The organism is Rubrimonas cliftonensis (genome assembly GCF_900107585.1).
Lineage (GTDB): Bacteria > Pseudomonadota > Alphaproteobacteria > Rhodobacterales > Rhodobacteraceae > Rubrimonas > Rubrimonas cliftonensis.
The window spans coordinates 54,869-108,128 of sequence record NZ_FNQM01000012.1 but is presented as its reverse complement, the minus strand read 5'-3'; the positions used below and the strand labels follow the sequence as shown (position 1 = coordinate 108,128).

Sequence of the window (53,260 nt, the reverse complement as noted above, 5' to 3'; positions counted from 1 at the left end):
CACGGCGCGGAAACGTTACGTTGAATGAAAAGGACGCCGCCCGCGGCGCGCGACGTCGACATCCGTGATCCGCGCGGTCCGCTGCTGTCCCGCTGAAGGGCGGCCGCTTCAGAGACTCCTGTCCGGAAACGATGACGTGGAAGCCCCCAGACGGCGTTGATGCGCCAAGGTTGCGGGTGTTGAACGACTGCTATGAGGAAGGCGTCCGTGGTCGCGTATCGGCGGCGTAGCGGGGGCGCGCCGCGGCGGCGCGACCCCTGGGCTCGGGTCGGCGATCTTGGTCGCCTGGCGTCACTATCGCCGCTGCGGCCGCCGCGCCGCAGTAACCACGGCGAGCCCCCCCCCGTGAGACGCCCGCTTCGCGTGTCACGCGCCGGCTGGGGGACCGCCTCGGCGCCGCTCCGAACGGTAGAGCCGGGCGAGCCGGCGGTGCGAGACCCCCGCCAGATGGAGCGCGTGGATCGCAACCCAGCCCGCCACGATGCGCCAGGGCCGGCGGCCCTCGAACCGGCGCGAGGAGGTGACGGCGGACGGCTCGGACACAAAGGCGAGCCGCCCGCGGCGGGCGAGGCGGCGGACCAGCTCGAAATCCTCCATCAGCGCGATCTCGGGCACGCCGCCGATGGCCTCGAGCGCCGCGCGGCGCACGAAGATCGCACTGTCGCCGTAGAACAGGCCCCGCCGGCGCAGCCAGGCGTAGAAGCCCGTCAGCCAGCGCGAGAAGCGGTCCTCGCCGTCGAAGATCAGCCGGAAGTTGCCGCCGACGACGGCGGGGTCGGCGAGCGCGCCGCGCAGCGCGTCGAGCGCGCCTGCGCCGAGGCGGGTGTCGGCGTGCAGGAACAGGATCGCCTCGCCCGTCGCCGCGCGCGCCCCGGCCGCCAGCTGCGGTCCCCGGCCGCGCGGCGCCGAGATCACGCGGGCGCCGAGCGCGCGCGCCGCCTCGGCCGTGCCGTCCCCGCTTCCCCCGTCCGCCACGATCACTTCGGCCCCGTCGAGACCGGCCAGCGCCGCGGATAGCGCGGCCGCCTCGTTCAGCGTCGGGACGACGACGCTGATCCTCATGCCGCGCCGAACAGCGCGCGTTCCTCGGGCGCGAACAGGCCGGCGCCCTCGAGGTCGGCGAGCCGGCCGCGCCACTTGGCCTCGAGCGTCCCCGGCCGCGTCAGCCGCGCCGCGAGCGGGCCGAGCGGCGAGACCGCCGCTGCCACCGCCACCGCCGCGTCTAGCCACATCGCCCTGAGCCATTCGAGCAGCGCCAGCCGCTCGGCGAGCGGCAGATCGGGCAGGCTGCGGCGCAGGTGAAGCTTGCCGAAGGCGACGTGGCGCGCCTCGTCGCGCGCGATGGCGGCGGAGACGGCGCGAAACAGCGGACAGGGCATCCAGTCCTCGGCGACCTTCTGGATGCGCAGGCTCTCACCTTCGAGGATGACGTGAAAAGCCAGCATGGTCGCATGCACGTCGCCCGCCCCGAGCGCGCGGGCGTAGGCGCGGCTCAGCGCGCCGGCCGGGTCGGCGCGGGCCCCGAGCAGGGCGAGATAGCGCTCGTAGAGGACGAGATGGCGCTCCTCGTCGAGCCGCTGCGTCTCGAGGCAGGCGCGCGCGGCGTCCCCGGCGATGCGGCCCGCGATCCGCGCGCACATGTCGGCGGTGGCGCGCTCGCCGTGGCAGAACTGGCTGATCGCCCAGACCGCGACCCGACGCGGCGTCCAGAACGGCAGCCGCGCGCCGCCCGCCCAGTCGAAGGCGGCCGCGTCCTGCGCCTGCGCGCGCCAGCCCTTCGCGGCGAGATCGTCCAGCATGTCCGTCAATGCGCGATCTCCAGGCCCGCGATGCGCGCGCGGGCGAGGCCGCCGGCGTCGTCGGTGTCGGCGGAGATGGCGAGCGCGGCGACGGACGCCGCGCCGACGCCGAGCGCGGCGCGCAGGTCGGCCTCGACGTCGCGCGCCTCCTCGCGCCAGACCCCGAGCGGCTCGCCGGCCCCGCGCAGCACGAGGATCGCGCTCGGCGCATGGTAGGGATTGGCCAGCCGCGTCCCCGCGGGGCGCGTCCCGCCCCATTGCCAGGTCAGCGCATGGGTGACGCGCGGCTGGCCGAGCGCCTCGGCGAGGCGGCCGAAGAGCGTCGGACCGCGGCCCGCGTCCAGCCACAGATGCACCGCCGCGGGACGGTCGTCGGCGTCGCGCGCGGCGGGATCGGTCGGCGGCGGCGCGGCGTCCACCCGCCAGCGCCAGCGCAGCATGTCGCCCGGCCGGGCTGCGGCGGGCCGCCAGAGAAAGCCCACCGCGCCATCGGCCTCGAGCTCGATCTCGGCCCCCGCCGCGGCCAGCCGCGCGGCGCGCGCCCAGGGCGGGGCGAGAAAGCGCCACGCCCCCTCGGCGCGGAGGGCCGGCGCGGCGAGCGCGGCGGCCGCAAGCATGAGCGCGCGCCGCGTCATCGCGCGTCGTTCAACGCCCAGTCGTACTCGGCGTCGTCGATGCGCGTGCGGCCGCGCAGCGCTTCAGCCAGAGCCGGCTCGGCGTAGCGGATCAGATGGGCCAGCAGCGCGGCGTCGGTCCCGCCGAAGTCCTCGTGGAACCAGTCGTAGATCTTCGAGACGACCAGCCGCCCGGCCTCGGCCCGCACGCCGCGGGGGTCGTTGACGTAGGACCGCGCCGCCGCGTCCAGCGCGGCGTCCAGCCCCGCAGCCGTCCACGCCCGGGCGCGCAGGTCCGGACAGCCGACCGCGGCGCAGTTGACCGCGTAGTGGATGCGCGCATCGCGCCAGATCGGGCGCAGGATGCGGTGCTCGATGTCGTTGAGGCTGAGCCGCTCGCCCGCCACCTTCGCGAGCTTCGCCCCCCACGGCCCGTCGGCGACGAGTCCGGGCGAGATGTCGATGTCGCGGATCGACGCTACGGGGTGGTGCTCCAGCACCACGTCCACGGTCAGCGCGTTGTAGAGGTTGATCCAGAACGCCATCTGCTCGGGCCGCGCCAGCCGGTCCACCGGCGTCGCCTGCAGCGCGGCGAGATAGGCGTCGAGCGCAGCGCGGTCGGCCGCCGTGAAGGCGGCGTAGCGCACGCGGTTCACGCCCGGCGCATCGACCAGGTGTCGGCGCAGCAGCGCGTCCCAAGGCCCGTGGTCCACCGTCAACGGCGAGGCCGGATCATGCGCCGTCCACCGCTCCCAGAGCTTCGCGTCCGGGGCGAGTGCGCGCTCCACGCCGCCGACCGCCGCCGTCGCGAGCACGGCCGCGCCCAGCGCCGCCGCCTTCATGAACCGTCCCCATCCGAGCATCGTCGTCACCTCCCCGCCGGCCTTCGTGTGTGACATGGCGTCGCGACCTCCTTCGGGCGACACGCGCCCCGCTCGCGACCGGTCACGTCGTCGTGGCGGCGCCGCGCGCCACGGCGCATGGCCCTCGCTGCGCTCGACCCTGATCAGTCTTTCGCGCTCTCGGGCTCCACCAGATCCTCGTCGAGATGCGCCTGGGCGGCCGCCAGGGCGGCCTCCCTGATCGGCTTTGGAACGGGATGCGCCTCGCCGTCGATCCGGACCCGAACCTCGCGGCGGGCGAACTGCACGCCCTGCGCTTCGAAAGCGCGCTGCACGCGGGCGAAGATCTCCTTGCGCAGGCCCCATTGCCGGCCCGGACGCGCCATGAATTTGCCCCGCACCACCATGCCGACATCGTTGACCTCGAGCACGCCCTGGCTCTTGAAGGGCTGCAGGAAGTCGGATGCGAAATCCGGGTCGTCGGCCATGTCCTTGCCGATCTGCTTGAAGATGCTCTTGACGAGGTCGAGGTCGGTGTCGAAGGGCACTGTGAAGCGCAGCTTCATGATCACCCAGTCGCGGGAGTAGTTCGTCAGCCGCGCCACGTCGCCGAAGGGAATGGTGTGAACCGCCCCGAGATGATGGCGAAGCTGAAGCGAGCGGATGGAGATGCGCTCCACCGTGCCCACCGTATCCTCGATCTCGACGTATTCGCCGACGCGGAACGCGTCGTCGATGAGGAAGAACACGCCCGACACCACGTCCGCCACCAGCTTTTGCGCGCCGAAGCCGATGGCGAGGCCCAGCACGCCGAGGCCCGCGAGCAGCGGTCCGACGCCCACGCCGAGCGCGCGCAGCGCCTCCAGCGTCGTGGCGAGCAAGATGACGGCCTGCGCGACCCGCAGCAGCAGCGGCAGCACCGTATACAGACGGCTGCCGCCTGCGCCGCCGCCCTCGCCACCCTGCTCCTCGTCCTCGGTCGCGGGCGCGGGCGTCTCCGCGAGGATGCGGCGGGTGATCCAGAGCGTGACGCCCTCGAAAGCCAGCCAGCCGAAGGCCGCCACGCCGAGCGCATGCACCGCCGCCGCCGAGACGCGCGCGGGGGCCGCGCCCATGGCGGCTTCGGAGAAGTCGACGTTCCAGAGATCGACCAGCGCGAGCATCAGCGCGCCGCCGAGCGCCACCCGTCCCATCCGGCGCAGCCCCCGGCGCACCCGTTCCGCGGCGCGCGCGGCGAGGGCGTCCGGCGGCCCGCCGGGATCGGGCGACAGATGCGCCGCGAGGCCCCTGATCCCCTTGTCGGCGACCGGGGCGAAGATGAGCGCGGCGAGCGTCAGCGGCAGCCGCTCGTCGAGCAGAGGCCAAAACCCGAGGCCAGTGAAGATCTCCGTGATGGCCCAGAACAGCGCGATCAGCGCCATGGCCGCCCACGGATAGGCGCGCGCCACCTGCGCCTCGTCCCCTGCGGCGTGCGCGTCGGCGAGCATCCCGCTCAGCGCGTCACGCGCGCGCCATGCGGCGTAGAACAGCCAGCCATGGACGAGCAGCGTCAACCAGAATCCGAGGCGCATGCTCGCGAGGTCGACGCCATGGCCGCCGAGGAAGCTCAGCACATAGGCCCGGAAGCCGACCAGCCCGGCAAATATCACCACGGCGCGCTGGAGAAAGCGCGCATCGGCGTCGTCCACATCCAGCAGCCTGACGCCGGGCTCGTCGGGGGCCAGCAGGAACCGCCCCGCCGCGGCCGCCGCCCCGACATAGAGCACCGGCAGGAAGAGAAAGAAGGTCAGGATCAGGTCGCTGATCGGCTCGGGCGGATGCGCGACGGCGATGACGGCGCGCGCGGCGGCGAGCAGCGCCGCGAGGCCCGCCGCCTCCAGCGCGAGCCGCTCCAGCAGGAAGCCCAGCGTCGCCCCCAGCCTCGCCTCGGCCGGCGGCGTCTCTAAGCGCCGCCACCACCGCCGCACCGCGCGCTCAGCGATATGGCCGGCGCCGAGCGCCGCAAGGCCCACGGCGAGCAGATGCAGCGTCCCCCACCAGCCGCGCGGCGCCCAGAAGCGGGCGAAGCCCTCGGCAGCCCCGGCCGGGATGTTCGGAACCCGCGCGATCGCGCCGGCGACCGACGCCGCCAGCGCGTCGGCGGAGGTTGCGAGCGCGCGCCCCAGACCGCCTTCAGCGCGCGCCGGATCCTGCGCTCCGACGACCGCGTCGAGCCGCTCCAGGAGCAGCGCGCGCACTTCAGCGTCCGTCAGCCGCGCCACCATCGCGCGCACCGCCTCGGCGCTGGCCGGAGCGGACGCGGCCTCCGCGCTCCCTGGCCGCTCCAGCGCATCGATGACCATCCCCTGCGCGGCGCTGCGTTCAGCTCCGCTGACCGTGAAAAGAAGCAGCGCCGCCGCAAATGCGGCGCGGGTCCGTCGCCGCAGCCGCTCCGCCGCCTGAGACGGGGCGCGCGAGGAGACCGGAGCCTCGGCCAGGCGTCGCCCCTGCCCATGCGGCCTCAAGCCAGTTCGGCGTCGCACAGGATCTCCAGGAGCGCAGGGCCCATCGCCGCGAACGCCGCCGCCTGCGGGTCGCCGAGGGCGGCGCCGGTCGCCGTTGCGCCGACACCGCCGCAGAGGCGCGTGGCGGCGGCGAAGCACCGGAAAGAAGGATCGGCCGACCGGAAGCGAAAGCGCCCGGGCCGACGCTCCATGGCAATCTTACCGAACTGCGCATTGTTCGGCGGCCCATGTGCGACGTCGTTGTCGCGCGCGAAGGCGGCGGTGACTTCCATTGCGTACGGCGCGACGCCTCCGTCGCCGGAGATCGAGACGGTGCGCCGCCCCGCGGGGGCGGCAAGGCCCCGCGTCGCGACCCAGGGAACCGCGGCGGTGGGAAAGGCGGAGCCGTCATGGTCGTCGCCGGACGGCGACAGCGATGGTTCTTCGAAAGTCATTGCGCAGCCGCAGGCTGTTCCGGCGTCGCGCTTTCGGACGCGACCGTGGCGCGCAAACCGTGGCCCGCATGACAGGTCGCGGTCGCCTGCGCGCCAAGCATCTGGTCAAGGTCCACCGAGGAGGCGCGCCCCAGCGCGTCGAAGCTCGTCGCCAGCCACTTCGTCGCGGTCTCGCGGCCAATCGCGAAGAGCCTTTGCAGGAAAGCCCATTCCGCGTTGAGCTTCGAGGAGGCGTCGAGCGCGCGCATCCGCTTGCGCGCCTCGACGATATGGAAGCGCATCCGCCGCCGCGCGCCGTTCGTGATCTCGCCTCGGTCGATCATGCCGTTGATCAGGTGGATCGTCCGCAGCTCCTGCAGAAGCGCGCCATTGAAGCTGATCTCATTGATGCGGTTCTGGATCTCCTGCGCCCTGACCGGCGTTCCAGGCCGCCGGACCGGGTTGATCTGGACGATCATGATGTCGTCGGACGGGCAATGATCGAGAAAGGGCAGCAGCGGCGGGTTGCCGGAGTAACCGCCGTCCCAATAGGGCGCTCCGTCGATCTCGACGGCGTGAAACATGTAGGGCAGGCAGGCTGACGCCATGACGGCGTCGAGCGTGATCTCCTCCCGCTGGAACACCCGGCCGAGGCCGGTCTCCGCGTTGGTGGCGCCGACATAGATCGCCATGTCCTCGCAGGCGCGCACCTTGGCGAAGTCGACATGGCTTTTGACGAGGTCGCGCAGCGGGTTCACCCGCATCGGGTTGACGTCATAGGGCGACGCCAGCCGGCTCATCATGTCCAAGGCGACATAGGCCGGAGAACTCGCGAGCGACCAGTCGCCCGTCATCGCCGCCAGCGGCGAGCGGCGCAGCGGGCTGCCGCGCGCCGCGTCCGACACGGCCTTCCAGAAATGTGCGAGGCGCACGCGCGCGCCCTCGGCGCCGCCTTCGTACATGCCCTGCGCCGCGACGACCGCGTTCATCGCGCCGGCGGACGTGCCGGATATCGCCTCGATCCAGATCCGGTCGTCCTCGAACAACCGGTCCAGCACGCCCCAGGTGAAGGCGCCGTGCGCGCCGCCCCCTTGCAGCGCGAGGTTGACGCCCTTGTGGTTTGTGGTGCGGCGAGACATCGGCTTTTCCCTTTTAGCTACGGGGTCGCTGTCGCTTCAGCCGGTCGGGCGGCGCTCACTGCGCCGTCCAGCCGCCGTCGACCGGCAGCGCCGCGCCGGTGATCTGCTTCGCCGCGTCTGTGCACAGGAACGCGGCCAGCGCGCCGATCTCCTCGACGGTGGCGAACTCGCGCGTCGGCTGGGCGGCGAGCAGCACGTCGCGCTTGACCTGCGCCTCTGTCAGCCCACGCGCCTTCGCGGTCTCGGGTATCTGCTTCTCCACCAGCGGGGTCAGCACATAGCCAGGGCAGATCGCGTTGCAGGTGACGCCGTGCTCTGCGCCCTCAAGCGCGACAGTCTTGGTCAGACCGATGACGGCGTGCTTGGCCATCACGTAGGCACTCTTGAAGGGCGAGGCGACGAGGCCGTGCGCAGAGGCCACGTTGATCACTCGACCCCACCCTTCAGCCTTCATCGCCGCGAAGGTCAGGCGGGTGAGATGCCAGGCGGCCGACATGTTGATCGCCATGATCAGGTCGTAGCGGTCGGGCGGGAAGTCCTCGATCGGCGCCACGGTCTGCACGCCGGCATTGTTGACCACCACGTCGATCGCGCCGAAGCGAGCGCGCGTCGTCTCCACGAACCGCGCGATCTCGTCCGGGCGCGACATGTCGGCGCCGTCATGGGCGATGTCGGCGCCGGTTTCTTCCGCCATGGCGGCGCGTTCGGCCTCGATCGCGTCCCGGTCGCCGAAGCCGTTCAGCATCACGTTCATGCCCGACGCGGCAAGCGCGCGGGCCACGCCCTGCCCTATGCCGCTGGTGGAGCCGGTGACGACGGCGGTTCGGCGATGGTCCATTGCTGCGGCTCCCTGGAGTCAAGCTGGCCGCCGCAGCATGTGGGTTTGGCGCGCCGGCGTCGCCGGGGCTTGCGCTATGCAGTTGATAGCGCCTGGGCATCCGCCGCCGCGCATGCACGCGCGCTATCGAAACGCGTCCTCCACGGCATTTCACACCGCCCCTTCCGCAGGCGAGGCCGTGCGGCATGGCCCGGACGGGTCAGATCGCCGCCAACGCGCAGGAGATCGCCATGCACAGTCGACGCGTCTTTGGCCGCATCGCCGCCGGGCTCGCCTTCGCCGCCGCCGCCCCGGCCGCGCTCACGGACGCGGGGGCCGACATCCGCGCGCTCTACCTGCGGTTTCTCACCGCGCAGAACGCGCGCGACCTTGCGGTGGTGCGCCGCACGCTCTGGGACAGCCCGGAATTCCTGTGGGTCAACGACGGACGGCCCTATTGGGGGCCCGATGCGCTCGTCGAGCGGATGGCGGGCTTTCAGAAAGCGGAGCTGTGGCGCGTCGAGCCCGACCTGGACGCGGCCCGGGTCGTCAACATCAACGAGGGCGCGGCCTACATCTCGCTGACCCTCACGCTGCTGATCGGCGCGGCCGCCGCTCCGGCGCGCCTGCGCTGGCTCGTGGGCGTGCTGTGCCGACAGGGCGCTGAAGGCTGGCGCATCGCCGCGCTCTTCACCACGCGAAGCGACGACGGCTGAAGCGTCGGCCGCGCTCAGCGCTCGCGCATCGCGCCGGCGGCCAGCGCCCCGGCCGCAAGGGCCAGCGCGACGCCCGCCACGCAGCCTGTCCAGCCGAAGCGCTCGAACGCCCAGCCGAGCGCCGCGGCGCCGGCAAGCCCGCCCGAGAAATAGGCCGCGAGGTAGAGGCCGGAAGCCGCGGCCCGGGCGTGGAGCGCCGCGCGGCTCACATAGCCCGTCGCCGCCGCCTGCGCGAAGAAGGTTCCCGCGCCGACTGCGACGAGCCCGGCCAGCGCCAGTTCGAGGCGCCCCGCCAACAGCGCCGCGAGCCCCGCGCCGGCGACCGCCAGCCCGCCCCAGATCGCCGCGCGCGCGCCATAGCGCGCGCTCGCCGGGCCGGCGAGCGGCGTGGTCAGCAGCGACGGCGCGAAGACGAGATAGACCGCGCCGAGGCTCATCGCCGGCAGGTCGTAGGGCGGCGCGATGAGCACGAAATTGACGTAGGTGAAGACGCCGATGAAGGCGAAGAGCACGCAGAACCCCAGCGCGAAGGCCCCGCGCAGCCCGGGATGCGCCAGATGCGCCGCCGCCGCGCGCAGCGGCGCCGCAAGCCCGCGATCGACCGCCATCCCGGGCGCTGCGTGGCGGCTGCGCCAGACCATCAGCGCGCCGGCGAGGTTCAGCGCCGCGAAGAGCAGGAAGGTCGCCTTCAGCCCCGCCGTCTCCGCCGCGCTCGCCGCCGCAAGCCGGCCCAGCAGGTTCGAGGCGACGTTGCCGGTGACATAGGCCGCGAAGGCCGCCGCCGCCGCGCGCCCGGTGAGCAGTTCGCCCAGCGCGGTCAGCGTCAGCGAGAACGCCGTCGCCATGCACACCCCTTGCGCCACCCGCAGCGCCGCGAACGTCGCCAGGTCGGGGGCGACCGCAAGCAACGCGGTGGGAACCGCCAGCAGCGCCAGCGCCAGCGCCACGCCGCGCCGGCGGTCAACCCCGCCGCCGAAAAGCGCCACGCCCAGGCTCGCCGCGGCCATCCCCAACGTGGAGGCGTTCACGGCGAGCCCCATCTCTGCGGGGGTAACGCCGTAGGCGACGGTCAGGGCCGGGATGATCGCCTGGGTGGCGAAGAGGTCCACCAGTGTGAGAAACGCGACGGCGGCGACGAAGGCCCGCCCCGGCCCCTGCGCCCGGCGCGGGCCTTCGGCAGCCGCAGTCTCTGCGCCCTGCGCCACAGGCCGGCGCCGCTCTCAGTAGTTCACCTGGTCGAGCGGCACGACGTCCGCGGAGACCAGCACCACCGCCTTGTCGGTCTGGTTAACCCACCAGTGGGCGTGGAAGTCGCCGAACCGGTTCGCGGCGTCGCCGGCATGGTGCGGCAGCTCCACCGAACAGAAGCTGTTGTGCTCGACCAGTACGCCCTCGATGATGTAGTCGACCGAGGGGCGGTCGTTGTGCCAGTGCAGCGGCACCCAGCCGCCCGGGGCCACCGTCAGCTTCCGGATGCGCAGGGCGAGGCCCTCCACGCCGCGCCAGCCGTCGAGCGACACCCATGTGAGAACTTCGCGGGTCGCGCCCTCGTCCGGCGGCGCGACGAGTTCCTGCGGTGCGGTCAGGCGGAACTCGGGCGGACATTCGGCGACTGGCTGCGCCTCGACTGCGCGCGCGGCCGGCGCGCCGGCGATGAGGGCTACGACAAGCGGCGACAGGCGGCGTTTTAGTTTCATGGCGACCTCCCCTGCGAAGCGCCGACGATGCTCCGCCGGCTGCCGCCAAGAAGCGCAGGGCGCGCGCTGGAAGGGAAATGCCGGGCCGCTGCTGTTTCCATGCCCCTTGGCTATGACGCGCCGCGCCCTGCGCCTCGGCTATCGACAGCAAAGCCGCTACGCATTGTCTCACGCCGCCGTGATGTGTCGTAATACCTGCCGCCGCCCGCAACGACAGGAAGCGTGAATGAGCGATCCGTGGGATGAAGCCCAAGTCCGCGCCCGCGCGATGAGCGGCTCGCTCGATCAGCGGCTGGAGGTGATCCGGGACGCCTGTCGCAGCCTCGCGCCCGCCTACGACGCGGCCGTCGACGCGCTGGTGGACCGGCTTCGCGCGGTGGACGCGGGGAGCGCGGCGCCGGATGTGGGCGACGCGTTCCCCGACTTCGCGCTGCCCGATCAGGCCGGCCGCCTCTGGAGGCTGCACGTGATGCGCGACGGCCGCCCCATCGTCGTGGCGCTGCATCGCGGCGGCTGGTGCGATTTCTGCCAGGTGAATCTCTGGGCGCTCGCAGAGGCGCATGAGCGGATCCTGCGGGCGGGCGGCGACATCGTCGCGGTCGCCCCGCAGCGGGCGGCATGGGGCGCGCGGCATCGCGCCGGCGCGGGCGCGCGTTTCCCCATGCTGAGCGACGTGGGCGGCGGCGTCGCCACGCTCCTTGGGCTTTCGGTGGTGATCGACGCCCGCCTGTGCGACGCCTTCGCCGCCTTCGATCTCAATCTCGCCGAGACGAACGGGGATCAAGGCCTCTTGCTGCCGATCCCCGCGACTTTCGTCATCGGCCGCGACGGGCGGGTCTGCGCCCGCCATATCGACGTCGACCCGCGCCGCCGCATGGATGTCGGGGCGATGGTTCAGGCGGTGTCCATCGCGGCATCGAGAGCGTAGCCCGACCAGTCCGCGGCGCGGAGCAGCGTCGCGAGCATCGCTTCCGCCGGTTCGCGCCTGCGGCCCTGAACGGCGAAGAGCCTCAATTCGCGGCTGAGCGGCGGGCCCTCCAGCCGAGCCGTGGCCACGCCTTCGCCGGCGATCGCGCTCAGCGGGGCCAGCGCGACCGCCGCCCCGGCCGCCACCAGCATGCGCGCATCGCTCTCCTCCGCGATATCGAGGGTGGCGACGACGTCGGCCGCGACGGCGCCCAGCGCTTCGTCGAGGCGACGCACGACGCCGCGGCGGCTCACGATGACCCGTTCACGGCGAAGCGCCGCCGGCGAGACGCTGGCTGCGGTGGCGAAAGGGTGTTCGGCGCAGAAGCAGACGACGATCGGTTCGCGAAACAGCGGCCAGGATTCGAAGCGCTCCCATGTCATGCCGTCGGGCTCGGCGATGGCGAGCGCCGCATGGCCGTTGCGCAGCGCCGTCGCCGTCTCCGCCGCGTCGCCGCGGGAGATCTCGAGCGTGAGGCCGTCGCAGGCGCGCAGCAGTTCGCACAGATGGCCGGCGAAGGGCCCGACGCTGACGCCGCTGTGCATCGCGAGCCGCAGCCCGGCGAGCTTTTGCGCCTTCACAGCCTCGGCCACGGCGCGCGCGTTCAGCGCGCTCTCGTGGCATTGCTCGAAAAGCGGCAGGAGGCGCCGGCCGAGCTCGGTGAGGTGGCTCAGCCCGCGTTCGCGCCGCACCAGCGCGCCGCCCATTTCCGCCTCCAGCAGCTTGATGGCCCGCGTGAGCGAGGGTTGCGTGACGTTGCACTCATCGGCTGCGCGCGTGAAGTTGAGGCTTCGTGAGAGCGCGATGAAATATCTGACCTGATGTAGCTCCAAAGCTCGCCCCCCGGCCCGTCGTTCCCACGATTGTCAGGCCCGCCTATCAGCGCGCCAGCGTCAAGCCGCCGCCGCGCTGATAGGCGGCGCGAGCGGCGCGCAGTCACGTCCCGTGAAGCCGTCGGTCGCGGATCGGTCGGCCCAGCTCGGCGATCAGCCGCTCACAGGAGCGGCGGACGCCAACTTGTTCTCGGCTGGTCGCAGGGCGCTGCTCATCGCGATCCGGGCCCGTTGACCGCCCGAGCGCTGTGATCGGGATCCGGGCTGCGCACCCGGTTATGCGGATCGCAGCGAAGGAGTGGACCGAGCCGTCATCGCCGCGCCGCCAGCTGCATCACGGCGACCAGCACGAGGGCGTAGAGCACATGGCCGATCAGCGCGACCCACGTGATCCCGGTGAAGTTCAGGAAGAAGGGCAGCCCGGCGACGGCGGTGATCCCGCCGATGGCGAAGACCCAGAGCCCGACGCCGTAGACCGCCGCGGGGAGAAGCCAGCCTTCCCCACCGCCCGCCACGCGGCGCCACAGCGGCCGGAAAACATAAAGCCACCCCACCGGATAGCCGATCAGACCGACAAGGTAGAAATGCACGAAGTACCCGGCGAAGTCGCCGTTCGGGAGGCCGAAGGCGCCGAGCAGGCTTCGGGCGAGACCGTGCGGCGACAGACCGGCCCAGCCGATCGCCGGGCTGACGAGTTGTCCCCAGAAGTCGAAGGCTATGGTCCCGGCGGCCCCGGCCACAAACATCATGCCGAGAGTCGCGATGGTCGGAGCCGGGATCGGATGCAGGGCGGAGGCGGGTTTATCGGAAGGCATGGCGGCGTGTTCTCCTGGTTGCGTCTGTCGCGCGGGGTGGAGGCGACAACCGCGGCGCAGCGGGATCGCGAAGGCGCGGAAGCGGCTGATATGGCGCGGGGATGCTGCGGCGTCCGCGAAAGCGGGTGTCTTCGCCGACGCCGCCAAAGCGCGAACGAAGTTGTCAGGCGGCCTTTTCCCAGGCGAAGGCCTGCATCGGCTGGTCCACCGGCGTCCGGGCGAGGTGATTGGTGTAGTTCGACATCACCTTCTGCGCGACGCCGAGAACGACCTCCAGCACCTGCCGCTTGGTGAAGCCGGCGTCGAGGAAGCTCTGCACCGCCTCGTCCGACACGAAGCCGCGCTGGCGGACCACCTGAAGCGTGAAGGTGCGGAGCGCCTCAAGGCGCGGGTTGGGCAGCGGGGTCTCGTCGCGCAGCGCGTTCGAGATCGCGTCGTCCACCTTCATCATCTTGGCGATGCCGGTGTGGGCGGGCACGCAGTAGTGGCACTCGTGCTCGACGTTGATGGTCTGCCAGACCACGGTCAGCTCGTCCTTGTCGAAGCTGGTCTCTTCGGCGAACAGGCGGTGGAGGTGCTTGTAGCCGTCAAGCAGCGCCGGGGCCTCGGCCATTGTGGCGTGAAGGCCGGGCACGCGCCCGAAGGCCCTCTTGGAGTCCTCGAGAAGCGGCCGGCTCGCCTCCGGAGCGGTTTCCGGCGTGTGCATCGTGAAATCAGCCATGTCGGCCTCCGATCGGGTTTTTGAGTGAGCGCTCAAGTTTGCTGAGGTTGGGATAGCTTTACTTGAACGATCGCTCAAGCATATAATTGAGCGATCACTCAAACTTGATAGCGAGACCCATCGGATGCCGAGGAAAGCCGCCTACGATCGACACGCCTCGCTGGAGCGGGCGATGATACTGTTCTGGACCCGTGGCTATGCGGGCACGTCCCTGAAGGACATCGAAGCGGCGCTGGACATGCGTCCCGGCTCGATCTACGCGGCGTTCGGCTCGAAGGAGAAGCTGTTCCGCAGCGCGCTGACCCTCTACGCGGAGAGATCGCGGACGGCCTTGTCCGAGACGCTGTCGGAGGCCGCGTCGCCGCTGGAGGGTCTCGCCGACCATGTGCGCAAGCTCGGACGGGCGTTGGCGGCGCCGACGCAGACGAAAGCCTGCATGCTCATGAAGACCATGCTCGAGTCCTCCGACAATGAGCGGGTGTTGCGCGACGCGGCGGAGGACATGATGCGTCAGACCGAGGCGGCGTTTCGCGACGCCTTCCAGGCGGCGCGCGACGCAGGTCAGATCCCGGCCGACAGGGACCCTGTGCGCCTTGCGTCCCGCCTCCAGTCCGAAGTCCTCGGGCTGCGCGCCTATGCCCAACGCAGCGATGCGCCCGGCCGCATCGAGGACCTTTCGGAGGACATCGCGCGCGATCTCGAGGCTCTGGCCACCTGCTTCCGTTGAATGCGGAGGGTCGCCGCAAGCTGTGTCAATGGCCAAGGGCCGCCGTTCGAAACGCGCGCGGATCGTTACGGTGAACCGCCCCGGCGTTACCGGGGAGCGAAGCTCCCGGTGTTCCATTGCGGATGCGGGCCTCCAATTTAGGCCCTCCCGTATCGCACGCCCACTCCCGAGCGGCCGACGCCGGCGACATGTCCGGCGCTCGCGCGAACGGCTGTTCACCACGCTCTATCGCATGCCTCGCGACTGGCCGGAACCCGTTAACCCGTGGCGTCCGCGTCGGCCGCGAGCTCGACCGCATCGTCGAGCTGCGCGGCAGGCCCTGCATGATCGTGTCCGACAACGGCACGGAGTTCACTTCGAACGCCATGCTGACATGGGCGGAGAAGAACGCCGTCGAATGGCGCCACATCGCGCCGGGCAAGCCCACCCAGAATGCGTTCATCGAAAGCTTCAACGGTCGTCTGCGCGACGAGTGCGTGAACGAGCACATCTTCGATGGTCTCGCCCATGCCCGCCGCGTCCTCGCCGCGTGGCGGCCCGACAATAACGCCGTCCGTCCGCACACGAGCCTGGGCGGACTGACCCCGATCGAGTACGCCAACCAGGCCAGAGAGGCCCAGAACAAGAACATCGCTAACCTATGAGCGAGGGCATATCGGGGGCAGGGTCACGCGCTGGCGCTGGATCCGGCCGGGGCCCGAACCGCTCTGCCGACAGGTCCGTGTCGTCTTCGCTGCGCGCAGGGGGGGGGGCGACGCCCGTGCGAAGCGCAGGCCAGCCCCCCCCCGACGGCGTCGATCATGGACCGGATGTTCGACGGGCAGTGTGGTCGACTTCGAAGCCCCCTAGAGGAACAGCGTCGCCGTAACTGGAAACAGCGCCACGATCACCAGCACCGCCAGCATGACGGCGATGAAGGGCAGCGTTGCGGCGAAGATCGCCTCGACCGAAACCTCGGGGTCGTTGAGGGTGTTGTGCACCGTGAACACCGAGATGCCGAAGGGCGGGGTGAGCAGGCCGATCTCCACCGCCAGCACGGTGACGATCCCGAAATGGCTGAGATCGATCCCGAGACTTGCCGCGATGGGCGCGGCTATGGGCGCCATGATCAGCAGGATCGAGGTGGAATCGAGGATCATGCCCATCAGCAGGATGATGGCGACGTAGAAGAACATGAAGCCCAGCGGCCCGAAGCCGGAGTCCGTCACCAGCCCGGCGATGGCGTTCGGCAGTCCCGCGATCGAGAGCATCCGCGAGTAGAAGCTCGCCGCGATCAGCAGCAGCAGGATCGACACCGAGATGACGCCGGTCTGCTTCATCACCTGCCAGAACTTGCTCCGGTCGAGCGAGCGCCGCGCCAGCGCCAGCACGAGCGCGCCGAAAGCGCCGACGGCCCCCGCCTCGGTCGGCGTGAAGAAGCCCGAATAGAGCCCGCCGAGCACGAGCAGCACCAGCAGGGCGATCGGCGTCAGTTTCGCGGCCATGCGTCCCGGCGGCATCGGCGGGGCTTCACGGTCGAGGCGGCGCAGGCGGCTCGCCTCTGGGTCGGTCAGCACGAACCGGGGAAAGAGCAGCGTCACGGCCACGAGCATGGCGACGAAGCCGCCCGCGAGCATCAGCCCCGGCACGATCCCGGCGATGAACATGCCGCCGATCGAGACTTCGGCGAGAATGCCGTAGACGATCAGCAGCAGGCTCGGCGGGATCAGCATGCCCAGCACCGACGAGCCGGCGACCGTGCCGGCGGCGAAGGCCGGGCGGTAGCCGTGCCGCGTCATCTCGGGCACGGCGACGCGGGTGAAGACGGCCGCCGAGGCGATCGAGACGCCTGTGACCGCGGCGAAGATCGTGTTGGCTGCGACGGTGGCGACGCCGAGGCCGCAGACGACGCGGCGCAGCAGCTCCTCGGCGACCTCGAAGGTGTCGCGGCCGACATTGGAGGCGCTGACCAGCAGGCCCATCAGCACGAAAAGCGGGATGGTGGCGAACAGGTAGTCGGCGATGCCGCTGTAGGCGGTCAGCTCCAGCATGCGGAAGGCGAGGCCGAGATTGTCGCGGATCAGCCAGATGCCGGCGAAGGCCACGGCGAACAGCGCATAGGCGATCTGGAGCCCGAGCAGGACGAGAAGCACCAGAACGCCGATGAGGGCGAGGCCCAGCCCGAGCGCCGTCATGCGGCGGCCCGCGCCTTGCGCAGCTCCTGCGCCGCCACATAGAGGGCTGCGCAGGCGGCGAGCGCAGCGCCGAGCACGGTGACGCCGCGAAACGGCCAGGTCGGGATGGTGAAGACGCCCTGCACGCCGAAGAACTCCGCGCCGGCCCAGGCGTCCGCCAGCTTTGGCCACGAGGCCCACAGCACCAGAGCGAAGACGACCGCGCCGGTCAGCGAGAACAGCGCCTCGACCAGCGCCTGCGTCCGCGGCGCCCGGCCCTCGAGGCGGCGCAGGATGAAGTCGGCCCGCGTCAGGCGGCGCTGCAGGATCGCGGCGGAGACCTGCAGGAACACGATGGCCACGACCGAGCGCGCGGCGATCTCCGAGACGCCGGTGATCGGGGCGTTCAGGAAGTTCCGTCCCACCACGTCAGCGACGACCAGCAGCATCAGGCCGCCGATCCACGCCGTGCCGATGGAGGAGAGCGCCGCCGCGACGCCGCCTAGGAGGGCGCCGACCGGCGCCTGCGCGAAGGGCGGGACGAGGGCGTCGGTCTTCGGTTCGCCGTTGTCACCGCTCATGCCGGCTCCGTGCTCCAGATTGCGCGGGGGTCAGCCGCCGCGCGCCCGGCGGGTGCTCGGGCGCGCGGGGTCGGACGTCAGAGCCCTTCGTCCCAGGCGCGCAGCGGCTCGGCGCCGCGCGCGCGCAGCGCCTCGAAATAGGCCTTGAGCACCACCGCGCCCTTCTCGCCGGTCTGCTCCAGCCAGGGCTCGATGATGTTGGGCAGCCCATTGACCCAGGCGGCCTTCTCGGCCGCGGGCAGTTCGTGGACAGTGAGCCCGGCTGCCTGCATCTCGCCCATGGCGCGTTCCGCGAGCGCGGCGACATAGTCGCCATGCGCGGCGGAGGTCGCCTTGGCGGCTTCGCGGAACGCCTGCCGCACCGGCTCGGGCAGGCCCTCGAAGAAGTCCATGTTGGCCGCGATGCCGCCGAAATACATCGAGCCGATGCCGACCCGCGTCAGTTCCGGCGCGACCTCGTAGACGCGCGTGGGCAGGATGCCGGAGGCGAAGGACAGCGTGCCTTCGGTCACGCCGGTCTGGATGTTGGTGTAGTAGGTGGTCAGCGCGCCGTCGACCGGCGTGGCGCCGGTGTCGCGCAGCCAGTTGGCCGAGGTGCCGGGCGCGTTCAGCTTGCGGTTCTGCAGATCGGCGAGCGTGTTCACCGGGAAGGTCGCGTAGATGTCGTAGCTGTCGGTGATCAGCGACGAGAGGTGGACCATGTTGTTCTCCGCCCAGCTGTCGCGCAGCTCGGGCAGCGTTTCCGACAGCTCGTCGAAGATCTCGATGATCATGCGGTGGTCTTCGGTGGCGAAGGGCGTGAAGTAGGTGACGTTCTGGAGCGGCATGGTCGCGCCTTCCCAGACAGTTCCGACCATGCCGACGTCGACGATGCCGTCCATCACCGCCTCGCGGGTGTCGGTGAACTTGTAGAGTGTGCCGGCGTAGTTCTCGCTCCATGACACCTGGTAGTCGCCGGCCTCGGCGAGGATGCGGTTCACTTCCGGCTGGAAGGTGTTCTTCATCGCATAGACCCAGATGTTGGCCTCCGGATGCGACGAGCCGATGTTGACGGTGATGGTCTGCTGCGCGGCGGCGGCGCCGGCGAAGACGAGGGCGATTGCGGTCGCGGCCGCAAGACGCTTCGGTTCCATGGGTGTCCTCCTCTGGCGGGCGCCTTCTTGCGGGCCCCGATTGGGTTCAGTCGTCGAGGGCGCCGAGCGCGCGCAGGATGCGCTCAGGCGTGAAGGGCATTTCCGTCACCTGTGCGCCGAGCGGGCGCAGGGCGTCGTTGATCGCGTTCATCACCGCCGCCGGCGCGCCCGCCGTGCCGGCTTCGCCGGCGCCCTTGGCGCCGAGCATGCTCTCCCGCGTCGGCGTCTCGACATGGCCGATCACCATGTCGGGCATCTCGGCGGCCATCGGCACGAGGTAGTCGGCCATCGAGCCGTTCAGCAGCTGCCCGTCGGCGTCGTAGTGGATTTCTTCGTAGAGCGCGCCGCCGAGGCCCTGCACGATGCCGCCGCGGATCTGCTCGTCGACGAGCTGGGGGTTGATGACGCGCCCGCAATCCTCCACGCACCAGTGCTTCAGGAGCGTCACGACGCCGGTCTCGACGTCGACTTCGAGCCAGGAGGCCTGCACGCCGTTGGTGAAGGCGAAGGGGTAGTCCGAGGTGATGAAGTGCCGCGTCTGCACCAGTTCGCGCGGCAGCCCCTTCGGCAGCGTGTCGCCGCGGAAATAGACGATGCGGCCGAGCTCCTCCAGCGGCAGGCGCGCCGCGCCGCCTTCAGCGTCGACCACCACGCCGTCGCGGATGTCGAGCGTCGCGGCGTCGGCCTGCAGCATCGCCGCCGCCACCTCGAGGATGGCGCCGCGCAGCGCGCGCGCCGACAGGAGCGCCGCCTCGCCGCCGATGCCGGCCCCGCGCGAGGCCCAGGTGCCGCCGCCGTAAGGCGTCACCTGCGTGTCGCCGGTGACGACGCGGACCGCCTCCGGGCGCACGCCGACGCCCTCGGCGACCACCTGCGACAGCATCGCCTCCGTGCCCTGCCCCTGTTCGGTCACGCCGGAGAGCGCGACGATCGAGCCGTCGGGGTCCATCCGCACGGTGCAGCCGTCCTGCGCCGAGATGCGGGCGCCGCCGATGCCGTACATGAAGGGCGAAGGGTTGGTCAGCTCGATGAAGCTGGCGAAGCCGAGACCGCGATGCACGCCCCGCGACCGCGCCTCCGCCTGGTCGGCGCGCAGGGCGTCGAGGTCCATCAGCGTCAGGAGCTTGTCCATCGAGGCGTGATGCGAAAGGCCCTCGAAGCGCATCTTCGCCGGCGAAGTCACGGGATAGGCGTCGTCGGCGTAGAAGTTGCGCCGGCGGATCTCCACCGGGTCCATCCCCAGTTCAGCCGCAGCCATGTCGACCAGCCCTTCGGTGATCGCCACGGCGATGGGGTGGCCGACGGCGCGGTACTGGCAGGTGGGCGTCTTGTTCTGGAAGACCACGGTGGTCTGCGCGCGGTAGTCGGCGAAGGCGTAGGGTCCGCCGCAGAGGTTCACCACCTGGTTGCCCTCGATGGCTGAGGTTCGCGGATAGACGGAATAGGGTCCGATCGCAGTCCAGTCGTCGACGTCCATCGCGAGGATGCGGCCGTCCGCATCCACCGCCAGCCGGGCGGAAATCTCGTGGTCGCGGGCGTGGATGTCGCTGCCGAAGCTCTCCAGCCGGTCCGCGACGAACTTCACCGGGCGGCCCATGATCTTCGCGATCGCCGCGGTGGCCATCTCGTCGGGATAGACATGCACTTTGACGCCATAGGAGCCGCCGACATCCTCGCAGATCACCCGCACGCGGGCTTCGGGCACGGCGAGATGCTGCGCGAAGACGGTCTGCATCATGTGCGGCGCCTGTGTCGCGTGCCAGGCGGTGAGCTGGCCCTCCGCGGGGTTCCAGTCCACCAGGATCGAGCGCGGTTCGGGCGTGACGCCGGTGTGGCGCGCGGTGCGGAACCGGGCGGCCACGACCTTGTGCGCGCCCGCGAAGGCCGCCTCGACGTCGCCTTCGTGGTGAAGCCGGCGGAAGGCGAGGTTGTCGCCCAGATCGGGGTGGATGACCGGGGTCTCGGGGTCGAGCGCGCTCATCATGTCGGTGACGGCCGGCAGCGGCTCGTACGCCACGTCCACAAGGGCCGCGCCCTCCTCGGCCGCGGCGCGGCTCGCAGCGACGACGGCGGCCACCGGCTCGCCGACCCAGCAGGCGCGGTCGACGGCGAGGGCGTGCTGCGGCGGCGACTTCAGCCCTTTCAGATGCGCCAGCACCGCGACCCACGGGCTGCACACGGCGGCGATCTCCGCCCCGGTGAAGACGCGCAGCACGCCCTTGACCGCCCGCGCCGCCGCCGTCTCGACGGCGCCGAGGCGGGCATGGGCGTGGGGCGAGCGCACGAAGGCGACATGGACCATGCGCGGCGGCGCCAGATCGTCGACATAGCGCCCGCGGCCCTGCGCTAGACGCGGCGCGTTGGGGCGCGGGACCGTCCTGCCGATGTAGGAGTTGGGGCGGTCTGGGTCGCCGAAACGGATGCTCATCGCGCCGCCCCTCCGGCGCGCGCCTGCGCGACGGCTTCGACCGCGTCGATGATCGCCTCGTAGCCGGTGCAGCGGCAGTAGTTGCCCGACAGGCGCTCGCGGATCTGCTCGCGCGTCGGCGCCGGGGCGCTGGCGACGAGCTCCTGCGCCGCGACCAGCATCCCGGGGGTGCAGAAGCCGCATTGCAGCGCGTTGCGCGCCACGAAGGCTTCCTGGAGATCGGCGATCTCGCCGGTCTCGGACAGGCCCTCGACGGTCCAGACCTCGGCGCCATGGGCCTGAGCCGCGAGCATGAGGCAGCCGCGCACGGACCGGCCGTCGACGCGCACCGTGCAGGCGCCGCAGACGCCGTGCTCGCAGCCGGCATGGGCGCCGGTCAGGCCGAGGTCTAGCCGCAGGAAGTCGATCAGGTGGCGGCCCGCCGGCACGCGCGCCTCGACCGCCTCGCCGTTGACGCTCAGCGCCACGTCGATCTGCTGCGGAAACATGTCCGTCACGCCGCGCCTCCTTCGATCCGGGCCGCCGCGCGGCGCAGGAGCACGCCTGCGAGATGGCGGCGATAGGCGGCGCTGGCCTGCGTGTCCGAAGGCGGGTCGATCTCCGCCTTCAGCGCAGCCGCCGCCCCCGCCATGTCGCCCGCGTCGAGCGCCGCCATGGCGCGCTCGGCGAGCATCGGCCGCGGTCCCAGCGAGAACAGCGCGAGCCTGTGCCGCCCGGCCCGGCGCGTCAGGCAGAGGCCAGCGAGCGCGTAGTCGCCGCAGCGACGCGCGACCTCCTCGATGACCTGCGCCTCGGCTTCGGCGGCTTTCGGGACGATGACCGCCGTCAGAATCTCGCCGGGCGCCAGCGCGGTCTCGAAGGTGTCGCGGAAGAACGCCGCCGCCGGGATGGTCCTGGGCCCCGAGAGGCTCTCGACCTCGAATTCCGCGCCGAGCGCCAGCGCGCAGGCCGGAAACTCCGCCGCCGGGTCGGCATGGGCGATGGCGCCGCCGATGGTGCCGCGATTGCGGATGGCGGCGTGGGCGATCAGCCCGACCGCCTCGGCCAGCATCGGCGCATGGGCGCGCACCAGAGGATCCTCGGCGATCTCGACATGGCGGGTGAGTGCGCCGATGCGCAGGCTGTCGCCCGCGTCGTCGACGCCGCGACAGGCGCCGAGCGCGGAGATGTCCACAAGGATGTCGCCTGCGGTGAGCCGCATGTTGAGCGCGGCGACGAGGCTCTGCCCGCCCGCGAGCACGCGTCCCGCTTCGCCTGCAACTGACAGCAGCTCGAGCGCGTGGCGCAGATCCCTCGCGCGCGCATACCCTCCGACCGAAGCCTTCATGGCTTCATCTCCGCTTCCCCCCTGCGCCCGTTTCAGGCTGTTATTGAGCGCGTGCTCATCGCTCTTGATCGAATGATCTATATTGCGCGCCGCTTTGCAAGCGGAACATGCTTCGGGGCGCAGTCGGGGGATGCGGATGGCCGAAACCAGCGGGGCGGAGCATAGCGAGACGGGGGAGCGGGCCGTTCGGCGCCGTCTCCCTCCCGACGAGCGGCGCCGCCAGATCGTCGATGGCGCGGTCGCGTTTTTCGCCGATGTCGGCATCGAGGGCGCGACGCGCGACCTGGCCCGCCGCCTCGGCATCACGCAGTCGCTTCTTTTCAACTACTTCGCGACGAAGGAGGAGCTGGTCGAGGCGGTGTATGCGCGCGTCTATCTGGACCGGCTTTCGCCCGACTGGCCGGAGCGGCTGCAGGACCGGTCGACGCCGCTGCGCGCGAGGCTGCTCGCGTTCTACACCGAGTACAGCGAGCTGATCTTCCAGTACGAGTGGATGCGCATCTTCATGTTCTCGGGGCTCGCCGGCGCGGCGCTGAACCGGCGCTATCTCGACCATCTCGGCAAGGTGATTCTGGGGCCGTTGCTCGCCGAGCTGGCGGAGTCCGCCCGTTCCGGCCCGCCGCCTACGATGGAGGACATCTGGAACCTCCATGGCGGGATTGTCTACATCGGCATCCGCCAGCACATCTACCGCATGCCATGCCCCGACGACCCTTCGGTTGCGATAACCCATGCGGTCGACCGGTTCCTGTACGCTTTCGGCCTCGAAGCGCCGTCCGGGGCCGCGGCGGGCGTCACGGCGAGCGCGGCGCGTCGTTGAAGCCGCGAAGGCGTCATGCGCCGCCGGAGCGCCACGCGGTCGACGCCACGCGCGACGCCGCCATGGCGCCGGCCTTCGCCCGGCGGTTTGAACCGCACCGGGAACATGGTCGATGCGCCGAACCGGGTCCGCCCCGAGGTCGGCGCTCACAACGCCGTCCGCGTCGACCCGTGAAGCGCGTCCGTCTCCCGCGATCTCGACCTGCGGGCCTGGCTGAACGGCGTGACGCTCGACGGCTCCCGGCCCGGAAAGCCCCCCGCGACCACGCTGCGCGCGCATCGCTCGGCGATGGCGTCGAGGCGTTCGGCGACAGGCTTCGGTTCATCCTGGTCGCGCCGGCGTGATCCGGCGATCCGGGAAAATGGAGGGCAGATCTCCATGATCCGCTCGGGATGCAGGCGTCCCGCGGTCCAGTCGCGAAGCGCCTTCCAGTTGCCCAGCGTGCGGCCGCGCCGATCCACCCGGGGCTCCGGCGTCAGAAGCTTGCCGTGGTTAGCGAGGAGGTTGCGCAGGCAGAGCCGGGCAGCCTCGCGGCGCGGCATCACGCCCTTGCGCACCAGATAGATCGGGTTGGCGATCTGGCTGTAGCCGAGGCGCTGCCCCCGCTTCTCTCGGCCGGCCTTGACCCCGCAGTGCACGCCGACGAAACCCGCGGCGACGACCATCCGGCCGCGCGCACGGGCGCGCATGCTGACGTCGACGTCCTCCTGCCATCCGTAGAGCGGCAGGCGCTCTTCGAAAACCATCCCTTCGACCATGCCTTGGCGAAAGGCCATGTTGCAGCCGTAGAGGCTCGGGCGCTCGCGCAGCACGCCGGCGTCCGGGCCGGCGCGCTCGGCGCCATACGCGGCGACGATGCGCTCAGCTTCTGCGCCGGAGATGCCGGGTCCGGTGATCCCGTCCGCCAGCACGACCCCGGTGATCCCGGCGACGTCGGGGTTGGCGTGGAAGCACCGCGTCACGCCCTCCAGCGCGAAGCGCGACGGCACGAAATCATCGTCGAAGAACACCTGAAAGCCGCAGTGCGCCGCCGCGCGCGCGATGCCGCGGTTGCGCTGCGCGCGCAGGCCCTTTGAGCCGGTCGCCACCTCGACGGCGACGCCGTCCGCGAGCGACGCCAGCGTTTCGTCCGACGGGCGTCGGCCCGATCGACGACCGACAGGACGAACTTGGCGGGTTGCAGTGTCTGCCGCATCAACTGCGCCGCCAACGTGGCGGGCGCTTCGGGTAGCTCCAGCGACGCGATGACGAGGCCAGCGCCTCCCGGTCCTGACGGCCCCATGATCGATCCTCCGTTTCATCGGCCGCGCGCGCCGAACGGCCCCGTGGAACGGGCGCGCCCAGCCTGCGCGCCGCCAGATCGCGCAGGCGCTGGACGATCAGCGCCTCGAACCCAGGCGGCCTGCCCGCAAGCTCCCAAAGTCCCGCAAGCGCCTCCCCGAAGACAACCAGCCCCGCCGCGCCGGCGAGGGCCGTCTCGACCAGAAGGCGAAGCGGCCCCGTCCCGTCGACTGCGGCGGGGCGCAGCGCCAGCATTGCGCCGGCCATCGCGGTCAACGACGCGACCGTGCGCGAGAGCCCGCACATCTGCCGCCATGGGCTCAGCCCGGTCATGCGCCGCACCGAGCCCATGGCGAAGATCACCATGCCGAGGACCGAAATCGCCCGCGCGGCCACGGTCCCCGTCGTTCCACAAGCCGCGACCCCGAACAGCAGCGCCGGCGCCTTCAGGGCGACCTCGGGCCAACGGCTCCATCTGAAGGCCAGATGGTGCGGCATCAACACGACGCCGCGCCGCGGCCGGTCCGCGGCGAGCGACAGCGTCATCGCGCCGTCGGCGCAGGCCTTGGACGGCTGCAGGCCTAGAAGGTCGGCGGACAGCGGGCCCCGCACCAAGCGCCGGATTCACCGGCACCGTTGCAGAACTCTGGCTGCGAAGGATTCACATCAAGAATCCATGCATTTAGACGGGTGGCATGACCAAGCCCAAGCCCAAGCCCAAGCCCAAGCCCGCCCGCTACCCCTCGACGAACTGGTCCGGCTACAACCCTGCGCTCTGCAAGCGCGGGTCGCTGCTGATCTGGCTGGACAAGGCGATGGCCTGGCACGCGCCGCATGAGGGCCGCCCGCCGGTGTTCTCGAATGAGGCGGTCCACTTCTGCCGGTCGATCAAGGGTGAGGGGCGCCCGGAAAACAGTCCGGTGGACTGTTATCAGCCCTGAGCGGGCGGAGCCCCGGGAAGGTTCAAGTCGCCACCGCGACAGACCGCCGGGAAGGTCGCCAGTCTCCTGCGCCTGCCGGGCCGGGCTGGCCCGTTCCCGACTACTCCAAATTGTGTCGCCGACAGAAGACGCTGAAAGTGCAGATCCCCTATCGCCGTGCCGTTGAACCTGCTGGTGGACAGCACCGACGCCAAGTTGTTCGGCGATGGCGAGTGGCAGGCCCGCAATCATGGCGTTCAGGGGCGGCGCCAATGGCGCAAGGTCCACCTGGCCATGGACACGGCGACCTCCGACATTCGCGCGGTCGAGTTCACCCCCAAGCCGGGCAGGCGACAGCCCCGTCCTGCCGGACCTGCTCGACCAGACCCCTGAATGCGAAGACGTCGGCGCCGTGACCGCGGACGGCGCCTGCGACACCCGCCGCTGCCACAGCGCCATCATCGCACGCGGCGCCACGGCGATCATTCCCATCCGCAAGAACGGCCGACCGTGGAAGGAGGACTGCCCAGCCGCCCGGGCGCGCAACGAAACCCTGCGCGCCACGCGTCACTACGACCGCGCATTCTGGAAGCGGTGGACAGGACACCACGCCCGCAGTCGCGCCGAAGCAAGGATGCGCTGCTTCAAGGCCTTCGGCGAGCGCATCGCTTCAAGAGACCCCGACCGTCAGACAGCCGAAATCCACATCCGCGTCGCCCCCATGAACCGCTTCAACGCTGTCGGCGCCGCCGAGATCGTCCGCGTGGCATGACGCAGATGGGAAAAACGGCCCTCACGCCCCACGCCGCCTTTGTGCGACAATGCCGCTGAACGGTACGCTCGGCGGGATCACGGCCCCTTTCGGCTATGCCATGCTCGCCTTCAGGGGGGCGGCGGCGGATGTCGCCATGGACCGCCTTCATCGCGCCGCGTGGCCGCCTGTCGGGCTGTTTCTCGTCGGGCTGGTTCTCGTCGGGATGATCGTCATCGGCGTCGCGCAGGCGCTTGCGGCGTGGCCGCCGTCATCGCTCCGGACTGCTGGCGGCGGAGGCCCGAGCCGTCTCGAGGGCGAGCGCGTCGCGGACCTGCGCCACGCCCGGCGACGGACGCCGACGCCGATCGGCGCCTGCGGCCTTGATTCCCGCAGGAATCAGGGGGCACTCTCCGGTCCCTGCCTGCGCCTCAGCGCCGGGCGGCGGACGTATCACAGGCTTCCAGAGGCCGGGCGCGGCCCGCCAAGGCGCATGACGAGGGGAGGTCGATGCGACAGCGCTGCTTCGATGGGGCGATCGCCGCGGCCGCGGCGGCAAGCCGGGGCGGGGACGGGCGACGGCGAGCGCCATGACCAGGGTAGGCCTCGACGCCGTCGACATCCGTATTCTCGGCGCCGTGCAGAAACATGGCCCGCTGAGCCGCGCGAAGCTCTCCGAACTCGTCAACCTGTCGCCGACGCCGTGCTGGGCGCGGCTGAAGCGGCTGGAGACGGCGGGGATCATCCGCGGCTACGGCGCCGACATCGCCATCGAGCGCATCGCCCATTTCACGGAAGTCTTCGTCACGGTCTCGCTCACGCACCATCGCAAGGCCGATTTCGACCGGTTCGAGGCGGAGGTCCGCCGGCTCGACGAGATCACCGAATGCGTCGCGACCGGTGGCGGCATGGACTATGTGCTCAAGGTCGCCAGCGCCAACATGGCCGCCTTCCAGGACCTGATGACGCGCCTGCTGGAGGCCGAGCTGGGGATCGACCGCTACATGACGTATATCGTCACGCGGCGCATCAAGAACGCGCCGCCAAACCTCGCGCGACTCGCGCCGAGGCCGCGCAGCTGAAACGGACGGATCAGCCCGGCGAGCGCGGGCAGAATGCGCCGCGCGGTCTGCGCATGGCGCAAAATCAGGCTGTTTGGCCATGGCGACGGCGCATTATCCCCGAAGCAGACACCGGTCGAGAACGAGCCGGAAAACTGAAAAAGGAGGATGACGCCTATGAACCCTACCCCCGAATTCGGCTTCGGAACGCAGATTCGGAAATCCCCGTACTTCGACGCTACGGTGCGTTGGGGAGCGAACGCCTTTTCGGTGTACAATCACATGTATATCCCGCGAGACTTCGGCGATCCGGAGCAGAACTTCTGGAATCTCGTGACCGACGCGATCCTGTGCGACGTCGCGGTGGAGCGTCAGGTCGAGATCACCGGGCCGGACGCGGCGCGCTTCGTCCAGATGCTGACGCCGCGCGACCTGTCGCGGATGGCGGTGGGGCAGTGCAAGTATGTGCTGATCACCAACGCCGAGGGCGGCATCCTCAACGACCCGATCCTCCTGCGGCTAGGCGAGACGCATTTCTGGCTGTCGCTGGCCGACAGCGACATTCTGCTGTGGGCGCAGGGCGTGGCCGTGCACGCCGGGATGGACGTGACCATCCGCGAGCCCGACGTCTCGCCGCTCCAGCTACAAGGCCCGAAATCGGGCGTCATCATGCAGGCGCTGTTCGGCGAGGCGATCACCGATCTGCGCTACTACCGGCTGCGCGAGCTGGAGCTGGACGGCATTCCGCTGATCGTCTCGCGCACGGGCTGGTCGAGCGAACTAGGCTACGAGCTTTACCTGCGCGACGGCGCGCGCGGCGACGCGCTGTGGGAGAAGATCATGGCGGTCGGCGCGCCTCTCGGACTGAAGGCGGGGCACACCTCGTCGATCCGCCGCATCGAAGGCGGCATGCTCTCCTACCACGCCGACGCCGACAGCGACACCAACCCCTTCGAGCTGGGGCTGGACCGGCTGGTGAACCTCGACATGGAGGCCGACTTCATCGGCAAGGCCGCGCTGCGGCGCATCCGCGACCAAGGCGTGCGCCGCCTGCAGGTGGGCCTCGTGATCGAGGGCGCGCCGCTGCAGGGGCCGAACACGACGTTCTGGCCGGTGTTGAAGGATGGCGTCATCGTCGGCAAGGTCACTTCTGCGATCCACTCGCCCCGACTGGGGCGCAACATCGCGCTCGCCATGGTCTCGGCGGCGCATGCGGCGCCGGGCGAGGCGGTCGAGGTCGCCGGCGCGTCCGGTCGGGTGGCGGCGAAGGTGGTGGAGCGGCCGTTCTACGACCCCGCCAAGCAGCTCGCGGTCGCGCAGGCGCCCTGCGCGGCGTGAAACCGGCGCCGATCCGCCGGTCTGGCGGGGCGGCGCCCCGGGCGGCGCGGTTGCGCCGCCCGAGAAACGTGATCAAGGGAGCGTCGGCATGTATCGCGTGAGGCTGTTCGCCGTTCGCCACGCCAGGCGCTTCGAGTGGCTCTACGGGCGCTTCGAGGCGTTCATGGCGGCCTGCGATCCATTGTTCTCCCGGCTCGGCTATGCGCGGGTGGAGCGGCCCGTGGCCTTCGTGGAGCGGCTGACCAAGGGGTTCCTGTTCGACTGCCGGATGTGCGGCCAGTGCGCGCTGTCCTCCACCGGCATGTCCTGCCCCATGAACTGCCCCAAGCAGCTGCGCAACGGGCCCTGCGGCGGGGTGCGCGCCGGCGGTTACTGCGAGGTGATCCCCGAGATGCGCTGCGTCTGGACCCTCGCCTGGGAAGGCGCCGCCCGCATGCGCAATGGCGGCGGCATCCATGAGGTGGCGCCGCCGGTGGACCGCTCGCTCGAGGGCACGTCGTCATGGCTCAGGGCGAGCCGCGAGAAGGCGGCGGCGCGGCGCGAGGCGCGCGAGGCCGGCCGCACCGCGCTGGCCCGCGCCTATCCGGGCGCGCGCGCGTCCGAACCCGCCACCGCGCCGCTGGCCGACGAGCCGGCGCGATGAAGGGCGCGGCGCAGGATGCGCCGAACCGCGCCGGGTCGCTCGCCGACCTTGTCAGGCCCTACCCCGAGCCGCCGGCCGGCCATGTCTCCGACAGCCGACTGGAGGCGGTGCTGCGGTCGGGCCGCTTCGCCGTGACGGCCGAGCTGAACCCCCCCGACAGCGCCGATCCGGCCGACGTGTTCGAGGCTGCGCGCCCGCTCGCGGAAGTGGCCGACGCGATCAACGCCACCGACGCCTCGGGCGCGAACTGCCATATGTCCTCCATCGGCATCTGCGCGCTGCTGACGCGCGCGGGCCACGGCACCGTCTACCAGATCTCGTGCCGCGACCGGAACCGCATCGCCATCCAGGGCGACGTGCTCGGCGCCGCGGCGATGGGCGTGCGCAACGTGCTGTGCCTGACCGGGGACGGCGTGGGCGCCGGCGATCAGCCCGGCGCCCGGCCGGTGTTCGACTTCGACTCGGTGTCGCTGGTGCGCGCCATCCGCACCATGCGCGACGACGGCGTGTTCCTGTCGGGGCGACGCATCACGCGGCCGCCGCGCCTGTTCATCGGCGCCGCCGAGAACCCCTGCGCCGAGCCGCGGGACTGGCGACCGGAGCGGCTGGCCAAGAAGGTCGAGGCCGGCGCCGACTTCATCCAGACCAACTACATCTTCGATCTGCCGGTGTTCGAGGCGTTCATGGCCCGGGTGCGCGACCTCGGGCTCGACCGGCGCGTGTTCATCCTCGCCGGGGTCGGGCCGCTCGCCTCGGCGCGGGCCGCGCGGTGGATGCGCTCGAACGTGCCGGGCGTCCACATCCCCGACGCCGTGATCGACCGACTGGAGCGCGCGGCGAACCCGGCGGAGGAGGGCAAGCGGCTCTGCATCGAGCTGATCGGGCGCATGAGGGAGATCCACGGCGTCGCCGGCGTCCATGTCATGGCCTACCGTCGCGAGCACCTCGTCTCGGAGATCGTCCACGCCTCGGGCGCGCTGGACGGACGCCGGCCATGGCTGCGCCACCCGGACGCCTGACAGGGCGGCGCGCCTGCGCCGCAGACGGGCCGGGCGCGTCCTCGCCATCGCTGATTTCGGAAGACAAGGGGATCACGACCTGACGCACTCAAGGGTGGCGCCGATACGCCGCGCGCCGCCGCCCGGCGCGGTCGCCCGGCGTCATGGGCCGGCGCTCGCGAGGAGCGACGCGCCGGCGGTTCGGCGCGCCTCGCGCCGTCACGCCAACGTCACGCATTGGCGCGGTAAGCTTCGGCGGCGCGTCACACTTCGCTGTTAACCTTCCCTGAGAGGTCGCCTAACGGGGGAACAAGCCATGATCGATCAGATTCGCGTCGCGACGTTCAATGCGTCGCTCAACCGCAACAACGCGGGTCAGCTGATCGACGATCTGTCGACGCCCGACAACCAGCAGGCGCGCAACGCCGCCGAGACGATCCAGCGCGCGGCGCCGGACGTGCTGCTGATCAACGAGTTCGACTACGACGCCGGCGGCGTGGCGGCGGACCTGTTTCGCGACAACTACCTCGCTGTGGCGCAGAACGGCGCCGCGCCGGTCGACTACCCCTACGTCTACGTCGCGCCCTCCAACACCGGCGTCGCCTCGGGCTTCGATCTCAACAATGACGGGACCGTGGGCGGCCCCGACGACGCCTTCGGCTTCGGCTTCTTCGAGGGCCAGTTCGGCTTCGCGATCTTCTCGAAGTTCCCGATCGACGAGGCCGGCGTGCGCAGCTTCCAGAATTTTCTCTGGAAGGACATGCCCGGCGCGCTGCTGTTCGACACGGAGAACGGGACGCCGCTGGCCGGCGACGGCGGCTTCTACAGCGCCGAGGAGATCGACGTCCTGCGGCTGTCGTCGAAGAACCATGTCGACGTGCCGGTGATCGTGGACGGCGAGACGGTGCACATCCTCGCCGCCCACCCCACCCCACCGGTGTTCGACGGCGCGGAGGACCGCAACGGCAAGCGCAACTTCGACGAGATCCGCTTCTGGACCGACTACGTCTCCGGCAAGGGCGACTACATCCATGACGACGCCGGGAACGCCGGCGGGCTGGCGGCGGACGCGCGCTTCGTCATCGTCGGCGACTACAACGCCGACCCGTTCGACGGCGACGCCTTCGAGGGCGCGGCGAACCAGTTCTTCGCGACCGACGCCATCCTCGGCTCGACCACCGACGCCGACATCACGCCGTCCAGTCAGGGCGGCGTCGACCAGTCGGCGGCGCAGGGCCTGCTCAACCTGACGAACGAAGGAAACCCCGCCTTCGACACCGCCGATTTCGGGCCGGACTTCTCGGTGCCCAACATCCGCGTGGACTACGCCCTGCCGTCGAAGGCCGGTTTCGCCTACCAGGGCGGCGAGGTGTTCTGGCCGGGGATCGGCGAGCCGTTCGAGAACCTGACCGGGACCTTCCCGTTCCCGACATCCGACCACCGGCTCGTGGCGGTCGACCTCGCGCTGACGCCGACCGGCCTCGGCGCGCGTCTGACGCCCGGCGCCATCGAGTTCATCGGCGAGGCGAGCTTCGCCACCGGCACCCTGTTCGACGGAGCGGTGATCGGCGGGCTTTCGGGCCTCGCCTTCGACGCCGAGGCCGGCGTCTACTACGCCATTTCCGACGACACCGGCGGCTTCGGCGACCAGCGCATCTTCGAGCTGACCATCGAGTTCGGCGCCGACGGGATGCTGAACGACGGCGACGTGACCTTCACCGACCTGATCGTGCTGACCGACGGCGGCGCGCCGATCGCGGCGGCCGCCGACACCGAGGGCGTGGCGCTGGTGGACGGCGGCTTCCGCGTGATCTCCGAGCGCAACCTCGCCCCAGCGAACGACCTGACGCCGCGCCTGCTGAGCTTCGACATCGACGGCGCCAAGACCGCCGAGGTCGTGGCCGAGGCGAAGTTCATCGGCGACGGCGCGACCACTGGCGTCATCAACAACCTCGGTTGGGAAAGCCTGACCGTGACGCCGGACGGGGAGACGCTCTACGTCGCGACGGAGAACGGCCTGATCCAGGACAGTCCCTTCGCCACCGTCGACAACGGCACGGCGGTGCGCATCTCGCGGCTCGACGCGGCGACCGGCGCGACGCTCTCGGAATACGTCTACATCGTCGATCCGGTCGCCGAGCAGACCGTCCCGCCGGGCGGCTTCGCCACCAATGGGCTGGTGGAGCTGCTGGCGATCGACAATGACGGCTCGCTGATCGCGATGGAGCGCAGCTTCTCCGCCGGCGTCGGCAACGCCATCAAGCTCTACGCCGTGCGCACCCAGGGCGCTACCGACGTGAAGGATTTCGACAGCTTCGAGAGCGCGGTCGAGGACGGCGAACTCGAAGTGAACGTCGACGCCATCGCGGAGAAGACGCTGCTGCTCGACCTTGGCGAACTGGGCATCACGCTCGACAACATCGAGGGCATGGCGTTCGGGCCGGATCTCGCCGACGGGCGCAAGCAGCTGATCCTGGTGTCGGACAACAACTTCGCCGCCACGCAGGAGACGCAGTTCCTCGCCTTCGCGCTGGAGCTGGGCGCGACGCCGCTGATCGCGCCGGTGCTGGAGACGCCCGACGAACTGCGCTACCCCGACCCCGCCGACGCGCCCATCGTGATCGCGCATCGCGGCGGCTCCGCCGACCGGCCCGAGCACACGCTGGAGGCCTACCGCTTCGCCATCGAGCAGGGCGCCGACTTCGTCGAGCCCGACCTGGTGACGACGAAGGACGGCGTGCTGATCGCGCGCCACGAGCCGTGGCTGGCGACGGTGCAGACCGCCGAGGGCGAGATCGTCCGCGACGAGAACGGCGACCCGGTGATCACGTTCGCCTCGACCGACGTGGCCGAACTCGCGCAGTTCGCCGACCGGCTGACCACCAAGCAGATCAACCCGATCCAGAGCGTCACCGGCTGGTTCGCCGAGGATTTCACGCTCGAGGAGATCAAGACGCTGCGCGCCGTCGAGGACCAGCCGGAGCGCCGCCCCGGCTCGGCGGCCTTCGACGGCCAGTTCGAGATCCCTACGCTCGCCGAGGTGATCGCACTGGTGCGCGAAGTCGAGGCCGAGACCGGGCGCGTCGTCGGCATCTACCCCGAGACCAAGGAGCCGACGTTCCTCAAGCACACCGGGACGTTCCTCGACGGGACGCCGATCAACATCGACACCAGCCGCATCCTGATCGACACGCTGGTGGCGGAGGGCTTCACCGACCCCGACCGCGTCTTCATCCAGAGCTTCGAGATCGCCAACCTGCTGGAGCTGGCGCAGACCATCATGCCGGAGGCGGGCGTCGACCTGCCGCTGGTGCAGCTGCTGTTCAACGCGCCGACGTTCCCGACCGTGGACCAGTTCTTCCACTTCTCGGGAGCGCCGGGCGCCGACCCGTCGCTCTACGCCGACCTGCCGTTCATCGACGGCCCGACGCCGAGCGCGGCGCTGCGCACGCCGGAGAACCTTGCGACGCTGGCCGAGGTCTACGCCAGCGGCGTCGGCCCGGCGCTGAGCCTCGTGCGCGACGGGGCCGGCGAGCCGACCGGGCTGGTCGAGGCGGCGCAGGCGGCGGGGCTGCTGGTGCATCCCTACACCTTCGCCGACGCGGTCAACGCCGACATTCCCGACCCGGCCGACGTCGCGCGCTATGTCCAGGAGCTGGGCTTCGGGATTGACGGGCTGTTCACCGACAACTCCGACACCGGCCGCGCGGCGGTCGACCAGGTGCTCGCCACTGAGGGCGCCGACAGCGACGACCCCGCGATCTACCGCACCGCCTCGGGCGAGGGCCTCGTGGTGACGGCGATGAAGGAGGGCGGCCTGCGGGTCTATGACCTTGACGGCGTCGAGCTGTTCCGGGTCGAGGACGCGGCGACGCGCTTCAACAACGTCGATCTGGTCTACGGGCTCGGCGGCATGGACATCGTCGTCGCATCGGACCGCGAGCAGGACACGGTGGCGATCTTCGCGCTTTCCGACGACGGGACGCTGACGAACGTGACCGGCGCGGTTCCCGCCAGCATCTTCGGCGTCGACGACGGCGAGGCGACGGCCTACGGGCTGGCGACCTACACCTCGCTGGTCGACGGATCGGAGTATGTCTTCGTCACCCAGGCCGACGGCGGCCAGCTGGCGCAGCTGAAGCTGACCCTGGGCGAGACCGGGGTCGACGCGGAGATCGTGCGCATCCTCGACCTGCCCAACCCCGAGGAGCTGGACGCGGCGGACCTGCAGTCCGAAGGCGTCGCGATCGACCGGCAGACCGGGATCGGCTATGTCGCGACCGAGGGGGCCGCGGGGCTCTACGCCTTCAACGCCGAGCCCACGGGCGACGCGGCCTTCGCGCTGGTGGCCGACAACGACAGCTTCGTCCCCGATCTCGAGGGCGTCTCGATCGTCTACGGCGCGAACGGCGCGGGGTCGATCATCGTCTCCAGCCAGGGCGACTCGAGCTTCACCGTGATCGACCGCCGCACCTACGAGGTGAAGGGGTCGTTCGCGACCACGGCGGCGAACGGCGTGGACGCGGTGGAGGAGAGCGACGGCATCGACATCGCCTCCTTCGCGCTGCCGGGCTTCGAGCGCGGGCTGATGGTGCTGCACGACGGCTCCAACGACCCCGCGTCCGTGTTCCCCGACCCCGAGGACCGCGAACTGCAGAACTTCGACACCAACTTCAAGTATTTCGACCTGTCGCACGCGCTGGGCGCGGTGGGCGCCGGGCCGATCGCGGCGGATTTCGACCCGCGCGACCCGGGTCGGGTGGCGAGCCTCGGTCTCGACACGATGCCCGAGGGCGTGGCGGCGGGCGACGCGACCGACAGCAGCGTGGTGCTTTGGGCGCGGAGCACGGCGCGCGGCCTGATCACCTTCGAGGTGCGCGACGCCTCGGGCGTGGTGGCGACCGTCGCCGGCTACGTCTCCGACCCCGAAATCCCGGTGCGGGTGAGCGTGACGGGGCTGAGCGCTGGCACGGACTACAGCTACGCCGCGACCGACGCATCGGGCTGGAGCGAGAGCGGCGTGTTCGAGACCGCCGCCGCCGCCGGGGCCTACGCCGGCCTGCGCTTCGGCGTGACCGGCGACTGGCGCGGCGAACTGGCGCCTTACCCGGCGGTGGCCAACGTCGCCGACGCCGGTCTCGCCTTCATGCTGCTGCACGGCGACACGATCTACGCCGACATCGGCTCGCCGGGCCTGCTGAACCCCGACGGCACGGAGAAGGCGCAGGCCGAAAGCCTGTCGGACTTCCGCGCCAAGTACCAGGAAGTCTACGGCGAGCGCTTCGGCGAGAACTTCTGGGAGGAGGTGCGCGAGAGCACGTCGGTGTTCGCCACCATTGACGACCACGAGGTGACCAACGACTTCGCGGGTGGGCAGACGATCGGCTCCAGCCCGCTGCCCGAGTTCCTCGCGGCGTTCCCCGGCGACGACCCCGCCGCGCTCGTCAATGACAGCACGCTCTACGAGAACGGGTTGCAGGCTTGGCAGGAATACCATCCGATCGAAGAGCGCTTCTACGGCGACACCGGCGAGGAGCGCACGGCGGGTGAGCGCCAGCTATATCGCAGCCAGCAATACGGCGACGACGCGCAGTTCATCGTGCTGGACCAGCGCAGCTTCCGCGACGCCGCCCTGCCCGGACCGTCGAACACCTTCGACCCCGCCCAGGTGGGCGGCGCCTACGCCGCCAGCTTCACGCCGGGCCGCACCATGCTGGGCGCGGCGCAGCTCGACGACCTGAAGGCCGACCTGCTGTCGGCGCAGGAGAGCGGCGTGACCTGGAAGTTCGTCAACACGCCCGAGCCGATGCAGAACCTGTTCCCGGGCATCAATATGGACGCCTGGGACGGCTACAGCGCCGAGCGCACTGAAATTCTGAAGTTCATCAACGACAACGCCATCGAGAACGTGGTGTTCGTGGCGGCGGACGTGCACGCGACCTTCGTCAACAACCTGACCTATCAGGAACAGCCTTTCGGCGCGCAGATCGCCACCTCGGCCTTCGAGATCACCACCGGTTCGGTGGCGTTCGACGCGCCGACGGGCAGCTTTCTCGGCAACCTGATCACCGCCGGCGACCCCGCCCTGCGCGCCTTCTACGACAGCCTGCCGATCGCGCCCGACGGCGACAGCCTGCCCAACGACAAGGACGACTTCGTGAAGGCGGCGATCAACGACATCCTGCTCGACCCGCTGGGCTTCGACCCGATGGGACTGGACGACAACCTCGCGCAGGCGGACGGCCTGATCAACGCGCGGCTCGTGCAGGGCGACTACGTCTCGGCCCACACCTTCGGCTGGACGCAGTTCGACATCGACGCCGCTACGCAGGCGCTGACCGTCACGACCTACGGCATCGAGCCCTATTCGGAGGCCGAGCTGCTGGCCGACCCGGCGGGCGTGGCGGCGCGGATGCCGCAGATCGTCAGCCAGTTCGTCGTGGAGGCCGCGCCACTGCTGATCGAGACCGCGCCGGGCGAGCGCTTCGTCGGCGGCGACCGCGCCGAGATCATCATTTCCGGCGGCGGGCGCTCGGAAGTGGCGACCGGCGGCGGCGCGGGCGACATCTTCGTGTTCAACGACGACCCCGGCGCGCGGCAGGTGTTCCGCATCCAGGACTATTCCAGCGCCGAGGGCGACAGCATCGCGCTGAACGGCCTTAGCGTGGCGGACAGCCGCGAGGCGGCGGGGCGCGTGATCCTGACGCTGGACAGCGGCGACACCATCATCGTCGCAGGGGCCGACGGCTTCGACGACATCGCCTTCGCCGACGGCCTGTTCTGAGAACGACCCCCGTTGACCGATCACTGAGCGGCGCATCCCGCCCCCACGGGGGCGGGATGCGCGCCGCACATGGCGACAGTGCAGCTGCGCGGCGATGGCGGCGTTGGATGCGACATCCCGCGAACCGGCGCGGCGCGTCGCACCAACGCAAGCCGTTGCGATTGATGAAGATGACCCCGCTCAGCACCCGCCGGTCAGCGAGGCGAGGTCTGCCGCAGCTCTTGGGAGGGAACGGCCGGAGGCGCGTCATCTACGCCTCCGTCAGCCAGAAAAGGCTGCTGATTCACGCCCCCGTCGAACCGGGGAGCCTGCATCAGCGGGCGCCGCCGCGGCGAGCCGATGAACGGATTCTCACCCCAAGCCCGAAATGCTGTCAATCAGTCGGCTTGCGCAGCACGACGATCCCATAGGTGACCAGAGGGAGCTGGAGCGCCACGACGACCCGTCGTGAGAGGCGTTCGAGATCGCGCAGAACCGGCAGGCGCGCGAAATAGCCATGCCCGGAGAAGACATGGCGGCTCTCCACTTCGAAGCCCAACCCTTCAAAGTAGCGCTTGGAGCGCGCGGACGGGCTGTGACACCGCTTGTAATAGGCCGGGAACTTGCCGTCCCGGCCCGCCAGATCGCGATTCGGCTGCGCGATCTTGAGAATTTCGCGGCTCACACGCTCGGGCAACACCGAATTCAAGCCCATCGCGAGGTTGTTGTTGATCGGATAGGCGTGGATGGCCCGTCCGCCGGGCGGCAGCGCCGCATGGCAATTGCGATGAACCGCAACTGGGTCGCGCACATGTTCGACGAACATGTGGCTCAGGATGAGGTCGTATCGCGCCTCGCCGACAGTCCGGACGAACTCCCGGAGCGGAGCCGTGGCGTCGACGCAGATCGTGCGGTCGAAGCGCGTCTCGGCCTTCGCCAGCTCCGCAGGGTCGATGTCGGCGAGAACGCTGATCACTCCCCTGGCCGGATCACCCGCGATCGTCGGATAGGCGCCGCCGCCGAGGCCGAGAACCTCGAAGTCGTCGTCGACATAGGATCCGATGAAGCCGGGATGGGAGGCCGAGCCGGGAAATTGGTCTACTGGCTCGATCGACCGCCAGTTCGTTCTTGCATGCAACTTCATCCGCCCGAAATACCTCCAGTAATGCGGCGCTGCTCGAGACCCACCCGCGCGGATGCCGGGCGTCGCAAGGGCCGCGCGGCTCGCTCCGGCGCCCGCGAGGCCGGCGGCGGCTCTCAGCATGCCGGCCCCTGGACGATGTCCCTGCGGTAGACGACCCCGTTCGACGATGGCGAGGATCACCGCCTCGGCGGTCGACAGCTTCGGGCGCGCCAGCGAAGTGAGCCGCGCCAGCGCTCCGGGAGCCGGGTGACGTTTCGGGACGGGCGCCATACTGTCGCGCCGGCGACGGGTCGCCTCCTCCGTGACGACACGGAGGCGACCCGTCGAGACACGCAGCGCGCAACGCCGACGCCCTCCGCGCCTCGGCTCGCTCCCCAAGGGGGCTCGGCATGGACATCGGCCGCTCCGATGTCGAGCCGTTCCGGACCGGGCTTCTGCGCAAGCTCGCGCGGCGCGGCCTGCGCTGCGTCAGGCTGGCGATGTCAGGCGCCCATGAACGCCCCGGTGGGGGCGGTTCTCCGCCTTCAGTCCAGACGCCGCGCCTCGATCTCGAGGATCGCTCGGGGGGTCGCCTCGATCACGGTGAAGCGCCAGCCCTCGGCGTCGAAATGTTCGCCCGCCTGCGTCAGGCGCCCGAAGCGCGCGAGCGCGTAGCCGCCGAGGCTGCTGTGCTGAAGCGTCTCGAGCGCCACGCCCAGCGCCTCGTTCACCTCGACCAGCGGCGTTCGCGCAGGGAAGCGCCGCGCGCCCGCCGCCGACGCGCCCGGTTCGGCGCCGGGCCCTGGCTGATCGGCGCGCGCCGCGTCGTCTGCGCCCAGGGTCCGTCGCACCAGCAGGTTCAGCGTGATGAGGCCGAGCGCCGCGCCGGTCTCGTTGACGACGATGATGATCGCGGCGGGTTCGCCGTGGAGCATGTCGATGATCTCGTTGACGCGCTGCAGGTGCGGGACGAAGCGCACTGCGCCGAGCAGCTCGTCCACCGGCTTGCGCTCCAGCTCCGGGTCCAGCAGATCCCAGCTCTCGATGACGGCGACCGTGGTCACGTTGGCCGGCGCGGTCTCGTAGAGCGGCACCAGCCGCTCTCCGCTCGCGCGCCGCGCAGCGACGATCTCCGCCATGCCGGCCTCGCGCGAGACGGAGCGGATCTCCGAGAGCGGCCACATGACCTCTGCGGCGGTCATCTGCGCGAAGCGCAGCACCCTGCGCACCTGACCGCTGCCGAAAGCGGCGTTCGCCGCTGTGCTTTCGGCCATCTGGACGACGGCGACGACCTGGCTGCGCGCCGCCGAGGACGGGTCGTCGGCGCCGCCGATCATCCGCGCCGCGAGCCGCGCCAGGCTCGAGAACAGCCAGACGAGCGGCGCCAGCGCGATCTGGACCCATGAGAGCGGATGCGCGATATAGGGGGCCAGCGCGTCGGCCTTCTGCTGATAGACGGATTTCGGCACGATCTCGCCGAGGATCAGCATGACCGGCGTGAGGACCAGCACGGCGACCAGCTCGCCCTGTCCGCCGAACAGCCGGACCATGAGCAGCGTGCCGATCGTCGTGAGGGCGACGCTGCTGAGATTGGTGCCGAGCAGGGTCGTCGTGAGGACGCGGGCGGGGTCGCCCATCAGCCGCAGGGCGAGCTTCGAGCCGGTCGCGCCGCGGGCGGCGCGGACGCGCAGCCGCACCCGGTCCGCGCTCACCATGGCGATCTCGGAACCGGAGAAGAAGCCCTTGAGCAGCAGGAGAAGGCCGAGCAGCGCCAGCGTCGTCAGCACCGAGTCCATCACGCGGCCTCCTCCCCCGGCGGCGCAGCGGGCTCGTCGAGCACCGGATGCCCTTCCGGCGCGATCAGCACGTCGGTCACCAGCAGGTCGGACATCGCCTCCACCCGGAACGCCACGCCGCCGTCCGCGACGGTCTCCCCCACCTTCGGCAGCCGCCGCATGAGCGCGAGGATCAGTCCGCCCACCGTCGCCACCGCGTCGGCGCTTTCCAGCGGCAGGCCGGTCGCGCGGCGCAGCGCCCCGATCGGCGTGAGCCCCGCGCAACGGAACACGCCCGGCGCCGGCTCGGCGATGTCGGCATGCGCCTCCAGATAGACCGCCTGACCGCGTGTCAGGTAGCCGAACACGTCATCGGCGGAAACCAGCCCGTCGACGCCGCCGAACTCGTTGACCACGAGCACGGCGTGATGGTCGCCGTTCTTGAAGGTCTCCGCCAGTTCGCCGACCGTCTGCGTCGTCGGCGCGAAGCTCGCGGGCGCCAGCAGCGCCTCGATCGTCGGGACGCCCGGCGCCGCGGCGGCGCAGGCTTCGAGGACGCGCTCCTCGCGCAGGAAGCCGACGATGGCGTCCCGCGTGCGCCGATAGACCGGCACGCGGCGATGGCGCAGCCGGCGGAACGCCTCCAGCATTTCGGCCGGCGGGAGGTCGGCGCTGAGGAAGGCGACCTGCGGCCGCGGCACCATGATCTGCGTGATCGGCGTGTCGACGGCCTCGATGAGGTTGACGATGAGGCGCCGCTCCCCGGCGCTGACTGCGCCTTCGCCCTCCACGTCGCGCAGGAACGCCTCGAAATCGTCGGTGCTGAGCAGGTTGCGCTCCTCGCGGCTCTCGCCGATCAGCGCCGTCGTGATCCGGTCCGACGCGAGCCGCACGAGCCAGCGCAGCGGCGCGACGATGCGGACCCAGACGGTCATCACCGGCTCGACGATCCGCGTGGCGATGGGAACCGGGGCCGTGACTGCGACCGTCTTGGGCGTGATCTCGCACAGGATCAGCAGAGCCGGCAGCATCACGAGCGTGTTGACGAGGCCGGCGGCCTCGGGGCTGCCGAACAGCGCGAGCATCACGCCGGTGAGGTTGATCGTCGCGAGGATGTTGATCAGTTCGTTGCCGCACAGGATCGAGACGATCAGCCGCCGCGGCTCGTCAAGCAGCGCCCGAAGGCGGCGCCCGCCGGGTCGGCCGGCGTCCTCGAGCCGCCGCAGGTCTGCCTCCCGCAAGGAGAACAGACAGGTCTCCGACATCGAGAAGGTCGCCGAGGCGGCGAACAGCACGAGTTGCAGGGCGAGCCGCGCGATGATTTCCGGGTCGCTCAGCGCGGTCCAGTCTATGGTCATCCCCGCGCCCGCCGCTTCCCTGCTCGCCGCGATCTTGAACGCGTTGCATGACGCCTTCACGACGCCGCGGCGTTGGCCGGAGGAAGCGGGTGGCGCCCGCGTCGCCTGGCCCGCGTCTTTTGGCCCGCGTCTTCTGGCCCGCGTCTTCTGGCCCGCGTCTCCTGGGCAATGAACGACTGCCTCGGCAGATCGCTTTGCTGTCGATGCGCCATGCAACGCCGCGCGCACGCCGCGCAGGACGCTTTGCGGGAAGGCCCGCCGGACCGATCAGCGTGGCGGACGCGGTCCCGGAAGGGCCGCGCCGGACGGCGGGCTGCAGCGGGACGCGGCGGTGTTCATGTCGCAGGCGCCGTCCTCGCCCCGCAACGCAGTCTTCGGAGACGCGCGCGGCATCCGGCTTCGGGAGACTGGGGGGCGATGGGTCGTGCGTTTCGGCGGCGACAGCGCATCACCCCGGCCATGCGTGGACGGCAGCCGGCATGCGGCGTCCCTGTTCCCGCCATGTCGGCGCCGTGCAGCGCCGGTCATCGTCGCGCCCCCTCGCCGATCCACGGGCGAACCAAGACGGTGATGGTGAGACTGCGCCGCATTTCAGCCGGAGCGGCTCGCCCCGCGGCGGCGCACGCGGAGGGGCTGACGATGCGACCCATGCGACCGCCCTCGATTCCCGAACCGAACCCCGGGCGGTCAGAATTCCGCCCAAGCGCCGGTCCCGGGCCTAGAGTTGCGGCGGCAGCACGTCCGGCGCCACCGACAGCACCCTGAGCCGCACCGGATCGATCTCCGCCAGCGCCGTGCCGGCGGCGATCCAGACGGTGGCGCCCCTCGCGTGGGGAAGACGGCGGTCGATGCGCTCCGGCACCGGCTGCGCCGGAAAGTCGGCCGACAGCCTGCCGCCGGGGACAAGCAGCGCCATCAACTCCTCATCCAGCGGCTGGGGGTCGGTGATGAAGTCCGGCAGCGGGTTGGCGCCGCGGGCCTCGGCGCGCAGCACCAGGGTGACGGTGCGCCGCAGGGCCTCGTCCACGCCGGCGCGCCGGTCGCCGCCGCCTGCGCCGCTCCGCCCCAGCGCCGCCCCGAGCTGCGCGGTCGCCGGGGCGCCGAGCGGCAGGACGGCGAGGGCCGCAAGGCCGCCGATCATGGCGCGGCGGCTCATCGCGGCGCCTCCCGCCGCAGCGCCTCCAGCAGGGCGGCGCTGTCGTAGCCGTCGGCGGGAAGCCCGCGCGCCCGTTGCCAGCCGCGGATCGCCGTGCGGGTGTCAGGCCCCACCACGCCGTCCGCCGCGCCCGGGTCGAAGCCGGCCGCCGCGAGGCGCTGCTGCATCTCCTCCTTCTCGCTGCGCGACAGCGGGCGGTCGCCGCGCGGCCAGTCGCCGAGGAAGGGGCCGCCGCCGGCGATGCGGTCGGCCAGATGCCCGATGGCGAGCGCATAGGAAGTCGCATTGTTGTAGCGCTTGATGACGTCGAAGTTGTGGTAGGTCAGGAAGGCTGGGCCGCGCGCGCCCGCCGGCAGCAGCAGTTCGGCGTCGCCGGCCGAATGCAGTGGCGCCCCGTCGGCCCGGGCGAGACCGAGGCCGCGCCAGAAGGGCTCGGGGCGCTTGGCGCCGTCGGCGAGGCCGGGGTCGACGCCCGCCGGCAGCCTGACCTCGACAAACCAGGGCTCGCCCCAGCGCCAGCCGAAGCTCGACAGGTAGTTGGCGGTGGATGCGAGGGCGTCCAGCGCGTCGGCGCTCCACAGGTCGCGCCGGCCGTCGCCGTCATGGTCGACGGCGTAGGCGAGGTAGGAGGTCGGGATGAACTGGGTGTGGCCCATGGCCCCGGCCCAGCTGCCGACCATGCCGGCCGGCGTCACGTCCCCGGCCTCGACGATGCGGAGCGCGGCGAGGAGCTGCTCCTCGCCGAAGTCGCGCCGCCGCCCCTCCCAGGCCAGGGTGGCGAGCGACCGGATCACCGACATGTCGCCGTAGTTCGCGCCATAGCCGCTCTCTCCGCCCCAGATCGCGAGCACGATCTCGCGCGGGACGCGGTGGCGGCGCTCGATCTCGGCGAGCTCGGCGGCCTTCTCGGCGGCGAGGCGGCGTCCGTCGGCCACCCGCCTCTCGGATACGGCGCTGTCGATGTAGTCCCAGATGGGCCGGGTGAACTCCGGCTGGCGGCCGTCGAGCTCCAGCACGCGCGGGTCGGGCGCGACGCCCCGAAGCGCCGAGCTCACCACCGACGGCGCGACGCCCTGCGCCGTCGCGCGCGCGGCGAACTCCTCGCGCCAGCGCCCGAAGTCTTGAGCCGCGCCAAGCCCTTGCTCCGTCATGGGCCTCTGCTCGGGCGCGGGCGCCGCGGCCGGGGCCGCGGGCCGGGGCGCCGGGGCGGGCGGCGCGGAGCTGGCGCAGGCGGCGCACAGAGCGGTCGCGGCGACGGCCGCCGATCGCATCAACATTCCTCGGATCCTCTCAAGACGGAACGCATCCGGTGGACGCGCGCGATGGTAGCCCGTTCGGCGCCGGTGTCGAAAGAGCCCCGGTCAGCGAGCGGGCCGCGCAAGCCGCCCGGGCCACCTGCGCCGCGCCAAGGGCTCGCCGTATCCCGCCGCCGCGATCCGCGCCGCGGCCTCGGCGAGCGGCTCGATGCGCGTCGTCATCGAGTTGGCGTTGGCGTGGAGCATCCTCGACGGGCTGAGCATGACGCCGACGTGGCCGCGCCAGAAGATCAGGTCGCCGCGCCGCTCCCGGCCCGGGGCGACGTCTCGGCCCGGCGCGGCCTCCTGCATGTCGCTGTCGCGCGGACAGTCGAAGCCCGCCGCCTGCCGCGCGACCTGCACGAGACCCGAGCAGTCGACGCCGGCGACGGTGCGCCCGCCCCAGAGATAGGGCGCGCCGAGAAAACCCAGCGCGACCGTCACCCAGTCCGGCTCAAAGCTGTCAGCCGGCGCGACGTGCTGGACGCAGACATGGCCCCGCTCGGCCAGCGTCACGAAGCCGCCGCCGTCGCCGCCCGTGGCGCGCAGCAGGGCGCCCATCGGCGCGGCGGCGACGGGGCGGCTCTTGATGTCCGGGCGCTCGTAGACCGTCGCCTGAAGCGCCGAGACGCGGTGCGTCGGCGGCGCGTCGTCGGGTCCCGCGACCGGCTCCAGCGCCGCCGACGGCGTGTAGCCCACATAGCCGTCGCGCGCGCCCTGCCCCCAGGACCAGCCGCCCGCGTCCTCATAGACGGCGAAGCGTTCGCCCATCAGGAGCTGCGTCGTCATCGGCGCGTCGCCGTCGGGCGTCGCGGTCACCGGCGCCGCCGCGACGCAGACCACGCGCCAGCGCGGCGCGGCGTAGCGCGCAGCGGCGACGACGCCGCGCAGTTGTTCCGCAGCGAGGTCGTCGCGCGCCGGGGTCAGCCTGGGGTCGCGCCGCCGTTCAGCCATGCCGGCGCGACAGCAGGTCGAAGAGAGCGCGCCCGGCCTGAAGCTCGCCGCCCATCGGGCGCCCGGGCGCGGCCTTCGGCGCCCAGCAGAACACGTCGAGATGGGCCCAGCGCGTTCCCGGCTCGACGAACCGGCGCAGGAACAGCGCCGCCGTGACGGCGCCGGCCATGCCGCCGGCCGGCGCGTTGTCTAGGTCGGCGACGGGCGACTTCAGCATCGCGTCGTAGCCGCTCCAGAGCGGCAGGCGCCACAGCGGATCGCGCACCCGTGCGCCGCTCTCGGCGAACTCCAGCGCCAGCGCGTCGTCGTCTGTGAAGAGCGCCGGCAGGTCGGGCCCGAGCGCGACGCGCGCGGCGCCGGTCAATGTGGCGAAATCCACGAGCAGGTCAGGCGCCTCCTCGCAGGCCAGCGTCAGCGCGTCGGCCAGAACCAGCCGCCCCTCGGCGTCGGTGTTGCCGATCTCGACCGTCAGCCCCTTGCGGCTGCGCAGCACGTCGCCGGGGCGGAAGGCGGCGGCGGAGACAGCGTTCTCGACGGTCGGGATCAGCACCCGCAGCCGCAGCGGCAGGCCCGCCGCCATCACCATCCGCGCGACACCCAGCGCGCAAGCGGCGCCGCCCATGTCCTTCTTCATCAGCCGCATCCCGGCGGCGGGCTTGAGGTCGAGCCCGCCGGTGTCGAAGCAGACGCCCTTGCCGACGAGCGTGACGCGCGGGCCGTCGGCCGCGCCTTCCCAGCGCAGGTCGATCAGGCGGGGCGGCTCGGCGGCGGCCCGGCCCACGGCGGCGATCATCGGGAAGCCGGTCTCCAGCGCCGCGCCGGAGACGACGTCGAACGTCGCGCCGAAGCCCTCGGCCAGCGAGCGCGCCGCGCTTTCGAGGCGATCGGGGCCAAGGTCGTTGGCCGGTGTGTTCACGAGGTCCCGCGCGAGCGCGACGCCGGCGGCGATCGCCTCGGTCCGCCGCGCGTCGACGCCTACGGGCGCGGCGAGCCGCGCGCGCGGCGCGGCCTCCGTGCGGTAGCGGCCGAAGCGGTAGCCGTGCAGCAGCCAGCCGAGCGCGGCCTCGTCCGCCGCCTCGGGGTCCAGCGGCGTCGCGATGCGCCAGGCGCCGGCCGGCAGCGCGTCCGCCGCCGCCGCCGCCGCGAAGGGCCGCGTCTCGTCCGCGGCAAGGCCGAAGATCGCGCCGCCCACGCCGCCCGCGCCATCCGGCAGCACGATGCAGCGACCCGCGGCGGCGTCGTAGCCCGTCGCCTCGATCCACCGGCGCCCGGCGTCAGGCAGGGACGCGGCGACCTGCGGCAGCGAGCGCTGGGTCGCGAGGTGCAAGGGGAGAGCCGGTTCGTCGGGGTCTGCGAATCGAAGCGGGGCGGCGTCCGCCTGAGCGGCGGCGTCCGAAAGGGTCATCATGCGGCCTCATCGATGCGATGCAGACCCAAGATAGCGGGCCCGGCGCAGGGCCGAAAGGGCGTCCGGGCGGGTCAGGCCTGGGGGAGGCGCTCCAGCGAGGCGCGCGCGACCGAGGCCACCTCGGCGTAGGCCCGGCGCACCGCGTCGCCCGTGGGCGACCGCCCGCAGAGGGCCTCCAGCGACAGGGCCGTGGCGCTCAGGCGGCTGAGGCCGACCTGCGCGGACATCCCGCCGACCTCGTGCGCGAGGCGGCCAAGGGTCTCGACTTCGCCGGAGGCCGTCACGCCGTCCATCTGGCCGAGGCGTTCGGTGATGATGGCGCGGGTCTTGGACATGAGGGCCCCCGTGGCGTCGCCGAAGATGGCGCGCAGGCTCTCGACCACCGCCTCGTCAACGAGAGCGACACCGCCTTCGACCAGATTTGCGCTTTGCGCGTTGCCCATGCGCCTCTCCTTCGCGACACGGGGCAGACGATCACGGCACAGGCTTAAGATTTCGTGTCCAAGGGCCCCGCCGCGCGAAGTCCGCCGACGTCGACGCCGCGGAGGTTGCGATACGCCGGCGCCAGCCGCCGCCGCACCCGGGGATCGGCGGGATCGACCGCGCCGAAGCGGACGAGGAGCGCGGCCATGGCGCATTCGGCGGCCTCCGTGGCGCCGTCGTCGATCTTCAGCGCGACGCCGAGCGCCGGACGGCCGTCGCCCGCGGGCAGGATCGCGATGAAGCTGCCCTCGGCCCCGGTCTTGATCGCCGCGCGGCCCGCCGCGGCCTCCATCAGCTCGGTGCAGGCGCGCCCGGCGCCGGCGACCTCGAAGGGGTGCGCGATCATCGCGTCGCGCAGCCGCGCCGCCGACGCCGCGCGCAGCCCGCAGCCGAAGCCCGCCTGCGGGTCCGCCACGCGGGCGGCGGCGAGGGCGAGGCCGCGCAGGCGCACGGCGAAGTTGGGCGCGGAGCAGCCGTCCACCGCCCAGCCCATCGGCGTCTCCTCGTCGGCGGCCTGCGAGAACGCCTCCTGCGCCGCCTTCTGCACCGGATGGTCGACGGCGACGTAGCCGGCCGTCGGGGCGCCGAGACGCCGCGCGAGGGTGAGGAAGCCCGCATGCTTGCCGGAGCAGTTGTTGTGGAGCTGGCTGGGCTTTTCGCCGGCGGCGCGCAGCGCGTCGCGCGCGGCCTTTTCCTTCGGCGGATGGGCGCCGCACATCAGGTCGCGCTCTCCGAGGCCGATCTCGGCGAGCCACTGCGCCACCTGACCTGAATGCGCCGCCGAGCCCTCGTGCGAGGCGCAGGCGAGCGCGAGGCGGCGGGCGTCGAGGCGGCATGCGTCCGCCGCGCCGCTCTCGACCAGCGGCAGCGTCTGGAACAGCTTGATGGCGCTGCGCGGCAGGATGCGGCGCTCGACGTCACCCGCGCTATCGACGATCTCGCCGCCGGCCGCGCACACCGCGTATGCCCCGCGATGGCGGCGCTCCACGACGCCGCCGCGCAGCGCCACGGCGAGCACCGGATCGGCCGGCGCGTCCACAAGGTCAGTCATCGAAGAGCTCCTCGGCGAAATCCGCGCCCAGCGCCTCCCGCAGGCGGGCGACGGCGAGGCGCAGGCGCGACTTGACGGTGCCGAGCGGCGCGCCGAGCGCCGCGGCGGCCTCGCTCTGGCTGAGGCCCTCGTAATAGGCGAGGCGCACGACCTCAAGCTGCTCCGGCGGCAGGGTGGCGAGCGCGGCGCGCACCGCGGCGTCGCGGTCGGCCACGGCGGCGGCGACGTCGGCGGGCGGCGCCGGGTCGGGCTGGAAATGCGGGTCGAGCGGGTCGGGCTCGGGCCTGCGGCGGCGCATCAGGTCGATGCGCCGGTTGCGCGCGACGGTGAAGAGCCAGGTGCCGGCGCCGGCGCGGGTCGGGTCGAAGGTCTCGGCCCGACGCCACACGGTCAGCATCACCTCCTGGGCCGCCTCGTCGGCCTCGTGGGGCGGAAACCCGGCGCGCTGCATGAAGCCCTTAACCCGACCCGCGTAGCGACCGAACAGTGCGGCGAAGGCAGCGCGGTCCCGGGCGGCCACGCGCAGCATCAGCGCGTCGTCGCTGTCCTCCGCCGCCGGTATGGCGGCGTCGCGGGCGTCGGCGGGGTTTTGGCTCAAGGTGCGGCAGCCTTCACGGGAAACCGGCGCCGAGGCGCGCCATCCCCGGTCGGCAAGTCTGGCGTCGGCGCCCGCCTTGGGGCTAGACTAGAGCGTAATCGGCCCTGATGAAACAGGGTCGCGGTCGTGGCGGCGCCGCCGCGCGACCGGGAAGGCCCCGACGTCACGGGGTCGTGAGGCGGAACTGGCGAGACGGAGCGGCGCGACATGGCGATGGCGAAGAGTGCGACACGGGCGGCCGGCTTGGCGCTGGCGGCGATGACGATGGCGGCGGCGCTCTGGAGCGCGGCGCCGGCCGCGGCGCAGGCGGTCGACCGGGCGGGCGCGCAGCAGAACTGGAGCGTGTTCGAGTCCGGTTCCGGCGCCTCGCGGCTGTGCTGGATCGTCTCGGCCCCGAAATCCTGGGTCGCGCAGCGGGATGGCCGCCGCGTCAGCGCCAACCGCGGCGACATCTACCTGATGGTGTCGGTGCGCCCCTCCGACGGCGTGCGCAACGAGGTCAACACCGTGGTCGGCTACCCCTTCCGCGAAGGCTCGACCGTTCGGGTGCAGATCGGGACCGACACCTTCGCGATGTTCACCGACGGCGAGAACGCGTGGTTCGAGAACGCCGCCGCGGACGACCGGGCCGTGGAGGCCATGAAGCGGGGCGTGGACGCCAAGCTCACGGGCGTCTCCTCGCGCGGCACGACCACGATCGACACCTATTCGCTGATCGGCTTCACCGCGGCGCTGGAGGAGGCGCAGCGCCTCTGCTCCTGATCCGGCCCCCATCCGGCGCGCGCGGCGCAAGGCCTGCGTTGCGCCGCGGGGCGCGTCGGCCTATCTCACGCGGATGACAGGAATCGCTCCCCTCGTGCCGGAGACGGCGGCGCTGAAGCGCGCGCCCGCGCAGGCGCGCCCGAATCTCGTCGGCCTGCCCCGCGACGCGCTTGCGGCGACGCTGGAGGCGGCGGGGACGTCGCCCGCTCAGGCGCGGATGCGCGCCGGGCAACTCGCCGGCTGGCTGTACCAGCGCGGCGCCCGCGATTTCGAGACGATGACGAGCCTTTCCAAGGGGTTTCGCGCCGAGCTTGCGGCCAGTTTCCGGATCGACCGACCGGAGATCGTGACGCGGCAGGTTTCGCAGGACGGCACCCGCAAGTATCTGCTGCGCATCGACGGCGGCCACGAGGTCGAGGCGGTCTATATTCCGGAGGAGGATCGCGGCACGCTCTGCGTCTCCTCCCAGGTCGGCTGCACCCTGACCTGCTCGTTCTGCCACACCGGCACGCAGAAGCTGGTGCGTAACCTGACGGCGGCGGAGATCGTCGGCCAGATCCTCGTCTGCCGCGACGACCTCGGCGAATGGCCGAAGCCCGGCGAGCGCCCGCAGGCGAGCATCGACGGCCGGCGGCTGCTCTCCAACATCGTGCTGATGGGCATGGGCGAGCCGCTCTACAACTTCGAGGGCGTGCGCGACGCCATGAAGCTGGCGATGGACGGCGACGGGCTGAGCCTGTCGCGCCGCCGCATCACGCTCTCGACCTCGGGCGTGGCCCCGATGATCCCGCGCTGGGGCGCCGAGGCCGGCACGCTCATGGCCATCTCGCTGCACGCCACCACCGACGACGTGCGCGACCAGCTCGTGCCGATCAACCGGAAGTGGAACATCGCGGCGCTGCTCGACGCGTGCCGAGCCTATCCGCGCCTGAGCAACGCCGAGCGCATCACCTTCGAGTATGTGATGCTGAAGGACGTCAACGACAGCGACGCCGACGCCAGGCGCCTCGTGCGGCTGATCGCGGGCATCCCCGCCAAGATCAACCTGATCCCGTTCAACGCCTGGCCCGGCGCCAGCCACGAGCGGTCGAGCTGGGAGCGCATCGAGGCCTTCGCCGAGATCGTGAACCGCGCCGGCTACGCCAGCCCGGTGCGCACCCCGCGCGGGCAGGACATCCTCGCCGCCTGCGGCCAGCTGAAAAGCGCGACCGAGCGCGGACGCCGCAGCGCCGCGCAGGTCGCGGCCGAAACCGCCGCGGGCTGAGCCGCGTTTATCCTCCTTGAAGCCGGGCGGCGTTCGGCCCACTGATCCGGGCGGTCGAACCGTGAAACCGCGTCGGGAGATGCGCGATGGACGTATTCGAGTGCCCGTGCTGCGGCGCGCGCATCTTCTTTCGGAACCCCGCCTGCATGGCCTGCGGCGCCGCGCTGGTCTTCGACCCGCGCGGCCGGCGCTTCGCGACGGTCGAGGCGTCGCAGCCCTGCGCGAACCGCGACGCCATCGGCTGCAACTGGGCCGCGGCGCCGGGCGGCGGGCAAGGGGCGTTCTGCGCCGCCTGCGCCATGACGCGCACCTCGCCCGACCGCGGGGTGGACGACAACGACGCGCTGTGGGCCGAGGCCGAGGGCGCCAAGCGCTGGGTGGTCGCCGGCCTGATGCGCTGGGGCCTCTTCACCGACGCCGACCCCCATGCGCCGCCGGTGTTCGACATGCTCTCCGAGAGCACCTCCGCCGGGGCCGCGCAGGTCACGATGGGCCACATGGAGGGCGTCGTGACGCTGAACGTCGCCGAGGCGGACCCGGCGATCCGCGAGGCCCGGCGGGCCAACCTCGCCGAGCGCTATCGCACAATGACCGGGCATGTCCGCCATGAGCTTGGCCACCTGGTCTTCGAACGGCTGGCGCAGGCGCCGGGGTTCCTCGACGCGTTCAGGCCGCTTTTCGGCGACGAGCGCGCCGACTACGGCGCCGCGCTCGACGCGCATTACGCGAACGCCGCGGACGGCGAGGCCGCGCCGCCGGAAGGCCACCTGACCGACTACGCCGCCGCGCACCCGCACGAGGACTGGGCGGAGACCTTCGCCCATCACCTGCACCTCGTGGACATCGTCGACAGCGCCGCGCGCGTCGGCCTGTCCTCGCCGGCGCTGGAGACGGCGGGCGGCGGCGGCTTCGACCCCTACGCGGCAGACGACGCCGGGACGGTGCTCAACGTCGGCGGCGAGCTCACCATCGCGCTGAACCACGTCAACCGCTCCATGGGCCTCGCCGACGTCTATCCCTTCGTGCTGACGCCGCCGACGCGCGAGAAGCTCGGCTTCGTGCATCGCTGGCTTCCGGCGGCGGGCGGGGGGGCTGCGCCGTGACGCCGGAGATGCTGGGCGTCGAGGCCGAACTCGCGCCGGTCGTCCCGATCAAGCTGCTGCTGTCGATCCTGATCGTGCTGGCGACCATGGCCGCGCGCTGGCTGCTCGTGCGGCTGGTGCGCGGGCGCGACGACATCCTCAGCGACCGGCAGCGCTACTGGATCAGCCTCGTCAAGAACGTCTCCAGCGCAGTCGTCGTGTTGGCGCTCTTCGCGCTATGGCTGCAGGAGATCGAGGATTTCGCGCTGTCGATCGCCGCCGTCGCCGTGGCGGTGGTGATCGCGACCAAGGAGCTCTGGCTCTGCGTGACGGGCGCGACCTGGCGGGGCGTCAGCCAGGCGTTCTCGGTGGGCGACTGGATCGAGATCGGGCCGCATTCGGGCGAGGTGATCGACGAGAACCTGCTGGCGACGGTGCTGCAGGAGATCGACCCCTACGACTACAACCTCACCGGCCGCGTCGTCTCCGTGCCCAACAGCCTCCTGCTCTCCGCGCCGGTGATCAACAACAGCTTCCGCAAGCGCTTCATCTATTTCAGCCTCGACATCCATAGCGAGCCGGGCGGCGACGCGCTCGGGGCGCGCGACCGGGTGCAGGCGGCGGTGGAGGCGGCCGCGGCCGACTTCGGCGAGCTTGCGCGGCGCTACGCCGCCCGGATCGAGAAGACCGCCGGCGCCCGGCTGCGCGACCCGTCGCCGCTCGTCAGCGTCCACACCACCGAGCTCGCCAAGGTCGTGCTGCGCGTCACCGCGTTCTGCCCGCGCGAGCGCACGGCGATGCTGCGCGAGGCGGCGATGGCGGCGTTCTTCGCCGTGCCGCCGCCCCGTCCGGTCTGAGGCGGGCGCACCCCCGCGGCCCTTGCGCGCGCTTCGTCCGGCGCCTTCGGCGCTCGCCGCATCGCAACTGGCGCGGCGGCGCGGGCTGGCCTAGGCTCCCCTCCATTCCGGTGTTGCGGGTGCGATGCAGATCTATCTGCCGATTGCCGAGATCTCCGTGAACGCCCTGCTCCTGCTGGCGCTGGGCGGCGGCGTCGGCGTGCTCTCCGGCCTGTTCGGGGTCGGCGGCGGTTTCCTGCTGACGCCGCTTCTCATCTTCATCGGCATCCCGCCCGCGGTCGCCGTCGCGAGCCAGGCTAACCAGATCGTCGCCTCCTCGCTGTCGGGCGCGCTGGCCTACTGGCGGCGGCGCGCGGTTGACGTGAAGATGGGGCTGGTGCTGCTGGCGGGGGGCGTCGTCGGCTCGTTCTTCGGCGTGCGGCTGTTCGCGCTGGCCAGCGCCTTCGGGCAGGTCGAGCTGATGGTCTCGCTCTGCTACGTCGTGTTTCTCGGCGCCGTGGGCGGGCTGATGATGGTGGAGAGCGTGCGCACCCTGCGCGCCGCGCGCCGCCCGGGCGGCGCGCCGAAGAAGCACGGCCATGGCTGGGCGCTGAAGCTGCCCCTCAAGATGCGGTTCCGCGAGAGCAAGCTCTACATCAGCGCGATACCGCCGCTGCTGATCGGACTCGCCGTCGGCGTGCTGGCGGCGGTGATGGGCGTCGGCGGCGGCTTCATCATGATCCCGGCGATGATCTACATCCTCGGGATGCCGACGAGCGTGGTGATCGGCACGTCGCTCTTCCAGATCACCCTGCTGGCGGGCTTCACGACGCTGCTGCACGCGGTCGAGACCCAGTCCGTCGACGTCGTTCTCGCGGTGCTGCTGATCGTGGGCGGCGTGTTCGGCGCGCAGTTCGGGGCGATGCTGGGCGCGAGGCTTCGTGGCGAGCAGCTGCGCTTCCTGCTGGCGGCGCTGGTGCTTCTGGTCTGCGCGAAGCTCGCCGTCGACCTCGTGAGCACGCCCGGCGAGCTGTACTCTCTGGCCGCGCCGACATGACGGCGCGCGCGCTGATCGCGGCGACGCTCCTGCTGCTCGCGGCGGCGGGCCGCGCCCCCGCAGAACGGGTCGTCGCGGATGTGAGCCAGAACCGCATCGCGATCACGGCCGGCTTCGACGGCTCGGAGCTGTTCGTCTATGGCGCGGTGGCGCGGATCGCCCCGCCGCTGGAGGGGCGGATGGGCGTGGTGGTGCGCATCGCCGGGCCGTCGACCCCGGTGCTGGTGCGCCGCAAGTCGCGCGTCCTGGGGGTCTGG

Annotated in this window: 46 protein-coding genes and 4 pseudogenes (1 of these 50 only partly in view); 18 read left to right on the top strand and 32 right to left on the bottom strand. The window is 71.5% G+C overall.

Going from position 1 to position 53,260, the window contains the following annotated elements; all coding sequences use genetic code 11:
- Positions 1-366: 366 nt before the first annotated feature.
- From BLW43_RS16360 to BLW43_RS16330, 8 genes are all read right to left on the bottom strand, one after another.
- Positions 367-1,062 carry a TIGR04283 family arsenosugar biosynthesis glycosyltransferase gene (locus tag BLW43_RS16360; RefSeq protein WP_175478955.1) on the bottom strand — a complete coding sequence of 232 codons (696 nt, stop codon included), beginning with the start codon at positions 1,060-1,062 and terminating at the stop codon, positions 367-369.
- Positions 1,059-1,799 carry a diiron oxygenase gene (locus tag BLW43_RS23000; RefSeq protein ID WP_245731095.1) on the bottom strand — a complete coding sequence of 247 codons (741 nt, stop codon included), beginning with the start codon at positions 1,797-1,799 and terminating at the stop codon, positions 1,059-1,061. The genes BLW43_RS16360 and BLW43_RS23000 overlap by 4 nt, the downstream gene beginning before the upstream one ends.
- A gap of 5 nt (positions 1,800-1,804) precedes the next feature.
- Positions 1,805-2,434 carry a DUF3047 domain-containing protein gene (locus tag BLW43_RS16355; RefSeq protein WP_093255081.1) on the bottom strand — a complete coding sequence of 210 codons (630 nt, stop codon included), beginning with the start codon at positions 2,432-2,434 and terminating at the stop codon, positions 1,805-1,807.
- Positions 2,431-3,312, bottom strand: coding sequence for a DUF547 domain-containing protein (locus BLW43_RS16350; protein ID WP_217632210.1), 882 nt, complete (start codon positions 3,310-3,312; stop codon positions 2,431-2,433). Before BLW43_RS16350 ends, BLW43_RS16355 begins: the two co-directional genes overlap by 4 nt.
- A gap of 107 nt (positions 3,313-3,419) precedes the next feature.
- Complete coding sequence (locus tag BLW43_RS16345) at positions 3,420-5,597, bottom strand: mechanosensitive ion channel family protein (protein WP_093255080.1); 2,178 nt, start codon at positions 5,595-5,597, stop codon at positions 3,420-3,422.
- Between the two features lie 158 nt (positions 5,598-5,755).
- Positions 5,756-6,193: a thiamine pyrophosphate-dependent enzyme gene (locus BLW43_RS16340; protein ID WP_093255078.1), complete on the bottom strand. Its 438-nt coding sequence runs from the start codon at positions 6,191-6,193 to the stop codon at positions 5,756-5,758.
- Entirely contained in the window at positions 6,190-7,311 is a 1,122-nt protein-coding gene (locus BLW43_RS16335) for a patatin-like phospholipase family protein (protein WP_093255077.1), read from the bottom strand. Before BLW43_RS16335 ends, BLW43_RS16340 begins: the two co-directional genes overlap by 4 nt.
- A gap of 55 nt (positions 7,312-7,366) precedes the next feature.
- Positions 7,367-8,149 (bottom strand): 3-hydroxybutyrate dehydrogenase, encoded by a 783-nt coding sequence (locus BLW43_RS16330; RefSeq protein ID WP_093255075.1) that lies wholly within the window; start codon positions 8,147-8,149, stop codon positions 7,367-7,369.
- A gap of 185 nt (positions 8,150-8,334) precedes the next feature.
- Between BLW43_RS16330 and BLW43_RS16325 the strand changes: the two genes are divergently transcribed.
- Entirely contained in the window at positions 8,335-8,844 is a 510-nt protein-coding gene (locus BLW43_RS16325) for a nuclear transport factor 2 family protein (protein WP_093255074.1), read from the top strand.
- Between the two features lie 14 nt (positions 8,845-8,858).
- Here BLW43_RS16325 and BLW43_RS16320 read toward each other — a convergent pair whose 3' ends face one another.
- Positions 8,859-10,049, bottom strand: coding sequence for an MFS transporter (locus BLW43_RS16320; RefSeq protein WP_093255072.1), 1,191 nt, complete (start codon positions 10,047-10,049; stop codon positions 8,859-8,861).
- 15 nt (positions 10,050-10,064) lie between these two features.
- Entirely contained in the window at positions 10,065-10,541 is a 477-nt protein-coding gene (locus tag BLW43_RS16315; protein ID WP_093255070.1) for a cupin domain-containing protein, read from the bottom strand.
- Positions 10,542-10,767: 226 nt separating this feature from the next.
- Between BLW43_RS16315 and BLW43_RS16310 the strand changes: the two genes are divergently transcribed.
- Positions 10,768-11,469: a peroxiredoxin-like family protein gene (locus BLW43_RS16310; protein ID WP_093255068.1), complete on the top strand. Its 702-nt coding sequence runs from the start codon at positions 10,768-10,770 to the stop codon at positions 11,467-11,469.
- On the opposite strand, the gene BLW43_RS16305 is transcribed toward BLW43_RS16310, so the two are convergent.
- The 3 genes from BLW43_RS16305 to BLW43_RS16295 form a co-directional block, all read right to left on the bottom strand.
- Positions 11,436-12,341 carry a LysR family transcriptional regulator gene (locus BLW43_RS16305; protein ID WP_093255066.1) on the bottom strand — a complete coding sequence of 302 codons (906 nt, stop codon included), beginning with the start codon at positions 12,339-12,341 and terminating at the stop codon, positions 11,436-11,438. The two genes, BLW43_RS16310 and BLW43_RS16305, sit on opposite strands and share 34 nt — an antisense overlap.
- A 311-nt stretch (positions 12,342-12,652) precedes the next feature.
- Entirely contained in the window at positions 12,653-13,156 is a 504-nt protein-coding gene (locus BLW43_RS16300) for a hypothetical protein (RefSeq protein WP_093255064.1), read from the bottom strand.
- A 163-nt stretch (positions 13,157-13,319) separates the two neighbouring features.
- Positions 13,320-13,877 (bottom strand): carboxymuconolactone decarboxylase family protein, encoded by a 558-nt coding sequence (locus BLW43_RS16295; protein WP_093255062.1) that lies wholly within the window; start codon positions 13,875-13,877, stop codon positions 13,320-13,322.
- A gap of 124 nt (positions 13,878-14,001) precedes the next feature.
- Between BLW43_RS16295 and BLW43_RS16290 the strand changes: the two genes are divergently transcribed.
- Both BLW43_RS16290 and BLW43_RS16285 read left to right on the top strand, forming a co-directional pair.
- Positions 14,002-14,604, top strand: coding sequence for a TetR/AcrR family transcriptional regulator (locus BLW43_RS16290; protein WP_093255060.1), 603 nt, complete (start codon positions 14,002-14,004; stop codon positions 14,602-14,604).
- A 233-nt stretch (positions 14,605-14,837) separates the two neighbouring features.
- Positions 14,838-15,248, top strand: a pseudogene (locus BLW43_RS16285) (integrase core domain-containing protein); the annotation flags it as partial.
- Between the two features lie 201 nt (positions 15,249-15,449).
- On the opposite strand, the gene BLW43_RS16280 reads toward BLW43_RS16285, so the two are convergent.
- The 6 genes from BLW43_RS16280 to BLW43_RS16255 all read right to left on the bottom strand — a co-directional run bounded on the left by BLW43_RS16280 (position 15,450) and on the right by BLW43_RS16255 (position 22,226).
- Positions 15,450-16,778: a TRAP transporter large permease gene (locus BLW43_RS16280; protein WP_093255057.1), complete on the bottom strand. Its 1,329-nt coding sequence runs from the start codon at positions 16,776-16,778 to the stop codon at positions 15,450-15,452.
- On the bottom strand, positions 16,775-17,338 hold the full coding sequence (locus BLW43_RS16275; RefSeq protein ID WP_093255056.1) for a TRAP transporter small permease subunit: 564 nt from the start codon (positions 17,336-17,338) through the stop codon (positions 16,775-16,777). The genes BLW43_RS16280 and BLW43_RS16275 overlap by 4 nt, the downstream gene beginning before the upstream one ends.
- Positions 17,339-17,415: 77 nt before the next feature.
- A complete protein-coding gene (locus tag BLW43_RS16270) occupies positions 17,416-18,471 on the bottom strand; it encodes a C4-dicarboxylate TRAP transporter substrate-binding protein (protein ID WP_093255054.1) in 1,056 nt (351 codons plus the stop codon).
- 46 nt (positions 18,472-18,517) lie between these two features.
- Positions 18,518-20,899, bottom strand: a complete 2,382-nt coding sequence (locus BLW43_RS16265; protein ID WP_093255053.1) for a xanthine dehydrogenase family protein molybdopterin-binding subunit — start codon at positions 20,897-20,899, stop codon at positions 18,518-18,520.
- On the bottom strand, positions 20,896-21,387 hold the full coding sequence (locus BLW43_RS16260) for a (2Fe-2S)-binding protein (protein ID WP_093255102.1): 492 nt from the start codon (positions 21,385-21,387) through the stop codon (positions 20,896-20,898). The genes BLW43_RS16265 and BLW43_RS16260 overlap by 4 nt, the downstream gene beginning before the upstream one ends.
- 5 nt (positions 21,388-21,392) lie before the next feature.
- Positions 21,393-22,226 (bottom strand): FAD binding domain-containing protein, encoded by an 834-nt coding sequence (locus BLW43_RS16255; RefSeq protein WP_093255051.1) that lies wholly within the window; start codon positions 22,224-22,226, stop codon positions 21,393-21,395.
- 136 nt (positions 22,227-22,362) lie between these two features.
- Between BLW43_RS16255 and BLW43_RS16250 the strand changes: the two genes are divergently transcribed.
- Positions 22,363-23,046, top strand: a complete 684-nt coding sequence (locus BLW43_RS16250; RefSeq protein ID WP_093255101.1) for a TetR/AcrR family transcriptional regulator — start codon at positions 22,363-22,365, stop codon at positions 23,044-23,046.
- Between the two features lie 146 nt (positions 23,047-23,192).
- Here BLW43_RS16250 and BLW43_RS16245 read toward each other — a convergent pair whose 3' ends face one another.
- Together BLW43_RS16245 and BLW43_RS16240 are read right to left on the bottom strand one after the other, a co-directional pair.
- Positions 23,193-24,134: a glycosyltransferase family protein gene (locus BLW43_RS16245; protein ID WP_093255050.1), complete on the bottom strand. Its 942-nt coding sequence runs from the start codon at positions 24,132-24,134 to the stop codon at positions 23,193-23,195.
- Positions 24,135-24,240: 106 nt separating this feature from the next.
- The gene (locus BLW43_RS16240; protein ID WP_139284098.1) at positions 24,241-24,939 is read right to left on the bottom strand and encodes a hypothetical protein; all 699 of its coding nucleotides are present in this window, start codon (positions 24,937-24,939) and stop codon (positions 24,241-24,243) included.
- Positions 24,940-25,022: 83 nt separating this feature from the next.
- On the opposite strand from BLW43_RS16240, the pseudogene BLW43_RS24755 reads away from it, so the two are divergent.
- The 7 genes and pseudogenes from BLW43_RS24755 to BLW43_RS16210 form a co-directional block, all read left to right on the top strand.
- A pseudogene (locus BLW43_RS24755) lies at positions 25,023-25,220 on the top strand (hypothetical protein); the annotation flags it as partial.
- Between the two features lie 204 nt (positions 25,221-25,424).
- A pseudogene (locus BLW43_RS24750) lies at positions 25,425-26,019 on the top strand (IS5 family transposase).
- A gap of 569 nt (positions 26,020-26,588) precedes the next feature.
- Positions 26,589-27,080, top strand: a complete 492-nt coding sequence (locus tag BLW43_RS16230) for an Lrp/AsnC family transcriptional regulator (RefSeq protein ID WP_093255047.1) — start codon at positions 26,589-26,591, stop codon at positions 27,078-27,080.
- Positions 27,081-27,227: 147 nt separating this feature from the next.
- Positions 27,228-28,397 carry a glycine cleavage T C-terminal barrel domain-containing protein gene (locus tag BLW43_RS16225; protein WP_425441190.1) on the top strand — a complete coding sequence of 390 codons (1,170 nt, stop codon included), beginning with the start codon at positions 27,228-27,230 and terminating at the stop codon, positions 28,395-28,397.
- 88 nt (positions 28,398-28,485) lie between these two features.
- On the top strand, positions 28,486-29,040 hold the full coding sequence (locus tag BLW43_RS16220; RefSeq protein ID WP_093255043.1) for a methylenetetrahydrofolate reductase C-terminal domain-containing protein: 555 nt from the start codon (positions 28,486-28,488) through the stop codon (positions 29,038-29,040).
- Entirely contained in the window at positions 29,037-30,059 is a 1,023-nt protein-coding gene (locus tag BLW43_RS16215; protein WP_093255042.1) for a methylenetetrahydrofolate reductase, read from the top strand. The genes BLW43_RS16220 and BLW43_RS16215 overlap by 4 nt, the downstream gene beginning before the upstream one ends.
- A gap of 295 nt (positions 30,060-30,354) precedes the next feature.
- Positions 30,355-36,822: a phytase gene (locus BLW43_RS16210; protein ID WP_093255040.1), complete on the top strand. Its 6,468-nt coding sequence runs from the start codon at positions 30,355-30,357 to the stop codon at positions 36,820-36,822.
- Positions 36,823-36,943: 121 nt separating this feature from the next.
- Here BLW43_RS16210 and BLW43_RS16205 read toward each other — a convergent pair.
- The 11 genes and pseudogenes from BLW43_RS16205 to BLW43_RS16155 form a co-directional block, all read right to left on the bottom strand.
- Positions 36,944-37,072: pseudogene (locus BLW43_RS16205) on the bottom strand (IS5/IS1182 family transposase); the annotation flags it as partial.
- A 123-nt stretch (positions 37,073-37,195) separates the two neighbouring features.
- Positions 37,196-38,215: a class I SAM-dependent methyltransferase gene (locus tag BLW43_RS16200; RefSeq protein WP_093255039.1), complete on the bottom strand. Its 1,020-nt coding sequence runs from the start codon at positions 38,213-38,215 to the stop codon at positions 37,196-37,198.
- A gap of 254 nt (positions 38,216-38,469) precedes the next feature.
- Positions 38,470-39,720, bottom strand: a complete 1,251-nt coding sequence (locus BLW43_RS16195) for a CNNM domain-containing protein (RefSeq protein WP_093255037.1) — start codon at positions 39,718-39,720, stop codon at positions 38,470-38,472.
- A complete protein-coding gene (locus BLW43_RS16190) occupies positions 39,720-41,057 on the bottom strand; it encodes a hemolysin family protein (RefSeq protein WP_139284097.1) in 1,338 nt (445 codons plus the stop codon). The genes BLW43_RS16195 and BLW43_RS16190 overlap by 1 nt, the downstream gene beginning before the upstream one ends.
- Before the next feature lie 718 nt (positions 41,058-41,775).
- Positions 41,776-42,213 (bottom strand): hypothetical protein, encoded by a 438-nt coding sequence (locus BLW43_RS16185; RefSeq protein WP_093255034.1) that lies wholly within the window; start codon positions 42,211-42,213, stop codon positions 41,776-41,778.
- Positions 42,210-43,484, bottom strand: coding sequence for a lytic murein transglycosylase (locus BLW43_RS16180; protein WP_425441189.1), 1,275 nt, complete (start codon positions 43,482-43,484; stop codon positions 42,210-42,212). The genes BLW43_RS16185 and BLW43_RS16180 overlap by 4 nt, the downstream gene beginning before the upstream one ends.
- A 90-nt stretch (positions 43,485-43,574) precedes the next feature.
- The gene (locus BLW43_RS16175; protein ID WP_093255031.1) at positions 43,575-44,462 is read right to left on the bottom strand and encodes a C40 family peptidase; all 888 of its coding nucleotides are present in this window, start codon (positions 44,460-44,462) and stop codon (positions 43,575-43,577) included.
- A complete protein-coding gene (locus tag BLW43_RS16170) occupies positions 44,455-45,870 on the bottom strand; it encodes a leucyl aminopeptidase family protein (RefSeq protein WP_245731092.1) in 1,416 nt (471 codons plus the stop codon). Before BLW43_RS16170 ends, BLW43_RS16175 begins: the two co-directional genes overlap by 8 nt.
- Before the next feature lie 71 nt (positions 45,871-45,941).
- Entirely contained in the window at positions 45,942-46,313 is a 372-nt protein-coding gene (locus tag BLW43_RS16165; protein ID WP_093255030.1) for an Hpt domain-containing protein, read from the bottom strand.
- Between the two features lie 44 nt (positions 46,314-46,357).
- Positions 46,358-47,404, bottom strand: a complete 1,047-nt coding sequence (locus tag BLW43_RS16160; RefSeq protein ID WP_093255028.1) for an asparaginase — start codon at positions 47,402-47,404, stop codon at positions 46,358-46,360.
- Entirely contained in the window at positions 47,397-48,002 is a 606-nt protein-coding gene (locus tag BLW43_RS16155) for an RNA polymerase sigma factor (protein WP_245731091.1), read from the bottom strand. Before BLW43_RS16155 ends, BLW43_RS16160 begins: the two co-directional genes overlap by 8 nt.
- A 207-nt stretch (positions 48,003-48,209) precedes the next feature.
- Here BLW43_RS16155 and BLW43_RS16150 point away from each other — a divergent pair, with 207 nt between their 5' ends.
- The 6 genes from BLW43_RS16150 to BLW43_RS16125 all read left to right on the top strand — a co-directional run.
- The gene (locus BLW43_RS16150; RefSeq protein ID WP_245731090.1) at positions 48,210-48,764 is read left to right on the top strand and encodes an invasion associated locus B family protein; all 555 of its coding nucleotides are present in this window, start codon (positions 48,210-48,212) and stop codon (positions 48,762-48,764) included.
- A 73-nt stretch (positions 48,765-48,837) separates the two neighbouring features.
- Positions 48,838-50,028, top strand: coding sequence for a dual-specificity RNA methyltransferase RlmN (gene rlmN, locus BLW43_RS16145; protein ID WP_093255027.1), 1,191 nt, complete (start codon positions 48,838-48,840; stop codon positions 50,026-50,028).
- Between the two features lie 86 nt (positions 50,029-50,114).
- Complete coding sequence (locus tag BLW43_RS16140) at positions 50,115-51,131, top strand: zinc-binding metallopeptidase family protein (RefSeq protein ID WP_093255025.1); 1,017 nt, start codon at positions 50,115-50,117, stop codon at positions 51,129-51,131.
- Positions 51,128-51,967, top strand: coding sequence for a mechanosensitive ion channel domain-containing protein (locus tag BLW43_RS16135; protein WP_093255024.1), 840 nt, complete (start codon positions 51,128-51,130; stop codon positions 51,965-51,967). Before BLW43_RS16140 ends, BLW43_RS16135 begins: the two co-directional genes overlap by 4 nt.
- A 124-nt stretch (positions 51,968-52,091) precedes the next feature.
- Positions 52,092-53,003: a sulfite exporter TauE/SafE family protein gene (locus tag BLW43_RS16130; protein WP_093255022.1), complete on the top strand. Its 912-nt coding sequence runs from the start codon at positions 52,092-52,094 to the stop codon at positions 53,001-53,003.
- Positions 53,000-53,260, top strand: partial view of a TIGR02186 family protein gene (locus BLW43_RS16125; RefSeq protein WP_093255021.1) — the 5' end (the start) only. The gene runs 507 nt beyond the window's last position; 261 of the gene's 768 nt are visible here — the first part of the coding sequence; the start codon lies at positions 53,000-53,002; its stop codon lies off the right edge, out of view. Before BLW43_RS16130 ends, BLW43_RS16125 begins: the two co-directional genes overlap by 4 nt.

Coding starts and splice junctions, on each gene's coding strand:
- BLW43_RS16225 (WP_425441190.1), top strand. CDS start 27,228: ATGACGCCTATGAACCCTACCCCCGAATTCGGCTTCGGAACGCAGATT.
- BLW43_RS16160 (WP_093255028.1), bottom strand. CDS start 47,404: ATGACTGACCTTGTGGACGCGCCGGCCGATCCGGTGCTCGCCGTGGCG.
- BLW43_RS16270 (WP_093255054.1), bottom strand. CDS start 18,471: ATGGAACCGAAGCGTCTTGCGGCCGCGACCGCAATCGCCCTCGTCTTC.
- BLW43_RS16300 (WP_093255064.1), bottom strand. CDS start 13,156: ATGCCTTCCGATAAACCCGCCTCCGCCCTGCATCCGATCCCGGCTCCG.
- BLW43_RS16275 (WP_093255056.1), bottom strand. CDS start 17,338: ATGAGCGGTGACAACGGCGAACCGAAGACCGACGCCCTCGTCCCGCCC.
- BLW43_RS16210 (WP_093255040.1), top strand. CDS start 30,355: ATGATCGATCAGATTCGCGTCGCGACGTTCAATGCGTCGCTCAACCGC.
- BLW43_RS16335 (WP_093255077.1), bottom strand. CDS start 7,311: ATGTCTCGCCGCACCACAAACCACAAGGGCGTCAACCTCGCGCTGCAA.
- BLW43_RS16325 (WP_093255074.1), top strand. CDS start 8,335: ATGGCCCGGACGGGTCAGATCGCCGCCAACGCGCAGGAGATCGCCATG.
- BLW43_RS16190 (WP_139284097.1), bottom strand. CDS start 41,057: ATGACCATAGACTGGACCGCGCTGAGCGACCCGGAAATCATCGCGCGG.
- BLW43_RS16165 (WP_093255030.1), bottom strand. CDS start 46,313: ATGGGCAACGCGCAAAGCGCAAATCTGGTCGAAGGCGGTGTCGCTCTC.
- BLW43_RS16195 (WP_093255037.1), bottom strand. CDS start 39,720: ATGGACTCGGTGCTGACGACGCTGGCGCTGCTCGGCCTTCTCCTGCTG.
- BLW43_RS16255 (WP_093255051.1), bottom strand. CDS start 22,226: ATGAAGGCTTCGGTCGGAGGGTATGCGCGCGCGAGGGATCTGCGCCAC.
- BLW43_RS16330 (WP_093255075.1), bottom strand. CDS start 8,149: ATGGACCATCGCCGAACCGCCGTCGTCACCGGCTCCACCAGCGGCATA.
- BLW43_RS16345 (WP_093255080.1), bottom strand. CDS start 5,597: ATGGTCATCGATGCGCTGGAGCGGCCAGGGAGCGCGGAGGCCGCGTCC.
- BLW43_RS16350 (WP_217632210.1), bottom strand. CDS start 3,312: ATGTCACACACGAAGGCCGGCGGGGAGGTGACGACGATGCTCGGATGG.
- BLW43_RS16130 (WP_093255022.1), top strand. CDS start 52,092: ATGCAGATCTATCTGCCGATTGCCGAGATCTCCGTGAACGCCCTGCTC.
- BLW43_RS16290 (WP_093255060.1), top strand. CDS start 14,002: ATGCCGAGGAAAGCCGCCTACGATCGACACGCCTCGCTGGAGCGGGCG.
- BLW43_RS16150 (WP_245731090.1), top strand. CDS start 48,210: ATGGCGATGGCGAAGAGTGCGACACGGGCGGCCGGCTTGGCGCTGGCG.
- BLW43_RS16140 (WP_093255025.1), top strand. CDS start 50,115: ATGGACGTATTCGAGTGCCCGTGCTGCGGCGCGCGCATCTTCTTTCGG.
- BLW43_RS16170 (WP_245731092.1), bottom strand. CDS start 45,870: ATGATGACCCTTTCGGACGCCGCCGCTCAGGCGGACGCCGCCCCGCTT.
- BLW43_RS16280 (WP_093255057.1), bottom strand. CDS start 16,778: ATGACGGCGCTCGGGCTGGGCCTCGCCCTCATCGGCGTTCTGGTGCTT.
- rlmN (WP_093255027.1), top strand. CDS start 48,838: ATGACAGGAATCGCTCCCCTCGTGCCGGAGACGGCGGCGCTGAAGCGC.
- BLW43_RS23000 (WP_245731095.1), bottom strand. CDS start 1,799: ATGCTGGACGATCTCGCCGCGAAGGGCTGGCGCGCGCAGGCGCAGGAC.
- BLW43_RS16295 (WP_093255062.1), bottom strand. CDS start 13,877: ATGGCTGATTTCACGATGCACACGCCGGAAACCGCTCCGGAGGCGAGC.
- BLW43_RS16180 (WP_425441189.1), bottom strand. CDS start 43,484: ATGCGATCGGCGGCCGTCGCCGCGACCGCTCTGTGCGCCGCCTGCGCC.
- BLW43_RS16220 (WP_093255043.1), top strand. CDS start 28,486: ATGTATCGCGTGAGGCTGTTCGCCGTTCGCCACGCCAGGCGCTTCGAG.
- BLW43_RS16360 (WP_175478955.1), bottom strand. CDS start 1,062: ATGAGGATCAGCGTCGTCGTCCCGACGCTGAACGAGGCGGCCGCGCTA.
- BLW43_RS16200 (WP_093255039.1), bottom strand. CDS start 38,215: ATGGCGCCCGTCCCGAAACGTCACCCGGCTCCCGGAGCGCTGGCGCGG.
- BLW43_RS16355 (WP_093255081.1), bottom strand. CDS start 2,434: ATGACGCGGCGCGCGCTCATGCTTGCGGCCGCCGCGCTCGCCGCGCCG.
- BLW43_RS16250 (WP_093255101.1), top strand. CDS start 22,363: ATGGCCGAAACCAGCGGGGCGGAGCATAGCGAGACGGGGGAGCGGGCC.
- BLW43_RS16340 (WP_093255078.1), bottom strand. CDS start 6,193: ATGACTTTCGAAGAACCATCGCTGTCGCCGTCCGGCGACGACCATGAC.
- BLW43_RS16215 (WP_093255042.1), top strand. CDS start 29,037: ATGAAGGGCGCGGCGCAGGATGCGCCGAACCGCGCCGGGTCGCTCGCC.
- BLW43_RS16315 (WP_093255070.1), bottom strand. CDS start 10,541: ATGAAACTAAAACGCCGCCTGTCGCCGCTTGTCGTAGCCCTCATCGCC.
- BLW43_RS16265 (WP_093255053.1), bottom strand. CDS start 20,899: ATGAGCATCCGTTTCGGCGACCCAGACCGCCCCAACTCCTACATCGGC.
- BLW43_RS16230 (WP_093255047.1), top strand. CDS start 26,589: ATGACCAGGGTAGGCCTCGACGCCGTCGACATCCGTATTCTCGGCGCC.
- BLW43_RS16185 (WP_093255034.1), bottom strand. CDS start 42,213: ATGAGCCGCCGCGCCATGATCGGCGGCCTTGCGGCCCTCGCCGTCCTG.
- BLW43_RS16310 (WP_093255068.1), top strand. CDS start 10,768: ATGAGCGATCCGTGGGATGAAGCCCAAGTCCGCGCCCGCGCGATGAGC.
- BLW43_RS16260 (WP_093255102.1), bottom strand. CDS start 21,387: ATGTTTCCGCAGCAGATCGACGTGGCGCTGAGCGTCAACGGCGAGGCG.
- BLW43_RS16175 (WP_093255031.1), bottom strand. CDS start 44,462: ATGGCTGAACGGCGGCGCGACCCCAGGCTGACCCCGGCGCGCGACGAC.